General features: G+C 72.6%; 53 protein-coding genes and 1 pseudogene (2 of these 54 cut by a window edge). 21 read left to right on the top strand and 33 right to left on the bottom strand.

Annotated elements, in window-relative coordinates; genetic code table 11:
• Positions 1-53, bottom strand: partial view of an aldehyde dehydrogenase (NADP(+)) gene (locus JOL79_RS03135; RefSeq protein WP_210154048.1) — the start only. It extends 1,405 nt beyond the left edge of the window; the window shows 53 of its 1,458 coding nt (coding positions 1-53); the start codon lies at positions 51-53; the stop codon falls past the left edge of the window.
• A gap of 1 nt (position 54) precedes the next feature.
• Complete coding sequence (locus tag JOL79_RS03140; RefSeq protein ID WP_210154049.1) at positions 55-852, bottom strand: NAD-dependent epimerase/dehydratase family protein; 798 nt, start codon at positions 850-852, stop codon at positions 55-57.
• 323 nt (positions 853-1,175) lie between these two features.
• Here JOL79_RS03140 and JOL79_RS03145 point away from each other — a divergent pair, with 323 nt between their 5' ends.
• The 5 genes from JOL79_RS03145 (at position 1,176) to JOL79_RS03165 (ending at position 9,311) form a co-directional block, all read left to right on the top strand.
• Positions 1,176-2,081, top strand: a complete 906-nt coding sequence (locus tag JOL79_RS03145) for a 5-dehydro-4-deoxyglucarate dehydratase (RefSeq protein WP_210154050.1) — start codon at positions 1,176-1,178, stop codon at positions 2,079-2,081.
• Positions 2,075-3,334: a glucarate dehydratase family protein gene (locus JOL79_RS03150; RefSeq protein ID WP_210154051.1), complete on the top strand. Its 1,260-nt coding sequence runs from the start codon at positions 2,075-2,077 to the stop codon at positions 3,332-3,334. The genes JOL79_RS03145 and JOL79_RS03150 overlap by 7 nt, the downstream gene beginning before the upstream one ends.
• Complete coding sequence (locus tag JOL79_RS03155; protein ID WP_210154052.1) at positions 3,331-4,461, top strand: glycoside hydrolase family protein; 1,131 nt, start codon at positions 3,331-3,333, stop codon at positions 4,459-4,461. Before JOL79_RS03150 ends, JOL79_RS03155 begins: the two co-directional genes overlap by 4 nt.
• 15 nt (positions 4,462-4,476) lie before the next feature.
• Positions 4,477-7,674 carry an ATP-binding protein gene (locus JOL79_RS03160; protein WP_210154053.1) on the top strand — a complete coding sequence of 1,066 codons (3,198 nt, stop codon included), beginning with the start codon at positions 4,477-4,479 and terminating at the stop codon, positions 7,672-7,674.
• A gap of 95 nt (positions 7,675-7,769) precedes the next feature.
• Positions 7,770-9,311: an MFS transporter gene (locus JOL79_RS03165; RefSeq protein ID WP_210154054.1), complete on the top strand. Its 1,542-nt coding sequence runs from the start codon at positions 7,770-7,772 to the stop codon at positions 9,309-9,311.
• A 24-nt stretch (positions 9,312-9,335) separates the two neighbouring features.
• On the opposite strand, the gene JOL79_RS03170 is transcribed toward JOL79_RS03165, so the two are convergent.
• From JOL79_RS03170 to JOL79_RS03185, 4 genes are all read right to left on the bottom strand, one after another.
• Positions 9,336-9,833, bottom strand: a complete 498-nt coding sequence (locus JOL79_RS03170; RefSeq protein WP_210154055.1) for a DUF402 domain-containing protein — start codon at positions 9,831-9,833, stop codon at positions 9,336-9,338.
• Between the two features lie 49 nt (positions 9,834-9,882).
• Positions 9,883-11,568: a ribonuclease J gene (locus tag JOL79_RS03175; protein WP_210154056.1), complete on the bottom strand. Its 1,686-nt coding sequence runs from the start codon at positions 11,566-11,568 to the stop codon at positions 9,883-9,885.
• A gap of 163 nt (positions 11,569-11,731) precedes the next feature.
• Positions 11,732-12,649 carry a 4-hydroxy-tetrahydrodipicolinate synthase gene (gene dapA, locus JOL79_RS03180; protein WP_210154057.1) on the bottom strand — a complete coding sequence of 306 codons (918 nt, stop codon included), beginning with the start codon at positions 12,647-12,649 and terminating at the stop codon, positions 11,732-11,734.
• Between the two features lie 304 nt (positions 12,650-12,953).
• On the bottom strand, positions 12,954-13,241 hold the full coding sequence (locus JOL79_RS03185; protein WP_230984030.1) for a hypothetical protein: 288 nt from the start codon (positions 13,239-13,241) through the stop codon (positions 12,954-12,956).
• Between the two features lie 149 nt (positions 13,242-13,390).
• Between JOL79_RS03185 and JOL79_RS03190 the strand changes: the two genes are divergently transcribed.
• The 4 genes from JOL79_RS03190 (at position 13,391) to JOL79_RS03205 (ending at position 16,225) form a co-directional block, all read left to right on the top strand.
• Entirely contained in the window at positions 13,391-14,128 is a 738-nt protein-coding gene (locus JOL79_RS03190; protein WP_210154059.1) for a GntR family transcriptional regulator, read from the top strand.
• A gap of 52 nt (positions 14,129-14,180) precedes the next feature.
• On the top strand, positions 14,181-14,855 hold the full coding sequence (locus JOL79_RS03195; RefSeq protein ID WP_210154060.1) for a JAB domain-containing protein: 675 nt from the start codon (positions 14,181-14,183) through the stop codon (positions 14,853-14,855).
• A gap of 104 nt (positions 14,856-14,959) precedes the next feature.
• Positions 14,960-15,442, top strand: a complete 483-nt coding sequence (locus tag JOL79_RS35315; protein ID WP_210154061.1) for a GntR family transcriptional regulator — start codon at positions 14,960-14,962, stop codon at positions 15,440-15,442.
• Between the two features lie 132 nt (positions 15,443-15,574).
• Positions 15,575-16,225 carry a DUF2306 domain-containing protein gene (locus tag JOL79_RS03205; protein ID WP_210154062.1) on the top strand — a complete coding sequence of 217 codons (651 nt, stop codon included), beginning with the start codon at positions 15,575-15,577 and terminating at the stop codon, positions 16,223-16,225.
• Here the strand turns inward: JOL79_RS03205 and JOL79_RS03210 are convergent.
• The 6 genes from JOL79_RS03210 to JOL79_RS03235 form a co-directional block, all read right to left on the bottom strand.
• Complete coding sequence (locus JOL79_RS03210) at positions 16,218-16,841, bottom strand: DJ-1/PfpI family protein (protein ID WP_210154063.1); 624 nt, start codon at positions 16,839-16,841, stop codon at positions 16,218-16,220. The two genes, JOL79_RS03205 and JOL79_RS03210, sit on opposite strands and share 8 nt — an antisense overlap.
• Complete coding sequence (locus JOL79_RS03215) at positions 16,838-17,812, bottom strand: GlxA family transcriptional regulator (RefSeq protein ID WP_210154064.1); 975 nt, start codon at positions 17,810-17,812, stop codon at positions 16,838-16,840. The genes JOL79_RS03210 and JOL79_RS03215 overlap by 4 nt, the downstream gene beginning before the upstream one ends.
• A 103-nt stretch (positions 17,813-17,915) precedes the next feature.
• Positions 17,916-18,287 (bottom strand): ClpX C4-type zinc finger protein, encoded by a 372-nt coding sequence (locus JOL79_RS35320; protein WP_210154065.1) that lies wholly within the window; start codon positions 18,285-18,287, stop codon positions 17,916-17,918.
• 88 nt (positions 18,288-18,375) lie between these two features.
• Positions 18,376-19,692, bottom strand: coding sequence for a HAMP domain-containing sensor histidine kinase (locus tag JOL79_RS03225; RefSeq protein ID WP_307848278.1), 1,317 nt, complete (start codon positions 19,690-19,692; stop codon positions 18,376-18,378).
• A gap of 228 nt (positions 19,693-19,920) precedes the next feature.
• Positions 19,921-21,405: an MFS transporter gene (locus JOL79_RS03230; RefSeq protein ID WP_210154067.1), complete on the bottom strand. Its 1,485-nt coding sequence runs from the start codon at positions 21,403-21,405 to the stop codon at positions 19,921-19,923.
• 74 nt (positions 21,406-21,479) lie between these two features.
• A complete protein-coding gene (locus JOL79_RS03235) occupies positions 21,480-21,965 on the bottom strand; it encodes a MarR family winged helix-turn-helix transcriptional regulator (protein ID WP_210154068.1) in 486 nt (161 codons plus the stop codon).
• Between the two features lie 188 nt (positions 21,966-22,153).
• Here JOL79_RS03235 and JOL79_RS03240 point away from each other — a divergent pair, with 188 nt between their 5' ends.
• The 3 genes from JOL79_RS03240 (at position 22,154) to JOL79_RS03250 (ending at position 24,322) form a co-directional block, all read left to right on the top strand.
• On the top strand, positions 22,154-22,699 hold the full coding sequence (locus JOL79_RS03240; protein WP_210154069.1) for a CGNR zinc finger domain-containing protein: 546 nt from the start codon (positions 22,154-22,156) through the stop codon (positions 22,697-22,699).
• 38 nt (positions 22,700-22,737) lie between these two features.
• Positions 22,738-23,340 carry a GNAT family N-acetyltransferase gene (locus JOL79_RS03245; RefSeq protein WP_210154070.1) on the top strand — a complete coding sequence of 201 codons (603 nt, stop codon included), beginning with the start codon at positions 22,738-22,740 and terminating at the stop codon, positions 23,338-23,340.
• Positions 23,341-23,452: 112 nt separating this feature from the next.
• Entirely contained in the window at positions 23,453-24,322 is an 870-nt protein-coding gene (locus tag JOL79_RS03250) for a 1,4-dihydroxy-2-naphthoate polyprenyltransferase (protein ID WP_210154071.1), read from the top strand.
• 44 nt (positions 24,323-24,366) lie between these two features.
• On the opposite strand, the gene dapB is transcribed toward JOL79_RS03250, so the two are convergent.
• Positions 24,367-25,104: a 4-hydroxy-tetrahydrodipicolinate reductase gene (gene dapB, locus JOL79_RS03255; protein WP_210154072.1), complete on the bottom strand. Its 738-nt coding sequence runs from the start codon at positions 25,102-25,104 to the stop codon at positions 24,367-24,369.
• 142 nt (positions 25,105-25,246) lie between these two features.
• Here dapB and JOL79_RS03260 point away from each other — a divergent pair, with 142 nt between their 5' ends.
• Together JOL79_RS03260 and JOL79_RS03265 are read left to right on the top strand one after the other, a co-directional pair.
• Positions 25,247-25,792 (top strand): RNA polymerase sigma factor, encoded by a 546-nt coding sequence (locus tag JOL79_RS03260; RefSeq protein WP_210154203.1) that lies wholly within the window; start codon positions 25,247-25,249, stop codon positions 25,790-25,792.
• Positions 25,789-26,784: a CU044_5270 family protein gene (locus JOL79_RS03265; RefSeq protein ID WP_210154073.1), complete on the top strand. Its 996-nt coding sequence runs from the start codon at positions 25,789-25,791 to the stop codon at positions 26,782-26,784. The genes JOL79_RS03260 and JOL79_RS03265 overlap by 4 nt, the downstream gene beginning before the upstream one ends.
• Positions 26,785-26,885: 101 nt before the next feature.
• Here JOL79_RS03265 and JOL79_RS03270 read toward each other — a convergent pair whose 3' ends face one another.
• The 12 genes and pseudogenes from JOL79_RS03270 to rimP all read right to left on the bottom strand — a co-directional run.
• Entirely contained in the window at positions 26,886-28,193 is a 1,308-nt protein-coding gene (locus JOL79_RS03270; protein WP_210154204.1) for a M16 family metallopeptidase, read from the bottom strand.
• A complete protein-coding gene (locus tag JOL79_RS03275) occupies positions 28,193-30,526 on the bottom strand; it encodes a polyribonucleotide nucleotidyltransferase (RefSeq protein WP_210154074.1) in 2,334 nt (777 codons plus the stop codon). The genes JOL79_RS03270 and JOL79_RS03275 overlap by 1 nt, the downstream gene beginning before the upstream one ends.
• A 322-nt stretch (positions 30,527-30,848) precedes the next feature.
• Positions 30,849-31,118, bottom strand: a complete 270-nt coding sequence (gene rpsO / locus JOL79_RS03280) for a 30S ribosomal protein S15 (protein WP_210154075.1) — start codon at positions 31,116-31,118, stop codon at positions 30,849-30,851.
• A 197-nt stretch (positions 31,119-31,315) separates the two neighbouring features.
• Positions 31,316-32,275 carry a bifunctional riboflavin kinase/FAD synthetase gene (locus JOL79_RS03285; protein WP_210154076.1) on the bottom strand — a complete coding sequence of 320 codons (960 nt, stop codon included), beginning with the start codon at positions 32,273-32,275 and terminating at the stop codon, positions 31,316-31,318.
• A gap of 152 nt (positions 32,276-32,427) precedes the next feature.
• Positions 32,428-33,327, bottom strand: a complete 900-nt coding sequence (gene truB / locus JOL79_RS03290) for a tRNA pseudouridine(55) synthase TruB (protein ID WP_210154077.1) — start codon at positions 33,325-33,327, stop codon at positions 32,428-32,430.
• Positions 33,328-33,330: 3 nt separating this feature from the next.
• Complete coding sequence (locus JOL79_RS03295; protein WP_210154078.1) at positions 33,331-34,359, bottom strand: DHH family phosphoesterase; 1,029 nt, start codon at positions 34,357-34,359, stop codon at positions 33,331-33,333.
• A complete protein-coding gene (gene rbfA / locus JOL79_RS03300; protein ID WP_210154079.1) occupies positions 34,356-34,850 on the bottom strand; it encodes a 30S ribosome-binding factor RbfA in 495 nt (164 codons plus the stop codon). Before rbfA ends, JOL79_RS03295 begins: the two co-directional genes overlap by 4 nt.
• Before the next feature lie 45 nt (positions 34,851-34,895).
• Complete coding sequence (locus JOL79_RS03305) at positions 34,896-35,195, bottom strand: DUF503 domain-containing protein (protein WP_210154080.1); 300 nt, start codon at positions 35,193-35,195, stop codon at positions 34,896-34,898.
• Positions 35,196-35,261: 66 nt separating this feature from the next.
• The gene (infB, locus tag JOL79_RS03310) at positions 35,262-38,402 is read right to left on the bottom strand and encodes a translation initiation factor IF-2 (RefSeq protein ID WP_210154081.1); all 3,141 of its coding nucleotides are present in this window, start codon (positions 38,400-38,402) and stop codon (positions 35,262-35,264) included.
• Positions 38,403-38,580: 178 nt separating this feature from the next.
• The gene (locus JOL79_RS03315; protein WP_210154082.1) at positions 38,581-38,883 is read right to left on the bottom strand and encodes a YlxR family protein; all 303 of its coding nucleotides are present in this window, start codon (positions 38,881-38,883) and stop codon (positions 38,581-38,583) included.
• Positions 38,867-39,856 carry a transcription termination factor NusA gene (nusA, locus tag JOL79_RS03320; RefSeq protein ID WP_210154083.1) on the bottom strand — a complete coding sequence of 330 codons (990 nt, stop codon included), beginning with the start codon at positions 39,854-39,856 and terminating at the stop codon, positions 38,867-38,869. The genes JOL79_RS03315 and nusA overlap by 17 nt, the downstream gene beginning before the upstream one ends.
• A 116-nt stretch (positions 39,857-39,972) precedes the next feature.
• A pseudogene (rimP, locus tag JOL79_RS03325) lies at positions 39,973-40,455 on the bottom strand (ribosome maturation factor RimP); the annotation flags it as partial.
• 159 nt (positions 40,456-40,614) lie between these two features.
• Between rimP and JOL79_RS03330 the strand changes: the two are divergent.
• Together JOL79_RS03330 and JOL79_RS03335 are read left to right on the top strand one after the other, a co-directional pair.
• Positions 40,615-41,160, top strand: coding sequence for a hypothetical protein (locus JOL79_RS03330; protein ID WP_210154085.1), 546 nt, complete (start codon positions 40,615-40,617; stop codon positions 41,158-41,160).
• Entirely contained in the window at positions 41,153-41,815 is a 663-nt protein-coding gene (locus JOL79_RS03335; protein WP_210154086.1) for a ferritin-like domain-containing protein, read from the top strand. The genes JOL79_RS03330 and JOL79_RS03335 overlap by 8 nt, the downstream gene beginning before the upstream one ends.
• A gap of 74 nt (positions 41,816-41,889) precedes the next feature.
• On the opposite strand, the gene JOL79_RS03340 is transcribed toward JOL79_RS03335, so the two are convergent.
• Positions 41,890-43,632 carry a proline--tRNA ligase gene (locus JOL79_RS03340; RefSeq protein ID WP_210154087.1) on the bottom strand — a complete coding sequence of 581 codons (1,743 nt, stop codon included), beginning with the start codon at positions 43,630-43,632 and terminating at the stop codon, positions 41,890-41,892.
• A 238-nt stretch (positions 43,633-43,870) separates the two neighbouring features.
• On the bottom strand, positions 43,871-44,356 hold the full coding sequence (locus JOL79_RS03345; protein WP_230984032.1) for a hypothetical protein: 486 nt from the start codon (positions 44,354-44,356) through the stop codon (positions 43,871-43,873).
• 301 nt (positions 44,357-44,657) lie between these two features.
• On the opposite strand from JOL79_RS03345, the gene JOL79_RS03350 reads away from it, so the two are divergent.
• Together JOL79_RS03350 and JOL79_RS03355 are read left to right on the top strand one after the other, a co-directional pair.
• Positions 44,658-45,980 (top strand): FAD-dependent oxidoreductase, encoded by a 1,323-nt coding sequence (locus tag JOL79_RS03350; RefSeq protein WP_307848280.1) that lies wholly within the window; start codon positions 44,658-44,660, stop codon positions 45,978-45,980.
• Positions 45,981-46,014: 34 nt separating this feature from the next.
• Positions 46,015-47,193 (top strand): DUF6986 family protein, encoded by a 1,179-nt coding sequence (locus JOL79_RS03355; protein ID WP_210154089.1) that lies wholly within the window; start codon positions 46,015-46,017, stop codon positions 47,191-47,193.
• A 79-nt stretch (positions 47,194-47,272) separates the two neighbouring features.
• Here JOL79_RS03355 and JOL79_RS03360 read toward each other — a convergent pair whose 3' ends face one another.
• From JOL79_RS03360 to JOL79_RS03370, 3 genes are all read right to left on the bottom strand, one after another.
• Positions 47,273-47,953: a copper homeostasis protein CutC gene (locus JOL79_RS03360; RefSeq protein ID WP_210154090.1), complete on the bottom strand. Its 681-nt coding sequence runs from the start codon at positions 47,951-47,953 to the stop codon at positions 47,273-47,275.
• An 85-nt stretch (positions 47,954-48,038) separates the two neighbouring features.
• Entirely contained in the window at positions 48,039-48,638 is a 600-nt protein-coding gene (locus JOL79_RS03365) for a GNAT family N-acetyltransferase (RefSeq protein ID WP_210154091.1), read from the bottom strand.
• A gap of 212 nt (positions 48,639-48,850) precedes the next feature.
• Positions 48,851-49,603, bottom strand: coding sequence for a GntR family transcriptional regulator (locus tag JOL79_RS03370; RefSeq protein WP_210154092.1), 753 nt, complete (start codon positions 49,601-49,603; stop codon positions 48,851-48,853).
• A 620-nt stretch (positions 49,604-50,223) separates the two neighbouring features.
• On the opposite strand from JOL79_RS03370, the gene JOL79_RS03375 reads away from it, so the two are divergent.
• Positions 50,224-50,985 (top strand): SDR family oxidoreductase, encoded by a 762-nt coding sequence (locus JOL79_RS03375; protein WP_210154093.1) that lies wholly within the window; start codon positions 50,224-50,226, stop codon positions 50,983-50,985.
• A gap of 55 nt (positions 50,986-51,040) precedes the next feature.
• Positions 51,041-51,502, top strand: a complete 462-nt coding sequence (locus tag JOL79_RS03380; protein WP_210154094.1) for a TIGR00725 family protein — start codon at positions 51,041-51,043, stop codon at positions 51,500-51,502.
• Between the two features lie 17 nt (positions 51,503-51,519).
• Here JOL79_RS03380 and JOL79_RS03385 read toward each other — a convergent pair whose 3' ends face one another.
• From JOL79_RS03385 to JOL79_RS03395, 3 genes are all read right to left on the bottom strand, one after another.
• Positions 51,520-52,359: an ATP-grasp domain-containing protein gene (locus JOL79_RS03385; RefSeq protein ID WP_210154095.1), complete on the bottom strand. Its 840-nt coding sequence runs from the start codon at positions 52,357-52,359 to the stop codon at positions 51,520-51,522.
• A gap of 90 nt (positions 52,360-52,449) precedes the next feature.
• Positions 52,450-54,000 (bottom strand): glycoside hydrolase family 3 protein, encoded by a 1,551-nt coding sequence (locus JOL79_RS03390; RefSeq protein ID WP_210154096.1) that lies wholly within the window; start codon positions 53,998-54,000, stop codon positions 52,450-52,452.
• A gap of 83 nt (positions 54,001-54,083) precedes the next feature.
• The gene (locus JOL79_RS03395; RefSeq protein ID WP_210154097.1) at positions 54,084-55,460 is read right to left on the bottom strand and encodes an alkaline phosphatase D family protein; all 1,377 of its coding nucleotides are present in this window, start codon (positions 55,458-55,460) and stop codon (positions 54,084-54,086) included.
• Between the two features lie 92 nt (positions 55,461-55,552).
• On the opposite strand from JOL79_RS03395, the gene JOL79_RS03400 reads away from it, so the two are divergent.
• Positions 55,553-55,918, top strand: the 5' portion of a protein-coding gene (locus tag JOL79_RS03400; protein WP_210154098.1) for a TetR/AcrR family transcriptional regulator. 312 nt of this gene lie beyond the right edge of the window; 366 of the gene's 678 nt are visible here — the first part of the coding sequence; its start codon is at positions 55,553-55,555; its stop codon lies beyond the right edge, outside the window.

A 55,918-nucleotide genomic window follows, 5' to 3' on the forward strand; every position in this document is an offset into this window, starting at 1 on the left:
GCTCCGTCGACGTTGACGTTGACGTTGACGTTGACGTTGACGTCACCGCTCATCTCAGCTCTCCCGGGTCAGGTTGTCCGCGTCGTAGCGCGGTTCGCAGAACCTGCCGCCGACGTGCGAGTGGGGCAGCGCCGACAGATCGGGCTCGTCGTCGCCGAGCACCTCCGCGGCGTACGCCTCCGCGTCGTCGCGCGGCTCGAAGCCGATGGCGCGTCCCTCGTCGAGGGACCACCAGCGGCGGGTGTTGGCCGACACGCCCCACACCACGTGGAAGCCCTCGGCGGCGATCGCGGCCTCCACCAGCCGCGCGCAGTCGTCCGGCGACAGCCAGGTCGACAGCATCCGGGCGTCCCTCGGCCGCTCGAAGCACGAGCCGATGCGCAGGCAGGTCACCGCCATGCCGTACCGGTCGTGGTAGAGCGAGCCGAGCGCCTCCTTGGCGACCTTGCTCACGCCGTAGTAGGTGTCGGGTCGTGGGAACAGATAGTCGGGCACCTCGTCCGTCCTCGGCTGGAAGCCGACGGCGTGGTTGCTGCTGGCCAGCACGACGTGCCGCACGCCCGCGCGCCGCGCGGCCTCCAGCACGACGTAGGTGCCGTTGATGTTGGCGTCGAGGATCTGCTGCCACGGGCGCTCGACGCTGTGCCCGCCGAGGTGGAGGATCGCGTCCACTCCGTCCACCGCCTTGGCCATCGCGTCCGGGTCGGTCAGATCGGCCGCGAGCGCCTCCTCACCCGGCCCGGCCTCGATCGGGACCAGGTCGAGCAGGCGCAGCACGCGCCCCTCGCGGGCGAGCCGGGGCCGGAGCAGGGTGCCCACACCGCCCGCCGCGCCGGTCATGAGAATACGCATATGTCTCCCCTCGGACTCCGGCCGGGCCGACGCCGGCCGGTGCGCCGTCAGCGCTCGTGGTGATCATCTGTTGATCGCTCTGATGGTGCCTCCGGTGTCTCCGCCGACCCGTGCCCGCTTTGGGGTTGTCCAGGCAGACCTTGACACCGTTCCGACCGATTTTTACAGTGGCCGGAGCCCGTTCACAATGCTGGCTGTGATTCACATTCATGAATGCGATGACCGGACGCCTCTCCGCGGCGAACGGCCCGTCGTTCCCTGTCATTCCCGCACCTCCCCGTCCGGACCGGGCGGGACGGGGCACGACAAGATTGAGTGGATACATGCATCTTGATGGCGTTCTCTTCTTTCCGGTGACCCCGTTCCGGGCCGACGGCGCGCTCGACGAGGAGACACTGGGCCGGCATGTCGAGCGGGGGGTGAGCTCGGGCGCGGGCGCGGTGTTCGCCGCCTGCGGCACGGGCGAGTTCAACGCGCTCGACCTGGACGAGTACGAGCGGGTGGTGCGGATCGCGGTCGAGGCGACGGCCGGGCGGGTGCCGGTCGTCTCGGGGGCCGGGGGCGCGCTGCCGTTCGCCCGGTCCTGCGCACGGGCCGCCGAGCGGGCCGGCGCGAACGGGCTGCTGCTGCTCCCGCCCTATCTCGTGAACGCCCCCGTGGAGGGCATGGTGCGGTACTTCCGGGAGGTGGCCACGACGACCGGCCTCCCGTCGATCGTCTACCAGCGGGGCACCGCCCGCTTCACCCCGGACGCCGTGGTGGAGCTCGCGGGTGTGCCGCAGATCACCGGCTTCAAGGACGGGCTGGGCGACCTCGACCTCATCCAGCGCATCGTCCTCGCCGTGCGGGGGGCCGCCGGAGACGACTTCACGTTCTTCAACGGGCTCCCCACGGCCGAGATGACCGTGCCCGCCTACCGCGGCGCGGGCGTCAAGCTCTACTCATCCGCCGCCTTCTGCTTCGTGCCCGAGGTCGCGCTCGGCTTCCACAAGGCCGTCACCGCCGGCGAGGACGACCTGGCCAACCGGCTGCTGGCGGACTTCTACCGGCCGCTGGTCGAGCTGCGCGACCGCGTCCCCGGATACGCCGTCTCGCTGGTCAAGGCGGGCGTGAGGCTGCGCGGCCTTCCCGCGGGCCCGGTGCGCCCCCCGCTGGTCGACGCCGCGCCGGAGCACGTCGCCCGGCTCGAAGAGATCATCACGCGTGGACTGGAGATCGTCGGATGCTGATCAGAGAGGTCCGCGTCACCCCGGTCGCCTTCCGGGATCCCCCGCTCCTCAACGCGATGGGCGTGCACCAGCCGTGGGCGCTGCGCACGATCGTCGAGGTGGTGACAGACGAGGGACTCACCGGCCTCGGCGAGACCTACGGCGACCTCGACCACCTGGAGAAGGTGCGGGACGCGGCGGCCTCGATCACCGGTCTGGACGTCTATCACCACAACGCCGTCTACGCCGCGGTGGCCGCGGCCGTCGGCGCCGACGTGGTCACCGACCTGCACGGGCTCACCGGCGCGGCCAGCCGGGTGAAGACCGTCGACCGGGTGTTCTCCCCCTTCGAGGTGGCCTGCCTCGACATCAAGGGCAAGGCCGCCGACCGGCCGGTCGTCGACCTCCTGGGCGGCCGGGTGCGGGACGCGGTGCCGTACAGCGCCTATCTGTTCTACAAGTGGGCCGGGCACCCGGGCGCGCCCGAGGACGCCTTCGGCCCGGCGCTCGACCCCGCCGGCCTGGTCGAGCAGGCCCGCGTGTTCGTCGGCCGGTACGGCTTCCAATCGATCAAGCTGAAGGGTGGCGTGCTGCCGCCGCGTCAGGAGGCCGAGGCGATCCTCGCGCTGCGGGAGGCCTTCCCCGAACACCCCCTGCGCCTGGATCCGAACGCCGTCTGGAGCGTGGACACCTCGATCGAGGTGGGCCGCCGGCTGGCCGGGGTGCTCGAATACCTGGAAGACCCCACAGACGGCATCGACGGCATGGCCCGGGTCGCCGGCGAGGTCCCGATGCCGCTGGCCACGAACATGTGCGTGGTCACCCCCGAGCACCTGCCCGAGGCGATCGAGCGGCGCGCGATCGGCGTGCTCCTGATCGACCACCACTACTGGGGCGGCCTGGTGCGCTCGGCCCACATCGCGACGCTGTGCGCGACCTTCGGGATCGAGCTGTCCATGCACTCCAACTCCCACCTGGGGATCAGCCTCGCCGCGATGACGCACCTGGCGGCGGCCACCCCGTCCATCACCCACGCCTGCGACACCCACACGCCCTGGCAGGACGGCCAGGACGTGATCGCCCCCGGAGCTCTCCGGTTCGCGGACGGCGCGGTGCCCGTGCCGGACGGGCCGGGGCTCGGCGTCGAGCTCGATCGCGACGCGCTCGCCGTGATGAACGAGCAGTATGAGAAGTGCGGGATCCGTGCCCGTGACGACGTGACGTACATGCGCGCCGTCGACCCGTCCTTCTCCACCAGGAGGCCCCGCTGGTGAACGTCGTCTACGCCTACCCCTGGGACATCGTGGGCGATCCCGAGGCGGCCGGCCGTCTCAAGGGGGTCGGCGCGGACGCGGTGGCGCTCGCGGCGTCGTATCACACGACCCGCGCCGCCACGCCGCTGCATCCCGCGCACCGGCTGGTCGACGCCAGGCACTCCGCCTGCTACGTCCCGGTACGGCCGGAGGCGTGGCGGGGCGCCCGGCTGACGCCCGCCGGCGCGCCCTGGGTGGCCTCCGCCGACCCGTTCGGCGAGGCCCGCGACGCCCTGCGCGACGCGGGCCTGCCGGTCCACGCGTGGACGGTGCTCACCCACAACAGCCTGCTGGGCACGGCCAACCCCGATCTGGTCGTGCGCAACGCCTTCGGCGAGGCATACCCGTACGCGCTGTGCCCGGCGGCGCAGGAGGTGCGGGACTACTGCGCGACCCTGGTCCAGGAGATCGTCGAGCTCGGCCGGCCCGACGCCCTCATCCTGGAGGCCTGCGGCGCGCTCGGCTTCCGCCATGGCGGCCACCACGAGAAGACGGACGGCGCCGACTGGTCGCCCGCCCAGGTCGCGCTCCTGTCGCTGTGCTTCTGCGCGGCCTGCGCGGCCCGATATGAGGCGGCCGGGCTCGATCCGGCGTGGCTGCGCGGCCTGGTCAGGAAGGGCGTCGACGGGGCGGCGCCCTCGGTGGAGGACGCCCTCGGCGGCACCGCGGACACCGTGCGCGGCCTGCGCACGGGCCTCGCCGGGGAACTGCGCGACCTGCTGCTCGGCCGCGCCCGCTCACTGCGGCCGGGCATGCCGATCGCGCTGCACGCCAGCGCCGACCCGTGGGCGACCGGCCCCTTCGCCACCGTCGCCCCCGGCGTGGACGCCGACCTCCTCGTCGGCAACTGCTGGAACGCGCTCGAGGTCGACGAGGCGGGCCTGCGGGCGCTGGCCGCGCTCGGCCGCCGGGTGGGCGCCTATCTGCTGGCCCTTCCGCCGCGCCCGGCCGACGGAGCGGCGCTGTCGTGGCTGGCCGACTCCTACACGGCCGCCGGAGCGCAGGAGATCCACTGGTATCACGGGGGCCTCGCGTCGGCGGCCCGGCTGGAGGCGATCGCACGGGCGATCGCCAGATCTCCGCAATAGGCGACAATCGAACGCATGCGGTTCGGGATCCTCGGCCCCACTGAGGCGTGGCACGGCGACGGCCGACCGGTCCCCGTGGGCGGCCCCGGCCTGCGGGCCCTGCTCGGGCTGCTGCTGCTCGACGCCGGGCGGGTCGTCACCGTCGAGCGGCTCATCGACGGCCTCTACGGCGCCGAGGCGCCCGCGGGCGCGGCCAACGCCCTGCAGGCGCAGGTCTCCCGGCTGCGCAGGCACCTCGGCGACCTGGTGGTGCGGCACCCGGCGGGCTACACCCTCGCCGTCGAGCCCGACGACGTCGACGCGCTGCGGTTCGAGCGGCTGGCCGCCGAGGGGCGGCGGGCGCTCGCCGCGGGCGATCACCCGTCGGCCGCCGCCCGGCTGGAGGAGGCCCTCGCGCTCTGGCGGGGACCGGCGTTCGCCGACGTGACGGAGGCGCCGTTCGCGGCCCGGCAGGCGGACCGGCTGGAGGAGTCGCGGCTGTCGGCCGCCGAGGACCTCGCGGAGGCCGGGCTGGCCCTCGGCCGCCACGACGACCTGCTGCCCGGACTGCGCCGGCGGGTGGCCGCCCACCCCTTGCGCGAGCGGTCGCGCGGCCAGCTGATGAGAGCCCTCTACGCCGCGGGCCACCAGGCCGAGGCGCTGGCCGCGTACGAGGAGGGCCGCCGGAGGATCGCCGACGAGCTGGGCGCCGACCCCTCCCCCGAACTCGCCGCGATCCACCTGGCGATGCTCAGGTCTGACCCGTCGCTGTCGCCCGCGGCGCCCGTCCGCCGGTCGCCGCCCGTGCCGCTCACCCCGCTCATCGGGCGCGACGCCGAGCTCGCCCGGGTCGAGGCCCTGCTCGCCGAGGCGCGGCTGGTCACGCTGACGGGCCCCGGCGGCACCGGCAAGACCAGGCTCGCGGCGGAGGCGGCCGCGAGCCGCCCCGGGGACATGTGCTTCGTCGAGCTGGCGCCCCTCACGGACGGCGCCGACGTGCCGCAGGCCGTCCTGTCCGCGCTGGGGCTGCGGGAGAACACGCTGCCCGGCGGCGCCGGCTCGGTGCGCGCGCCCGCGGATCCGGCCGCGCGGCTGAGCGCCGCCCTGTCGGCCCGGTCGATGCTGCTCGTCCTCGACAACTGCGAGCACGTCGTCGAGGACGTCGCCCGGCTGGCCGACCGCCTGCTCCGCTCCTGCCCGTCCCTGCGGGTGCTCGCGACCGGCAGGGAGGCACTCGGCATCACCGGCGAACGGCTGCTGCCCGTCCCGCCGCTGGAGCTCCCGCCCGGCGGCACGCCGCCCGAGGACGCGCTGGCCTACCCGGCCGTCCGGCTGTTCGCCGAGCGGGCCCGTGCCGTACGGCCCGATCTGCGGCTCGACCCCGTCGAGGTCCACGACGTGGTGCGGATCTGCCGCGCCCTCGACGGGCTGCCACTCGCCATCGAGCTGGCCGCGGCGCGGGCCCGCGCGCTTCCGGCCGCCGTGATCGCCTCGCGGCTGAGCTCGCTGGCCGGCCCGTTCTCCGTGCTGTCGCGCGGCAGCCGTACGGCGGAGCCGCGGCACCGGACGCTGCGCGCGGTAGTCGAGTGGAGCTGGGACCTGCTCGACGAGGCCGAGCGCACCCTGGCCAGGCGGCTGACCGTCTTCGCGGGCGGCGCCACGCTGGAGGCGGCCGAGCGGGTGTGCGGGCTGCCGGACACCGACGGCGTGCTCGCCTCGCTGGTGGACAAGTCGCTCGTCGAGGTGTCCGGCGACCGCTACCGCATGCTGGGGACCATCCGGGCGTTCTGCGCGGAACGCCTGGCCGACGCGGCCGAGGACACGGCGCTGCGGCGGGCCCACCTCGACTACTTCCTCTCCCTCGGCCGGGAGGCCGATCCCCGGCTGCGCGGCCACGAGCAGATCGAGTGGCTCCGGCGGCTGGACGCCGAACACGGCAACCTGCACGCGGCCCTGCGCCGGGCGGCCGAGGACGGCGACGTCGCGGGCGGCCTGCGGCTGCTGGCGGCCACCCTCGGCTACTGGATGCTGCGCGGCATGCGCACCGAGGCCGCGGGCCTGGCGGAGGAACTGCTCGCCGCGGCCGGGCCGCGGCCTCCGGCCGGGCTTGAGGAGGAGTGGGAGCTGGCCGTCTACATGACCGCCTGGGGGTCGGGGGACGGCGGGCGCGACCACCGGCTGGCCGACGCCCTCGCGCGGGTGGACGCCCGCGCCGGAGTCCCCCGGCAGCCGTACCTGCTGGTCCTGCAGGCGACGGTCGACGGCCCGCCCAGCCGAGAGGCGACGCGGAAGCTGGAGCAGCGGTACGCCGTCATGCGGGCCGACCCCTGGACCGACGCGCTCGGCGTGTTCAGCATCGGCTATCTCCATCTGTTCGACGGCCGCCTGACCGAGGCCGAGCAGGCGGTGACCGCGGCGCTGGGGCAGTCGCGGGAGGTCGGCGACCGCTGGCTGATCGCGCTGATGCTGAGCGCCCTGGCCGACGTCGCCGCGTGGCGGGGAGACTACGCGCGCGTCGAGTCCCTGACGGGGGAGAGCCTGGCCCTGGTCGAGACGCTCGGAGCGTGGAGCGACGTGGCGGAGACGCTGTGCCGCCGCGGCGTGGCCCGGATGCGCCGGGGAGCTCGGGCGGAGGCCCGCGCCGACTTCGAGCGCGCGGCCGATCTGGCCCACAGGGTGGGCGCCCCGGAAATGGTGGCCGAGGCCCTGCTCGGTCTCGGCGAGATGGCCCGGCTCACCGGTGACGGCGGCGAGGCGCGGCGGCTCCTGGAGAGCGCCCTGGCCGAGTGCACGGCCGGGTGGTTCACGGCCGAGGAGACCCGTTCACGCGTCTACCTGGCGCTGGGCTTCACCGCCGAGATGGCGGGCGCCGCGGCCGAGGCGCTCGCCTGGCACCGGCGGGCGCTCACCACGGGCTTCGGCGTCCGCAACCTGTCTGCCGGCGCGCGGGTGGCCGAGGGACTCGCCGGGGTGGCGCTGCTCGAAGGCGACGGCGATCGGGCGGCGCGCCTGCTGGGCACGGGAGCCGCGCTGCGCGGGCGGCCCTTCGACGAGGATCCCGACATCCGCCGCATCACGGCGGGGTGCCGCGCCCTGATCGGCGACGCCGCCTTCGAGTCCCTGTACGGAGGGGCACGCGAGGCGACCGCGGGACGGGTCCGGGCGGCCACCGACGACCCGGTGCCCGCGCTCGCCCTCATCGAGGGGGACCTGACCGCCCCTGAGCCGCCCTGAGCCGGTGAGCCCGGCTGACGAGCGCTGACCGTCGCGGAGGTGCGGCGTCAGCGCCCGGTGGGCGGCTCGTCAGCGTGGCCCCCGACGCTGACGCCATGACCGAGACCTCGCGCAAGTGGGGCACGCTCGCCGTGTGCTGCGTAGCCGTGCTCCTGCTCTCCATCGACCTCACCGTGCTCCACCTGGCCCTGCCCCGGCTGCAGCGCGACCTGGCCCCGTCCGGCACCCAGTTCCTGTGGATCGCGGACATCTACGGCTTCGCCCTCGCGGCGCTGCTGGTGACCATGGGCAACGTCGGCGACCGGATCGGACGCCGGCGCCTGCTCCTCATCGGCGCCGCGGCCTTCGGCGCCGCCTCCGCGCTGACCGCCTACGCGCCCTCCCCCGGGCTGCTGATCGCGGCGCGGGCGCTGCTCGGCGTGGCGGGCGCGACGATCATGCCGTCGACGCTGTCGCTGGTCCGCAACGTCTTCACCGATCCGAAGGAGCGCACCACCGCGGTCGGCGTCTGGAGCAGCGTGTCGGCCGTCGGGTTCGCGGTGGGGCCGATCGTGGGCGGCGCGCTGCTCGACCACTTCTGGTGGGGCTCGGTGTTCCTCGTCAACCTGCCGGTCGTCGCGCTCATCCTCGTCGCCGGCCCGCTCGTGCTGCCCGAGTCGCGCAATCCCCGGCCCGGGCGGCTCGACCTGGCCGGTGTCCCGCTGTCGGCCGCGGGCGTGCTCGGCCTCATCTACGCGCTGAAGGAGGCCACCCACGGCGGCGTCGCGCAGGTCTCCGTGATCGCCTCCGCCGCCATCGGGGTGGCGGCCCTGGTCGTGTTCGTACGGCGGCAGTCGCGGCTGGCCGAGCCGCTCATCGATGTCCGGCTGTTCCGGCGCCGGGCGTTCTCCGCCACGGTGGCCGCCGAACTCGTCGCGGTGTTCGCCATGCTGGCCATGTCGCTGGTCTTCGCGCAGTACTTCCAGCTCGTCCTCGGCTGGTCGCCCCTGGTGGCGGCGCTCGCGGGCATGCCGGGCGGGCTCGCCGGCGGGGTGGGCGGCGCCCTGTCGGGGACACTGGTCCACCGGTGGGGACGGGCCCCCGTGGTGTCGCTCGGCCTCGTCCTGGCGGCCGGGGGGTTCGTCGCGTTCAGCCGCATCGGCGTGACGGCGGACTACCCCTACCTGCTCGCCGCGATGATCGTGCAGGGCGCCGGGATGGGGTTCACCTTCGCCGTGACCAACGACACGCTGCTCGGCTCCGTCCCGAAGGAGCGGGCGGGCGCGGCGGGCGCGATCTCGGAGACGGCGCACGAGCTGGGCGGGGCCCTCGGCATCGCCGTCCTCGGCACGGTTCTGAACGGCGCCTACCGCGACGGCCTGCGCCTGCCCGCCGGGCTGCCCGCGCAGGTCGAGGCGCCGGCCCGTGACACGCTCGCCGGCGCGCTCGGCGCCGCGTCGCGGCTGCCCGGCGACGTGGCGGAGGTCGTGACCGGCGCCGCCCGCCGGGCGTTCGTGGACGCGATCCATGTGACGACCCTCACCGGAGCCGGAGTCCTGATCCTCCTGGCCGGCGTCGCGCTCGTCGCCCTGCGCGGCGTGCCCAAGGTGATGCCGGAGTACGACGAGCCCCACGACGTGACCGCCGAGGCCCGCTGACGGGCCGCCGCGGGGCCCGGCCGGTCAGCTCACCATGGACAGCCAGCCGGCGTGGACGCCGTCGAAGGGACCGGCCCCGGCGCCCACCGCCGTCATCAGCCAGGCGGCCGACCGCTCCGCCTGGCCGATGACGTCGTCCGGATATCCGTACCTGACCCGGTGCTCGGCGAACTCGTCCTCGTCGTCGAGCTCAACCCGGCCGTCCCGGAAGCGGATCACGTCGAGGTCCAGGTCGACCATGGTCACCTCGCCGTCCCGCCACTCCGGGACCGTGCTGACGTCGCAGTAGATCTCCGGATCGTGCGGCGCCGCGTTGAAGGACGCCGTCCACCACGCGTCCCTCGGGAACAGCATGACGGAGGCGTGATGGAAGACCGTTGGCGGCTCGTGGCCCCGCCGGGCGAGCATCCCCGCGGGGCAGCCGATCCAGATTCCGTGTTCGTCCTCCCCCAGCAACCGGCCGGGGTGATTCCAGTGCAGAGATCCGCCGTACTTGCGATAGACCACTCTCAGCTCGGACACGGGCGGGACGCTATGTCACGCCCGTCTCCGAGCACAACCGGTTATCCGGTCAGACCTCGACGACCACCGGAATGATCATCGGGCGGCGACGGTAGGTGTCGCTGACCCACCGGCCCACCGTACGGCGGATGGTCCGGCGCAGCTGCAGATCGTCGGCGACGCCGGCCGCGGCGACCTCCTGAAGCGCCGCCTCGATCTGCGGGATCACCGCGTCGAACGCCTCCGGGTCGATGCCGGAGCCGCGGGCGGTGATCTCCGGACCGCCGGTGAGCTTGCCCGTGGTGGAGTCGACGACCACGACGACGGAGATGAACCCCTCGTCGCCCAGGATGCGCCGGTCCTTGAGCGCCACGTCGGTGATGTCGCCCACCGAGGTGCCGTCCACGAACACGTACCCGCAGGGGACGGCCCCGACGATCCGCGCCTGTCCGTCGATCAGGTCGACCACGACGCCGTCCTCGGCGATGACGATGTTGTCGTCGGGCACGCCGGTCAGTCCGGCCAGCCGGGCGTGGGCCCGCAGGTGGCGCCACTCCCCGTGCACCGGCATGAAATTGGACGGCTTGGTCAGGTTGAGCACGTAGAGCAACTCCCCCGCGGCCGCGTGGCCGGAGACGTGCACCCGCGCGTTGCCCTTGTGGATGACCCGCGCGCCCCATCGGTTCAGGCCGTTGATGACCTTGTTGACCGCCGTCTCGTTGCCCGGCACCAGCGACGACGCGAGCAGCACGGTGTCGCCGGCGGCGATCCGGATCGGGTGGTCGCGGTTGGCCATCCGGGACAGCGCGGCCATCGGCTCGCCCTGTGAGCCGGTGCAGATCAGCACCACGTCCTCCGGCGGCCGCTCCTCGATCTCGCGCGAGTCGACCAGGAGGCCGGCGGGCACCTTCAGGTATCCCAGCTCGCGGGCCACACCCATGTTGCGGACCATCGACCGCCCGATCAGCGCGACCTTGCGGCCGTGCTTCTCCGCGGCGTCCATGATCTGCTGCACGCGGTGGATGTGCGAGGCGAAGCTCGCGACGATGATGCGTTTGTCGGCCGTGCGGAAGACCTCGTCGATGACCGGGGCGATCTCCCGCTCGCTGGTGACGAAGCCGGGCACCTCCGAGTTGGTGGAGTCGGACATCAGCAGGTCGACGCCCGCCGCGCCGAGCCGGGCGAACGCCCCCAGGTCGGTCAGCCGTCCGTCCAGCGGGAGCTGGTCCATCTTGAAGTCGCCGGTGTGCAGCACGATGCCGGCCGGCGTCCTGATGGCGACCGCGAGCGCGTCGGGGATCGAGTGGTTGACCGAGATGAACTCGCACTCGAACGGCCCGAACGACCGCTGCTCTCCCTCCACGACCTCGATCTTGACGGGCTGGATCCGGTGCTCGGTCAGCTTGCTCTCGATGAGGGCGAGCGTCAGCCGCGACCCGACCAGCGGGATGTCCCTGCGCTCACGCAGCAGGTACGGGACGGCGCCGATGTGGTCCTCGTGGGCGTGCGTGAGCACGACCGCCTCGATGTCGTCGAGCCGGTCCCGGATGTACTCGAAGTCGGGCAGGATGAGGTCCACACCCGGCTGATCCGGCTCGGGGAACAGCACGCCGCAGTCCACGACGAGCAGCCGTCCCTCGTACTCGAAGACCGCCATGTTGCGGCCGATCTCGCCGAGACCGCCCAGCGCGACGATGCGCAGGGCGTGCTCGGGCAGCGGCGGGGGCGGGCCAAGCTCGGGATGGGGATGACTCATGCCGCCCCCCCGCGTCGCGACCCGCCCGGCCGGCCGGGATGTCTCTGCTGGACGTGCCCGGCTCGTTCGCTGTGTGCTCTCATGCGCGCCCCTCGTGGACTTCGCGCCGATCAGCACGGCCGGTTCTGTTGTCTCTCTCGCTCATTCGACTCCATCTGCTGTTCTAACGATCGACAAGTTTGAGGCCTCCCGCGACGAGGTCCTCGCGGAGCACGGCGACCTGCTCCTCGGTGGCGTCCACGAGCGGCGGGCGGACATACCCGCCGTCCTGGCCGACCAGCCCGAGAGCGGCCTTCGTCATGATCGCGCCCTGCGTGCGGGTCATGATCCCCGTGATGACCGGCAGCAGCCGGCGGTGGACGGAGAGCGCCGCCGCCACGTCCCCGGCGCGGTACGACTCACCCATCGAGGCCAGGTCGGCGCCCGCCACGTGGCCCACGACGCTGACGAGGCCGGTCGCGCCGACCGACAGCCAGGGCAGGTTGAGCTGGTCGTCGCCCGAGTAGTAGGCCAGGCCGGAGGCCGCCATCACCCGCGAGCCCTCGAACAGGTCGCCCTTGGCGTCCTTCACGGCGACGATCCGCGGATGCTCGGCCAGCCGCAGCAGCGTGTCGGCCGCGATCGGGACCCCGGTGCGTACGGGGATGTCGTAGAGCATCACCGGCAGGCCGGTCGCGTCGGCGACGGCCGTGAAATGCCGGAGGACACCCTCCTGCGGAGGCCTGTTGTAGTACGGGCATACCACCAGGAGCGCGTGAGCCCCGGCGCGCTCGGCCGTGCGGGCGAGTTCCACGCTGTGGCGGGTGTCATAGGTCCCCGCTCCGGCGATCACGACCGCGCGGTCGCCCACGGCCTCGAGGACGGCGCGGAGGATGCGCTCTTTCTCCTCGTCCGTGGTGGTCGGAGACTCGCCTGTCGTGCCGCTGACGACCAGACCGTCGTTGCGCTGCTCGTCGACCAGATATGCGGCGAGCCGCTGGACGCCCTCGTAGTCTACGGCGCCGTCAGAGGTGAACGGCGTGACCATGGCGGTCAGCATGCGGCCGAGGGGGGCGTCGGAGGTTCCAGTTGGCGATGCCATAGACGGAACGCTACCCGGATCCACGCCGCCGATGGACCGCGCCACCCCGTTATGGTCGGGGTTTATACGGCGAATGCGGGAACCGCCGCCGTTTCCGGGCGATAGCGGCGTCTCCCGCTCCCCTGGACCGAGATCGTCAGACGACGATCCGGGCGGTTCGCCACCACCCCGGCAGCGGAAGAGGCCGCTGATATGTGCTCGGGGGTACACACATCAGCGACCTCTATCCGGAGAATCGGGTCGCCTTACGCCCGCGTTACAGTCCGATGGGAAGAATTTTCCGGATGGTCCCCGGCACGCTCCGTCACACAGCCATACCGGTGATCAGCTTGTACCAGACCGGCTCCATACGCGCCGTCACAAGGCGGTCGGTCTCCGCGATCTCGAACTTCCGGGCGCTCCGGTCCGTCCGCCGGACGAAGAGCAGCCCTCCCGCGGCGCACAGCTCGTAGATGACCGGCATGCACTCGCAGGTGTGGCGGCGCACCCGGACGCGATCGCTACGGCCGGCGGGGGCGAGCCACCTGATCTTTATGTGCTCCATCTGGAGGGACGCGACGTGCAGGCCGTGATAGGGGGCCGGGAGGGGCAAATCCGCACCTGACCGCCTAACTCCAGATTGGCCCATTTGCCGACCTTTCACCGCGCAAAGTTGGCATCACAGGTCGGCGCCGTTACTCTCGGTTGCCCGTCGAATACGCCAAGATTGGGAAACCTCGTCACCCCTCCAGGGATGGATTGATGGCCAACTCTGATCCGGTCTACCTGCGCGTAGTCGAGGACCTCCGCCGCCAGATCGTCGACGGGACGCTCCCTCCGGGCGCGCCGATCCCGTCCAGACACCAGATCACCAGGAAGTACAGCGTCGGCGAGACGGCAGCCCGTCACGCCCTGCGTGTGCTCGCCCAGGAAGGTCTGATCATCGGACGCGTGGGGTCCGGCCACCGCGTGCGGGAGAAACCGACCCTGCTCCCGCTCCACCGCACCCGCGCCACCGAGCCGCAGGCCGCGTTCGCCTCGGACATGCAGTCCGGCGGGCGGCACCCCAGCTGCACGTGGCGCAGCGAGCTCGCCGAGGCGCCTCCGGGCATCGCCCAGCGTCTGCGGATCGGCGAATGGAGCCCGGTCATCCGCGTCCGCTCCGTCTTCCGCGGGGACGGCAAGCCGATGCAGCTCCTCACCAGCTACGAACCGGTCGAGCCGGGCCAGAGCCAGGCGCCCGAGGAGGGCGCGGCCGAGCGCAGGAGCGCGGCGTTCCGGCTGCCGCCCGGCGGCGCCGCGGTCACCGACATCACCGAGACCGTGCACGTCCGGGTGCCCGAGCCGACCGAGAGCGACCTGCTCGAGCTCCCCGCGGGAGTGCAGGTCCTCCATGTCGAGCGCACGTACTGGGCGGGCGGGCGGCCGGTGGAGACGAGCGACGCCGTCATCCCCGGTGACAGATTCCGCCTGGTGTACGGCATCCCCACCCCCCTCTGACTGTCGGTGCCCGCTGGTAGAACCGTTCCGGATCCCCCATCCGGAGGTGCCGATGCGCGTCAAGGACATGCCCCCCACCGACCAGCCGCGCGAGCGGCTGCTGAGTTCGGGAGCGGGGGCACTCGCCGACCGTGAGCTGCTCGCACTGCTGCTCGGCTCGGGCAGCAGAGGGGTGAGCGCGGTCGAGTTGGCGTCGCAGCTCATCGCGCACTGCGGCGACCTCGGCGAGCTGTCGCGGTCCGAGGCGCACCGGCTGCTGGCGGTTCCGGGGGTCGGTCCCGCGAAGGCGGCGCGCGTCGCCGCGGCGTTCCATCTCGTGAGGCGGGCCCAGGCCGAGCCGGAACGGAGCCGGATCACCTGCTCGGCCGACATCGCCTCGACCGCCGCTCCCCTCCTCCACGGACACCCGCGGGAGCGGCTCGTCGCGGTGATCTGCGACGGTCGCGGGGCCGTGCTGCGGCGCGCCCTGGTCAGCGAGGGCGGCGGCGACCACACTCCGGCTCCGGTCCGGGACATCATCACCACCGTCCTCCTCTCCGGCGGGGCCGCCTTCGGCCTCGCCCACAACCATCCGGGCGGATCGCTCGAACCGAGCCGCGCCGACATCGAGGTCACCGCCCGCGTGCACGAGGCCGCCGAGACCGTCGGCCTCCGCTTCCTCGACCACGTGATCGTCACCGACACCGCCTGGCGCCGGGTGCCGTCGCGTCCTCCCATGGACACATGAGCGATACTACGTCTAGTTGTATCGCTCCGTCTAGGACAGAGCAAGACGCCTAAACAGACATAGCCAGACAGAGGGGCTCGTAACCGGTCGCCTATCGTTCGAGCGTGCTCGACCACGACGGTGACACCCATCTCTACGTGCAGATCGCCGACATCATCCGGGAGCAGATCCGGCGCGGCGAGCTTCCGCCTGGGCACCCCATCCCGAGCGAGGCCGCCGTCCAGAGCGAGTTCGGCGTGGCCCGCACGACCGCACGACGCGCCTTCCACCTGCTGCGCGAGGAAGGCCTGATCTATACCGTGCAGGGCGAGGGCACGTTCGTGAGCTCACCGGACTCCGCCCCGAGGAAGCCGCGCACGATCCCGATGTACCGGAAGATCGCGGACGACGTCGTCGACGCGATCCGCGGCGGCGACCTGCTTCCCCGCCGTCCCATCCCGAGCGAGACGGCCCTGGTGCAGAAGTACGAGGTGGCGCGCGAGACTGCGCGGCGGGCGATCGCTCTCCTCCGTGAGCGGGGCTGGGTCTACACGGTGCCCCAGCGAGGCAGCTTCGTCTCACCGGAAGACGCGTGGCCGCGGGATTAGCGATGTCTTAGCCCGACCGGCCGGACGGCTGCGCCCTTCACAGGGCGGCCCCATCCCGTACGCCGAATCTCGTACCCGCGCCACCATCCGCAGGCGGATGCCGGGGACGGGCCCGCCTGCCAGGCTGCGGCCATGCGGAGACGAACACCATTGCTGATATTCACCGTCGCGATTGTCGCCACCGTGGTGCTCGTCTATCCGTACCTGGGCCTCGACATGGAGAGCAGCCGCCTCGACGTGAGCGGCGGCCTCCACTACTACGTGCTGGTGGGCCACATCGGGACCGCCGCGGTCGCGCTGGTGATCGGGCCCCTGCAGTTCATGGCGAAGGTGCGGGCGCGGCGGCGGATCCACCGGGCGCTCGGCCGGATCTACCTCCTCGCCGGGGTGCTGCCGTCGGCGGTGACCGTGATCCCGGTCGCGATCTGGTCGGGCCGCCTCCTGACGCAGATCGGCCTCACGACCGCGGCCGTCCTGTGGCTGATCACGGGCGGCCTCGCCTACCGGGCCGCTCGCCGGCGCGACTTCGCCGGCCATCGGAACTGGATGATGCGCAACTACGCCCTGACGTTCCTGGCGGTCACCTCGCGCGTCCTGGTTCCCCTGCTTCTGGTGGCCCAGATCCCCTTCCGCGGAGCCGAGGCGGGATCGATGGGAGATCTCGCGACCACGATGATTCCGATCGGCCAGACCTTGGGCTGGATCGTCAACCTGGTGCTGGCCGAAGGCATCATCAGGCGGCGCGGCGTCCGTCGGCCATTCCAGCGCACGTGGCTCAGTTGATGAGGGCCATCGCCTTGTCACCCAGGCCCACCGGGGCGGTCTTCGGGTTGCCCGCGTCGAAGGGCGGCCGGGGGTCGTACTCGATCGCGAGCTGCACGGCCTGCGCCGTCTCCGCATCGCGCATCGAGGCCAGCAGAGTCAGCGCCATGTCGATGCCGGAGGACACGCCCGCCGCCGTCACGACCCTGCCGTCGATCACCACGCGCTCGCTGACCGGCTCGGCGCCGAAGCCGGCGAGCTGGTCGAGCCACCCCCAGTGGGTCGTCGCCCTGCGGCCCTTCAACAGCCCCGCCGCGCCCAGCAGGAAGGAGCCGCTGCACACCGAGGTCGTCCACAGGGTCCGCTCGTGAGCCCGCGTGATCCAGCCCAGCAGCTCCGCGTCGGACAGCGCCTCGATCGTCCCGGGTCCCCCCGGCACGACGGTCACGTCCGGCGCGGGCAGGTCGCGGTACGACGCGGTGGCCGCGAGGCTCAGGCTTCCCCGGTCGTCGACCACCGGCCCCGGCTCGGCCGCGACGAACGTGACCGTGCAGCCCGGCGCGAAGGCCAGCACCGTGTACGGCCCGACGGCGTCGAGCGCGGTGAATCGGGGATAGAGGGGGATGGCGATCTTCATGCTCTGGTGCCTTCCTTGGATCGGAACCGGCGGCGGTAGTCGCCGGGCGAGACGCGCCAGTGGCGGCGGAAGACCCGATAGAGGGTCTCGGGAGCGCCAAGGCCCGACTCCCTGGCCACTCTGTCGAGGGGGTGACCGGTGGTCTCCAGCAGCCGCCGGGCGGCGTCGGCCCTGCTGCGTTCGACGTACCTGCCGGGTGAGACCCCGGTCTGCTCGGTGAAGACGCGCGAGAAGTGCCGCTCGCTCATCCCGGCCCTCCGGGCGAGCGCGGGCACACTCAGGTCCTCGGCCGGGTTGGCGTCGACGAACGCCTGGATATCGCGCAGCGGCTCGGCGCGCGGGACGGCGGCCCGCATGGGGACGCTGAACTGGCTCTGCCCACCCGGACGGTGCAGGTACACCACGAGTCCGCGGGCGACGTTCCGGGCGAGCGTGTGACCGTGGTCGCCGGCCACGAGCGCCAGGGCGAGATCCACTCCCGAGCTGACCCCGGCCGAGGTCCAGACGTTCCCGTCGCGGATGTATATGGGATCGGCGTCCACCTCGACATCCGGATAGCGGTCGGCCATCTCCCCCGCGACCAGCCAGTGGGTGGTCGCGCGCCTGCCCCCGAGCAGCCCGGCCTCCGCGAGGAGGAAGCTCCCGTTGCAGACGGAGGCGACGCGCCGGGACCCGGCCGCCAGCCGGGCGACGCCCGCGACCAGCTCCCGATCGCGCAGGTGCTCCGGCACCGACAGCCCGCCGATGACCAGCAGCGTGTCGATCGGCCCCGCGACCTCGGCCAGCGGAGTCTCCGCGAAGGTCGCGATCCCGTTGTGGGCCGGGACGGCCCCGGCGCGCACGGCCGTCACCTCGATCCGGTAGCCGGGCTCCGGAACGAGCAGATTCGCCGTGGTGAAGACGTCGGCCGGGCCGGCGAGGTCGAACATCTGGAAGCCATCGAAGATCACGATGACCACGCGTCGCTGCATGCCCCCAATGCTTGCGAGCGGGGCTCGATGGCGTCAACGACACAGATCTTGCATATCGCGCCACGCCCCCCGCACCGGGTGCGTACGGGGCGGTGACGAATCCTCACTCCTCGCCGGAGAACCGCCCCCAGGCGGACTGGCGGGTCATGCCGAGGGCGGCGCCGATCCTGGCCCAGGTGACGCCCCGATCCCTGAGGCGCAGGACCCACGTGCGCAGGTCCGCCTCGACCTGGGCGCCGACGGCGGCGACGCGGGGCAGGAGTTCGAGGATCTGCTCGTCGGTCATGGCGTCGGGCCAGGGGATCTCGGACGGCGACTTCCCTTCGCTCTCCATGTCCAGGATCTGGACGCACAATCCGACGCATTCATTGCAGATGTGGACGCCGGCTCCGGCGATCAGTTTGGCGACGTCCGTCTTGGGCTTGCCGCAGAAGGAGCAGCGGATGTCCTGCTGGGTGAGAGAGGGAGCGGGCATGGGGGGCCTCCGTGATTGTCAGGCTTGTCCTGACACGGGACACTAGTACGTCAGGCTGCGCCTGACAAGCGGACGCCCGCAGGGGCGCTCAGGACGCCCGGACGCCTCCGGCCGCGGGCCCGTCCAGGAGCGGCAGCCGGAGGACGAACAGGGCGCCTCCCGGCGAGTCCTCCACGCACAGGGTCCCGGCGTGGTCGTGGGCGATCTCCCTGCTGAGCGCGAGGCCGAGGCCGCTGCCGCCGGGGTCGCGCCTGCGGCCGTCGTCCAGGCGCACGAACCGTTCGAAGACGCGCTCACGATCGGCGGGCGCGATGCCGGGGCCGTCGTCCAGCACGCTGAGGACGGCCCGGTCGCCGACCGGCTCCAAGGTGACCACGACGCCCGACTCGGCGTGCCTGCGCGCGTTGCCGAGCAGGTTGTCCACCAGGCGGATCAACCGGATCCGCGAACCGTGGACCCGTACGCCGGGAACGGCGTGGACGCGCACCGGCACCCGTCCGGGGGACGCGGCCTCCTCGGTCACGAGGGCGCCCAGGTCGATCGCCTCGCGCTGCCCGTGGTCGACCGCGAGGCGGGCGAACGCGAGCAGGTCGTCGACGATGGCCTCCAGGCGGCCGGTGACCGTCAGAGCGCCCCGCACGGTCTCGCGGGGGTCGACGTCGCCGGGGTAGAGAATCGCCTCCTCCAGACTCGTGCGCAGGCCCGTGATCGGGGTCCTGAGCTCGTGGGAGAGGGTCGACGAGAATCGGCGCTGCCGCTCGACCTCCGCGTCGAGCCGGGCGAGAGTGCGGTTGGCGGTGCGGGCGAGCATGGCGATCTCGTCGTCGCCGGCGGGCACGGGCACCCGGAGGCTCAGGTCGCTCACGGTGATCTCGGCGATCCGTTCCCGGATGACCGCCACAGGGCGCAGCGTCCGGCCCACGGCCCACCACGTCATCCAGGCGACCGTGACCGTGACCAGGACGGCCGCCACAGCGGTCAGATACTCCAGGTCGCCGGTGGCGAGGACGGACGGCTCCAGCGTGCCGGCGAAGACCGTGGGCGCGTCGGCCGCGGGCGAGACCCGGTTCGCCATGAGGATCAGGCACCGGCCCCGCGGGCACTCGATCCGCGGCTGGAGCCGGTCGTACGCCGGAGGCCGGAACCGGCTCACCGCCGGCAGGTCGGCCGCCTGGGGACTCGCGTCCAGCACCCGGCCGTGGAGGTCGACCAGCTGGATCAGGTCGACGTCACGCGTGGCGGGGATGGGGCGCGGCGCGCCCCCGTTGCGCACCGCCGCGCTCCACCGCGCCGCGGTGCGTTCGGCCTGGAAGAGGATCTCGCTTCTGATCTTGTAGCGGACCGCCACGTCGATCACCAGCCCGACCACGATCAGGACCGCCATCGACACGACGGCCGTGGTCACCGCGTACCGTCCCCGGATCGATCGGAGGGGTGGCACCATCCGTCGCCCTGCGCTCCCCTTCCGCCGCGGCGGCACGCTCGTCATCCGTGAGCCGCGCCGGAGCCGCGGGCGCGTTCGTCGCGCGACCCCTTGGGGAGGGGGCCCGCGTTCGGCGGAGAGTCGGGTGCGCGTGCTGACACGACATCACCGTACGCACGAACGGGCCGCGCCAACCTGGCCGAGCCATTCCTAGGATGCCGGGGCCCCGGAGCGGCGCCGCGCGTCATGCCGCTCGTCCCCCGCGCTCCGCCCGTCCGCCGGGCGGGGACGGCGGAGCACGGTGGCCCCGACGGCGAACGCGGCCACCAGCAGCGCGGCGGCGACGACGAAGGCGAGGCGGTAGCCTCCGGCCAGCGCCTCGGCCTCTCCGGCTCCGGCGTCCAGCAGGTGCGCGGTGCGGCCGGCCGCCAGCGTGGACAGCACCGCCACCCCGGCGGCCATGCCGATCTGCTGGGTGGTGGTGAACAGGCCGGACACCAGGCCCGCGTCGTCCGCCCTGGCCCCGGACATGCCGAGGGTGGTGAGGGCCGGGAGCACCAGGCCGCCGCCCGCGATGAGCAGCATCACCGGCAGCAGGTCGGTGACGTAGGCGGCGTCCGTCGGGACGCGGGTGAGCCACGCCATGGCCGCGAGCAGCGACACCAGGCCGGACAGCAGGACGGCGCGGGCGCCGAAGCGCGTGCTGAGGCGGGCGGACGCGAAGAGGGACACCCCGCCGATCGCCACCGCGGCGGGCAGCATCGCCAGCCCGGTGCGCAGTGCGCCGTATCCGAGGACCCGCTGCATGAAGAGCGCCACGAGGATCTGGAACGCGAACATGGCGGCCAGGCTGAGGACCTGGACGGCGTTGGCCCCGGCGACCTCGCGGGAGCGCAGGACGCGCAGCGGCATCAGCGGTGTCCGGGCGGTGGCCTGGCGGACGGCGAACCCGGCCAGCAGAGCGACCGACACCGCGCCGAGCCCGAGGGTGCGCGGGGCGGCCCAGCCGTACTCCTCGACCTGGACCACCGCGTAGAGCCCGAGCATGAGCCCGGCCGTGACCAGCACGGCGCCGAGACCGTCCGCGCCGGCGGCCAGCCCGGCGCCCCGCTCCGCGGGCAGCGCGCGGACGCCCAGGACGATGGTCGCCAGCCCGATCGGCAGGTTGATGAGAAAGATGGAGTTCCAGCCAAGGGCGTCGGTGAGCACCCCGCCGAGAACCGACCCGATCGAGGCGCCGGCCGCACCGGTGAAGCTGAAGACGCCGATGGCCCTGGCCCGCTCTCCCGGCTCAGGGAAGGTCGTGACCAGGATGCCGAGCACGACCGCGGACGCCATGGCGCTGCCCACGCCCTGCAGGAAACGCGCGGCGATCAACATCGCCGGCCCGGCCGCCGCTCCCGCGAGGAGGCTGGCGGCGGTGAAGACCGCGTTACCGGCCAGGAACATCGTCTTGCGCCCGAGCAGGTCGCCGAGACGACCGGCCAGCAGGAGGAGTCCGCCGTACGCGATCAGGTACGCGTTGACGATCCAGCTCAGGCCGGCCGCGGAGAAGCCGAGATCACGCTGGATCGCGGGCATCGCCACGGTCACGATGCTGCCGTCGAGCACCGTCATGAGCATCGTGGCGGACAACACTCCGAGAGCCAGCCGGCGGGCCGGGGATCCGGTGTGCCGGGAGGGGGTGTGCGACATCGGTCGCCTCCTGTCCAGATGAGGAACAGAAGAGACCGTAGCATATTGTTTTGTTGCAGACTATCCTTCTCGGATCAAGTTCGCTGGCGCGCCCTCCGGGTCGCGACGGGCGCCTCGACGGGAGCGGCGAGATGATCCTCCGCCAGCCGGGTCAGGGCGCGGACGAGCACCTCGCGCTCCCCCTCCGGCAGTGAGTCGAGGACGGCCCGGTGCACGCCGTCGACGATCTCCATGCTCCGGCGGACCGTCTCGGCACCCCGGTCGGTCACCACGACGACGCGGGCGCGCCGGTCACCGCTGGACGGGCGCCGCTCGGCGAGCCCCGCCTTCTCCAGGGCGTCGACCGTGACGACCATCGTGGTCTTGTCCATGTCGCCCAGCTCGGCGAGCTGGATCTGGGTCCTCTCCTCCCCCACGGCATGGACCAGCACGCAGTGCATGCGCGCCGTCAGACCGATCTCGGCGAGCGCCGCCGCCATCCGGGTGCGCAGCACGTGACCTGTGTGATCGAGCAGGTAGGACAGGTCCGGCTGAGCGCGCTTCGGGGCCATGGCGGTCATGCGTCCAGACTACCTAATCCGTCCGGTACGGAACTATCCGCAACGGACTCGGCACCGACCGTCCGAGGACCCGCCCCCGGCGGCGGAGCGGGACGACGACCACGCCGACACGGCCCTGATGCCGTAGTGGTGTGATGACATTTCATGACCTCTCGCTGTCGTACAGTGGTCACGAGGGGTGATCGACAATGACGGGCCCGGCGGAGCTGCTTCGCGACTTCGTGAACACCTACGACGTCGAGCAAGACGCCGACGAGCTGGCCTCACCGGCCGATCTGTCCGTGTGGCTGCGCGAGCGGGGCCTGATCGGCGACGGCGACCGCGCGCTCGACGAGGACCTGGCGCTCGCCGGCCGGCTGCGGGAGGGGCTGCGCCACGTGCTGCGCCTCAACCACGACGGCGGACCCTACGGCGCCCTGTCCGAGCTGGACGCGGCGCTGGCCGCGCTCCCCGTGCGCGTCACGCTCGCCGGAGGCGTCCCGGCGCTTGTCCCGGTGGCCCCCGGCGTGGCGGGGGGGCTCGCCCGGGTCGCCGGCATGATCTCCGCGGCCCACGCCGACGGCACCTGGGCACGGCTGAAGGTATGCGCCGAGCACACCTGCCAGTGGGCCTTCGTCGACTCCTCCAAGAACCGGTCACGCTCCTGGTGCTCGATGCGGGTCTGCGGAAACCGCACCAAAACACGGGCATATCGGGCACGACGCCAGGCGGAAGGTACGCCGAGGCCTTCCTGACCAGTACGGTGTTACAGGCAAAGAAAGGAGCCGGCCGAATGGGTGTTAGAGCTGCCCGCCTCGAGGACGTCGACGCGGTGACGAGCACCCAGATCCGTGCGTGGAAGACGGCCTACCGAGACTTCCTTCCTCCGGGGCCGTTGGAGCAGATGACGGGCCCGGCAGCGGAGAAGATGTGGCGCCGGCAGTGGGAGGAGGCCATTCTGGCTCCGCCCACCCCCCGTCACCGGGTACTGGTGGCGGTCGAGCGAGTGGTCCCCGACACCGACGCGTTCACCGCGCTCGGGCCGGGCGGCGTTCTGGCGACCGCGGCCCAGCGCGCCTCCGACCGGGTCGTGGGGCTCGCGTCGCACGGTCCCGCCGAGGACCCGGACCTGGACCCGTCCACCACCGCCGAACTGCTGACGCTGCTCGTCGATCCCAACCACATCCGGCGCGGACACGCCAGCCGGCTGCTCAACGCCACGGTGGACCACCTGCGCGAGGACGGCTACAGCATGGTCGTGACCTGGGTGTTCGCCGACAACTACCCGATGCTCGGCTTCCTGGAGTCGGGCGGCTGGGGCGAGGACCAGGCGGAGCGGGTGCTCGACATGGGCCGCCCGATCCGGATGATCCGCCTGGGCACCGACATCAGCTGATCGCCTCTCCCGGGGCCGTCGCGGTCACCGCCGATCCGGTCGATATGGTGGTGCACCGATCGCGAACACCCCAAATCCCCGCGATTTGGCGGGGGCAGGAGAAGGAAGTCACGTGGCCACCCCAGCTCAGTGGATCGCCGGCGCGCGTCCCCGCACCTTGCCCGCCGCCGTAGTGCCCGTCGCCGTGGGGACGGGCGTCGCCGTCGCGGAGGACGGCGCGGTCTGGTGGCGCGCGCTGCTCGCCCTGTTCGTCGCGCTGGCCCTGCAGGTGGGCGTCAACTACGCCAACGACTACAGCGACGGCGTCAAGGGCACCGACAGGGGCCGGGTGGGGCCGATGCGGCTGGTCGGTTCCGAGGCCGCGGCGCCGAAGGACGTGCTGGCCGCCGCCCTGGGCTGTTTCGCCGCCGCCGCGGTCGCGGGCCTGGTGCTCGTCGTGGTCACCGGAGCGTGGTGGCTGCTGCTGGTCGGGCTCGCGTCGATCCTGGCCGCGTGGTTCTACACCGGGGGCGCGCGGCCCTACGGCTACCGCGCCCTCGGCGAGATCTCGGTCTTCGTCTTCTTCGGCCTCGTGGCCGTCGTGGGAACGACCTACGTCCAGGCGGAGCGGCTGAGCTGGCTGTCCGTCCTGGCGGCCGTCCCCGTCGGGCTGCTCGCCTGCGCACTGCTCATGGTCAACAACCTGCGCGACATCGTGACCGACGGGCCCGCGGGCAAGCGCACGCTGGCCGTGGTGCTGGGCGACTCGCGCACCCGTCTGACGTACGCGGCGACCCTGGTCCTGCCGTTCGTCTTCGCCGTCGTCCTCGCCCTGAGCCGGCCGTTCGCCGCGATCGCCCTGCTCGCGCTGCCGCTCGCCGTCTCCCCGATCAGGACGGTGCGGGACGGCGCCACGGGCCCGGCCCTCATCGCGACGCTGCAGCAGACCGGACGGCTCCAGCTCGTCTTCGGCGCCCTGCTCGCCCTGGGATTGGCGCTCTGACTCTCCGGTGGTACGGCTCGGCGAGCCGTACCACCGGAGACCGGTCAGAGGTCGAGCAGACTCTCCAGGCCCACCGTCAGCCCGTCCAGCCCGGGGACGCGGCGGACGCCGAGCAGCACGCCGGGCGTGAAGGACGCCCGGCTCATCGTGTCGTGCCGGATGGTCAGGGTCTCCCCCTCACCGCCGAGCAGCACCTCCTGATGGGCGATCAGCCCGCCCAGCCGTACGGCGTGCACGTGGACGCCGTCGACCGTCGCGCCGCGGGCCCCGTCGAGCTGGGTGGTGGTGGCGTCGGGGGAGGCGCCCAGCCCCGCCTCGCGACGCGCCCGGGCCACCAGCTCGGCGGTCCGGCGGGCGGTGCCCGAGGGGGCGTCCGCCTTGTTCGGGTGGTGCAGCTCGACGATCTCGACCGACTCGAAGTGGCGCGCCGCCTGCTGGGCGAAGTGCATCATCAGCACGGCCGCGATGCCGAAGTTGGGGGCGATCAGCGCGTTGGTCCCCGGGTTTCGCGCGAGCCAGCCCCGCACGGTGTCCAGCCGGGCCGCGTCGAAGCCCGTCGTGCCGACCACGGTGTGGATGCCGCGACCGATGCACCATTCGAGGTTGGCCATGACCACGTCGGGGTGGGTGAAGTCGACCACCACCTCGGCCTTGGCCAGCGCGTCGAGCGAGTCGTCCTTGTCGACCGCCGCCACGAGCTCCAGATCCTCCGCCGCCTCGACGGCCCTGCACACTTCCACACCGACGCGACCGCGCGCGCCGAGGACACCGACCTTAATCACGGGGAAAGGCTATAGCCCCCCGCCGTCCCCGTCCTCCAGGGACGTGCGGGTACGCTTCCGGAGCCGGTTCCGGCGCGACGGCGTGTGACCGGACTCACAGGGAACCCGGAAGCCGCCGCGGACAGGTCAGGGTGTGAGACGAATGATGCGCGCCCGGATCAGAGCGGGCGACCCGGCGGCGTTCCGCGAGCTGTTCGGCGAGCACGCGCAGGCGATCTACCGCCACGCCGTCCGGGCCACCGGCGACTGGTCGGCCGCCGAGGACGTGGTGTCCCTGACCTTCCTGGAGGCGTGGCGGCTGCGCGGGCGGCTGGATCCGGAGGGCGACGGCCTGGCCCCGTGGCTGTTCGGGATCGCCACCAACGTGCTGCGGAACACGAGCCGCGCCGCCCGGCGGCACCGCGCGGCGCTGTCCCGGCTGCCCGCCGGGGCCGAGGTGCCCGACTTCGCCGACGAGATCGCGGGCCGCGCCGACGACGCGGCGCGAATCGGCGCGGCCCACGCCGCCCTCGCCCGGCTGGGCGACACCGACAGGGAAATCATCATGCTGTGCGTCTGGGCCGGCCTGGACTACGCGTCCACGGCGGAGGCCCTCGGGATCCCGGTGGGCACCGTGCGATCCCGGCTCTCGCGGGCCAGAACCCGCCTGCGTGAGCTCAGCGCGACCCTCCAGGAGGAGAGCCGATGAACGCCGAGATCGAAGAGCTCGCCCGCCTGCTCCCGCCCCCCGGGCAGCCGGCGCTCCCCCCGCTGCGGCACCGGCAACTGCTGGACCATCTGTCCCGGGAGATCGACGCGGACCTCGCCCGGTCGCCCCGGCGGCTCCGCCTCCCGGGACTCCCGATGCCCGCCCGCGCCACCGTGGCACTGTCCGTGGCACTGTCCGTGGCACTGGCCGCGGTCCTGGTTGTGGCATTCGTGGCGTCCCGCCCCCGCGGGCCACGGATCGAGGAGGTGTCCTTCACCGCGCCGTCCGTGATTCAGGTGCCGGCCGCCACCTCGAAGGGCGTCGCCGAGACGCTGGAGAGGATCGCCGACGCCGCCGCGCGCCGGGTCGCCCCGGCCGTCGGGCCCGGCCAGTACGTCTACACGCGGAGCGCGGTGTCGAGCAGCAGGCCCACCGCGCAGCGGACGTTCGGCGGCCCGGTGGAGGGGATCCCCATGCACCAGCGGCAGACCTGGCTGCCGGGGGATCCCGGCGCCACCGGGATCGTCCGGGAGGACGGCGGCGACATGACGCTGCACTCGTCCGTCGACAGCGCGTCGTACCGGCGGATAGCGGCGCTTCCCGCCGACCCGCGCGCCGTGCTCGAATGGCTCTACACGCGTCAGGGCGACCGCAGCCCGTCCCGCGCCTTCGACCAGGTGGGAATGCTGCTCGATCCCGAGACGATCGTGCCGCAGGGCGTCCGCGCCGCGCTCTACCGCGCGACCGCGCTCATCCCGGGCGTGCAACTCGTGCCGCACGCGCGGGACGCCCTCGGCCGCCGCGGCGTCGGCGTGGCGTTCACCCTGAACGGCGAGCGCACCGAGTGGATCTTCGACTCCGCGACGCTGTCCCGCCTCGGCACGCGCGACTACCTCGTGACCGGCTCCGGCCGGGGCGGCGCGGGCACCGTCATGAGCACCGACGTCGTGCTCGACCAGAGGGTCGTCGACGACGCCGGCGACGCCGGATGACACGGCCCCCGGGATGAGAGACACGAGAGCCGCGCGGCGCCCGTGGGGCGCGGCGCGGCTCTCGCCTCGGACAGCTCGCCGGGAGATGCACCCGGCGGACGTCAGGACACGGCGAAGCCGAAATCCTTGTCGGCGTATGGACCGATCACGGCGAGCGTCAGCGGACGGTTCAGCACGTCGGCGGCCACCTCCGCGATGTCGTCCGGGGTGACGGCCTCGATCCGCCCGAGGACCTCGTCCACCGGCATGAGCCGCTCATAGACGAGCTCGCTCTTACCGATCCTGGACATGCGGGAGCCGGTGTCCTCAAGCCCGAGCACCAGCCCGCCCCGCATCTGGCCCTTGCCGCGGGCGATCTCCTCGTCGGTGAAACCGGCGTTCAGGACCCGCGTCACCTCGTCCCGGCAGATCTTCAGCACGTCGTCGGCCTTGGACGGCAGGCAGCCGACGTAGATCCCGAACTGGCCGGTGTCGGCGTACTGCGAGGTGTAGCTGTACGCGCTGTAGGCCAGGCCGCGCTTCTCCCGGATCTCCTGGAACAGCCGCGACGACATGCCGCCGCCCAGCGCGGCGTTCAGCACGCTCAGGGCGAACCGGCGGTCGTCGTTCCGGGAGACGCCGGTCGTGCCGAGCACGAGGTTCGCCTGCTCGGTGGGCCGGTCGAGCACCCGGACGCCGGAGCGCGACCCCGCTCCCGGCCCCCCGATCCGCGGGGGCGCGGGCTCGGCGGCGCCGCCGAGGGCCCCGGCCCGCTCGTACGCCGCCGCCACGAGCTCGACGACCACGTCGTGGTCGACGTTGCCCGCCACGGACACCACGGTCCGCGGCGGCAGGTAGTAGCGCTGGTAGTACTCGTGGATGCGGTCGCGGGTCAACGCGTTGATCGAGTCGTCGTTGCCGAGGATCGGCCGCCCGATCGGCGTGTCGCCGTACAGCTCGGCGGCGAACTGCTCGTGCACGACGTCCGACGGGTCGTCGTCGTGCATCGCGATCTCCTCCAGGATCACACCGCGCTCGGACTCCACGTCGTCGGCGGTGATCAGGGAGGAGGTCACGACGTCGGCGAGCACGTCGATGGCCAGGGGCAGGTCCTCGTCGAGCACCCTCGCGTAGTAGCAGGTGTACTCCTTGGCGGTGAACGCGTTGATCTCCCCGCCGATCCCCTCGATCGACGCCGAGATCTCCATGGCGCTCCGCGTGGGCGTGCCCTTGAAGAGGAGGTGCTCGAGGAAGTGGGTGGCCCCCATGTGCTCGGGGGCCTCGTCGCGGGAACCGATGCCGACCCACATGCCGACCGCCACGCTGCGGACGGTCGGCATGGACTCGGTCACCACCCGGAGCCCCCCGGGGAGGACGGTGCGCCGGATCGCGCCCGCACCGTCCTTACCCGGGTGGAGAGTCGTGGTGATCACGAGTTCCGCTCGTCCCGTCCGCCGCGGGTACGGCTGCGGCGCGGGCGCGGAGCGCGCTCCTCCTGCTGCTGCGGCTCCGCCGCCGCTCCCGGCGCGGCCGGGGCGGCGGACGCCGGGGCGGCCTCGCCGCTCTCGTCCGCGGCGGCCTTCTCGGCGGCCTCCTTCTCGACCACCTCGACAGGCACCAGCGACAGCTTGCCGCGCGAGTCGATCTCGGCGATCTCCACCTGGATCTTCTCGCCGACGTTCATGACGTCCTCGACGTTCTCGATCCGGCGGCCGCCGTGCAGCTTGCGGATCTGCGAGACGTGCAGCAGACCGTCCTTGCCGGGCAGCAGCGACACGAACGCGCCGAAGGCGGCGATCTTCACGACCGTGCCCAGGTAGCGCTCGCCGACCTCCGGCATGTGCGGGTTCGCGATGCCGTTGATCAGCGACCGGGCGGCCTCCGCGGACGGGCCGTCGGTGGCGCCGATGTAGATCGTGCCGTCGTCCTCGATGGTGATCTCGGCGCCGGTGTCGTCCTGGATCTGGTTGATCATCTTGCCCTTGGGGCCGATGACCTCGCCGATCTTGTCGACCGGGACCTTGATGGTGATGATGCGCGGCGCGGTCGGGTTCATCTCCGCCGGAGAGTCGATCGCCTCCTGCATCACGTCGAGGATCGCCAGGCGGGCGCCTCTGGCCTGCTTCAGCGCCCCCGCGAGCACGTGGGCCGGGATACCGTCGAGCTTCGTGTCGAGCTGCAGCGCGGTGATCAGGTCCTTCGTGCCGGCGACCTTGAAGTCCATGTCGCCCATCGCGTCCTCGGCGCCGAGGATGTCGGTCAGCGTCACATACTGGTCGCCCTCGCCGATGAGGCCCATCGCGATGCCGGCCACCATCTCCTTGAGCGGCACGCCCGCGTCGAGCAGGGCCATCGTGGACGCGCACACGGAGCCCATCGAGGTCGAGCCGTTCGACCCGAGGGCCTCGGAGACCTGCCGGATGGCGTACGGGAACTCCTCCCGCGACGGCAGCACGGGGATCAGCGCCCGCTCGGCCAGCGCTCCGTGGCCGATCTCGCGGCGCTTCGGCGAGCCGACGCGGCCCGTCTCACCCGTGGAGTACGGCGGGAAGTTGTAGTTGTGCATGTAGCGCTTCGTCCGCTCGGGATTGAGCGTGTCGATCATCTGCTCCATGCGCAGCATGTTCAGCGTGGTGATGCCCAGGATCTGGGTCTCCCCGCGCTCGAACAGGGCCGAGCCGTGCACCCGGGGCACCACGTGGACCTCGGCGTTGAGCTGCCGGATGTCCTTCGTGCCGCGGCCGTCGATCCGGACGCCCTCGGCGATGACGCGCGCGCGCATCAGCTTCTTGGTCAGCGACCGGAAGGCGGCGCCGATCTCCTTCTCCCGGCCCTCGAAGTCGGGCAGGAGCTTCTCGGCGGCCAGGGCCTTGACCCGGTCGATCTCCAGCTCGCGCTCCTGCTTGCCGGCGATGGCCAGCGCCGCGGCCAGCTCGTTGCGCACGGCGCCGGTGACGGCCTCCAGGGCGTCGTCCTGGTAGTCGAGGAAGATCGGATACTCGGCGGTCTCCTTGCCGGCGACCTGGGCCAGCTTGGCCTGCGCCTCGCAGAGCACCTTGATGAACGGCTTGGCGGCCTCCAGGCCCTGCGCGACGGCCTCCTCGGTCGGCGCCACGGCGCCCTCGGCCACCAGCTTCAGCGTGTCGCGCGTCGACTCGGCCTCGACCATCATGATCGCCACGTCGCCGTCGGGCAGCACCCGGCCCGCGACCACCATGTCGAAGGTGGCGGTCTCCAGCTCGGAGTGGGTCGGGAAGGCGACCCACTGACCGTCGATCAGCCCGACCCGCACGCCGCCGATGGGGCCGGAGAACGGCAGCCCGGCCAGCTGGGTCGACATGCTCGCGGCGTTGATGGCCACCACGTCGTACAGGTGATCGGGCTGCAGCGCCATCACGGTGGCGACGATCTGGATCTCGTTGCGCAGGCCCTTGACGAACGACGGGCGCAGCGGCCGGTCGATCAGACGGCAGGTGAGGATCGCGTCCTCGGACGGCCTGCCCTCACGGCGGAAGAACGAGCCGGGGATCCGGCCCGCCGCGTACATCCGCTCCTCGACGTCCACGGTGAGCGGGAAGAAGTCCAGGTTCTCCTTGGGATTCTTCGACGCGGTGGTCGCGCTCAGCACCATCGTCTCGTCGTCGAGGTACGCGACGGCGCTACCCGCCGCCTGGCGCGCGAGGCGACCGGTCTCGAACCGGATCGTGCGCGTGCCGAAAGAGCCGTTGTCGATGACGGCTTCCGTGCTGTGGACACCCTCCACGGGGGACCTCCTTCTGGGGTCGGTCTCCCGCGTCCTGCTACGCCGGGCTCCCCGTTCAGGTGCAGCGCCGGTCTTCGATCGAAGCGCCCGGTCCGTCCGTACGGCTCTCGCCGCGCCGACCGGGGGCCACTACCGAGGACCGGCCCTCTCACGCCGCGGGATCGCGCGTGCGGCTTGCTGGCGGACGCGGGGCACATGTCTGTCGGGTCGATTCAGCCTGGCGGCTTCCTCTCCCTCTCGGCTATTCGGTTGTTAATCTCGTGGGCCCATTGTGGCCCGTTGTGGAAAGGGAGCGGCGAAGAATCGCCGCTCCCGTCTCACATTATCGACGCAGTCCGAGCCGCTCGATGAGGGACCGGTAACGCGTGATGTCCTTGGCCTGCAGATACTTCAGCAGGCGACGCCGGCGGCCGACCAGCAGCAGCAGCCCGCGGCGGCTGTGGTGGTCGTGCTTGTGCGTCTTGAGGTGCTCGGTCAGGTCACTGATGCGCTTGCTCAGCAGCGCGATCTGGACCTCCGGCGACCCCGTGTCGCCCTCGCCCGTGCCGTACTCGGTAACGATCGTCTTGGTGGTGGCGGCGTCGAGCGCCATTCGTTCTCCTTCTTATGGGAGGCACGCGCAACACTTCCGAAGCCCGCGAACGACCGTGCGTGCCTACAGTCGCCGTGACAGGCCAGCCGCGGCGGCGCACGGCGCCACCGAACGAGGGCTGACATCCAAGGCTACCACCGGGAAACGGCGCCCCGCACAACCGCGATCACATGCAGTTGCGGTCCCCGTGCCGGCGATCAGCCCTGGCCGGCGCGGGCCGTGACCTCCCGGGCCCGATCCACGTCCGTCCGCATCTGGACGATCAGGTCCTCGATCGAGTCGAACCTGAGCGTGTCCCGCAGCCGCTCCGCGAAGTCGACCGCCACATGCGCCCCGTACAGATCGAGATCGTCGCGGTCCAGCGCGTACGCCTCCACCGTCCGCTCGACCCCGTCGAACGTCGGGTTGGTGCCGATCGAGATGGCCGCCGGCCAGCGCTGCCCATCGTACGGCGAGGGCGTCTGCGTGCACTGCAACCAGCCCGCGTAGACCCCGTCCGCCGGGATGGCCGTGTGCTGCGGCGACTCCACGTTGGCCGTGGGGAAACCCAGTGCCCTGCCCCTCTGGTGTCCCCGGACGACCACGCCCTCCACCCGGTGCGGACGGCCCAGCGCCGCGGCCGCGCCCACCACGTCACCGGCGGCCAGCCGCTCCCGCACCAGCGTCGAGGAGATCGCGTCCGAACCGCCGACCAGCGCCAGGCCCTCCACGGTGAAGTCGTACTTCTCCCCCAGCTCCCGCAAGGTGCTCAGATCGCCGGACGCCTTGTGACCGAACCGGAAGTTCTCCCCCACCACCACGGCCGACGCGCGCAGCCGCTCCACCAGCACCGTCTGCACGAACTCGTCCGGCGACATCCGGGAGAACTCCAGCGTGAACGGCAGCACGCACACCGCGTCCACTCCGAGGGACGCCAGCAGCTCCGTCCTGCGGCGCGGGCTCGTCAGCTGCGGCGGATGGCTGCCGGGCCGGACCACCTCGCCCGGGTGCGGATCGAAAGTGATCACGACCGACGCCGACCCGAGGCCGCGCGCCAACTCCACCGCGCGCCCCACCATCCGCTGGTGACCGAGATGGACGCCGTCGAACACGCCGATCGTGACGACGGACCTGCCCCAGTCATCGGGGACGTCACCCAGCCCGTGCCAGCTCTGCACCGCGACCTCGATTCCCTGTCTACTTGCCTCGCCTTGCGGCTCGCAGGTCTACTTGCCTCGCCCGGCGGCTCGGACGCTCACACGCCGCCGCCGGGCTCGCGCAGTAGACAGCCTGCCATGTCCCGGGGGACGCGTGGGCACCAGCCCCGGCGTCAGGGGACGAAGACCACGAGGGGCCGGGCCGCGCCCGCGCGCTCCTCGACGAGCGCCAGAAGGGTGCCGTCCTCGGCGAACACCCCCGACGGGCCGGGTCCGAGACCCGCTGCCGGCAGACGGCCGCCGTGCGCGACCAGCCGCGCCTGTTCCTCCGTCACGTCCCGGCGGGGGAACGCGGCGGCGACGGCGTCGGCGATCGGCATGATCACACACTCCCGCTGGAGCTCCTCGATCGTCCTGGCCGTGTCGATTCCGTACGGGCCGACCCGGGTGCGGCGCAGGCGGGTGAGATGCCCGCCGACACCGAGGGCGGCGCCGAGGTCGCGGGCCAGCGACCGGATGTACGTGCCGCTGGAGCAGGTGATGACGGCGTCGACGTCGATCACCTCCCCCGTCCTGCGGACCCCGGTGACGTCGAAGGCGCGGATGGTCACCGGCCGGGCGGCCAGCTCGACCTCCTCGCCCGCGCGGGCCCGCTTGTACGCCCGCTCGCCGTTCACCTTGATGGCGCTGACCTGGGGCGGGACCTGCATGATCTGGCCCGTGAGCGCGGCGACGCCGGCGTGGATCCGCTCGTCGGCGACGGAGTCCGCCGGGGCGGCCGCGATCACCTCGCCCTCCGCGTCGTCGGTGTTGGTCGACACGCCGAGCCGGATCGTCGCCTCGTAGACCTTCTCGGTCAGCGCGAGATGCCCGAGGAGCCGGGTCGCCTTCTCCACGCCCACCACCAGGACGCCGGTCGCCATCGGGTCGAGGGTGCCCGCGTGGCCCACCTTGCGGGTGCCCGCGATGCCGCGCATCTTGCCGACCACGTCGTGCGACGTCCAGCCGGCGGGCTTGTCCACGATGATCAGTCCGCTCGGCGGCGGGGTCCGCCGGGCTCTGGCCGTGCTCATATGTCAGCCCGCTTCCGTGCCGGGTTCCGCGGACGCGGAGAGAAGAGGACGCAGGGCCGCCATGATCTTGTCCGGGGCGAGGCCCGACGAGAAACCGGCGGCGAGGGCGTGACCGCCGCCCCCCAGGGCGGTGCACGCGCGGCTCACGTCCACGGCGCCCTTCGATCGGGTGGAGACGTTCCAGGTGCCGTCGTCGTCCTGCTTGAGCACCACGGCCACGTCGGCCTCGTCGACCCGGCGGACCACGTCGATCACGCCTTCCGACTCGCTGTACGGCAGGCCCGCGGCGGCGCGGTCGTCGCGGCCGAGGTAGGTCCAGACCAGCCCGTGGCCCCCCGCCTCACCGGGTTCGAGGCGGGCACGGCCGAGGGCGAGGCCGAGCACGCCCAGGTAGGCGAAGGGCGACCGGTCCCACAGCTCGCGGGCGATCTCGTCGGGGCTGATCCCGGTGGCGAGCAGCCGACCCGCCAGGGCGTGCACCTCGGGAGTGGTCCCCCGGTAGCGGAACGACCCGGTGTCCGTCACCAGGCCGGTGTAAAGGCAGGTGGCGATCTCGCGGTCGAGGGTGAGACCGAGCCTGCGGACGAGCTCCTCCACCACCACGGCGGTGGCGGCGGCCGACGTGTCGACCAGGTGGACCGACCCGAACCGGGTGTTGGACACGTGATGGTCGATCACGATCAGCTCGCCGGCCGCGCCGGCGTTCGGCATGAGCAGGCCGAGCCGTTCCATCGTCGACGCGTCAAAAGTGATCATCACGGCGGGCTCGGCCGGATAGCTCTCCGGTTCGACGAGCAGGTCGCGTCCGGGGAGGTAGCGCAGGAGCCGCGGCACCGCGAAGCACCGGTCTCCGAACGAGGCGGCCACCTTCCTGCCGGAGGCCCGGAGCGCGAGGCCGAGGCCGAGCATCGAGCCGAGCGCGTCGCCGTCCGGTGAGACGTGGCACGCCAGCGCGACGCTCTCCGCGCCCCTGATGAGTTCGAGCGCCCGGTCCCAGTCCGCCTCGGTGAGAGTCGTACCGTTGGCGGTCACCGGGGGCGGCGCTCCACCCGGTCTGAGGATTCGTCCGCGTCGTCGCCGATCTCGGCGACCTCGCCGTCGAAGACCTCCTCGATCCGGTAGGGGTCGGCCTCCCCGGCGAACTGGGCGCCCTCCGCCTGCTTGGCGACCTCCTCGTCCTTGGCCCTGGCCAGGGCGAACAGGTCGTCCATGTGGCGGGCGCTGTCGGGGAGGGGGTCGTGGACGAACGTGAGGGTGGGGGTGTGCCGCAGCCCGGTCTGCCTGCCGACCTCCGAGCGGATGATGCCCTTCGCGCTGTTCAGAGCGGCGGCGGTGTCGGCCCGCTCGGCCTCCGACCCGAAGACCGTGTAGAAGACCGTCGCGTCGCTCAGGTCCGGGGTGATCCTCGCGTCGGTCACCGTGATGAACCCGAGACGGGGATCCTTGATCCGTCGTTCGAGCATCTCCGCGACGACCTGCTGGATGCGGTCCGCCAGTTTCCTGGCTCGCGCTGCGTCCATCATCACGCTCCCTCGTTCACTGTACGGCTGACGCGCGGGCCGGGCCGTCTATTCCTCGTGGTCGTTGAAGAGCCGCCGGCGGGACGACAGCAGCTCGATCTCGGGATGAAAGGCGACGACGCGCTCACACGCGTCCAGCACCTCGTCGCAGTTGACGGGCGACCCGGACACCACGGCGACGCCGATCTCGGCGCGGCGGTGCAGGTCGTTATGGCCGGTCTCCGCCACGGCGACGCCCGGGAACCGCCGTTGGATCTCGGCGACGATCGGGCGGACGACGGAGCGCTTCTGCTTCAGCGAATGCACATCGCCGAGCAGGATGTCCAATGTGAGGGCACCGACGTACATGGATGTCCCGCCGCGGGGCGGACGCCCGGCCGCCGCCCCCGGGAGCGGGGGCGGCGGCACGGCGCGTCAGACGCGCGGCTTCTCCTGCATCTCGAACGTCTCGATGACGTCCTCGATCTTGATGTCGTTGTAGCCGATTCCGATACCGCACTCGAAGCCCTCGCGGACCTCGGTCGCGTCCTCCTTGAACCGGCGCAGCGACACCACAGTGAGGTTGTCGGCCACCACGACGCCGTCGCGGATGAGCCGGGCCTTGCTGTTGCGGGTGATCGTGCCCGTGCGGACCACGGCACCGGCGACGTTGCCGATCCGCGGGACCTTGAAGACCTCCCGGACCTCGGCGGTGCCGGTGCGGACCTCCTCGAACTCCGGCTTGAGCATGCCCTTGAGGGCCGCCTCGATCTCCTCGATCGCCTGGTAGATGACCGAGTAGTAGCGGATGTCGACGCCCTCGCGCTCGGCGAGGTCGCGCGCCCGGACCTCCGGCCGCACGTTGAAGCCGATGATCACCGCGTTGTCGTCCGCGATCGCCAGGTTGACGTCGAACTCCGTGATGGCGCCGACGCCGCGGTGCAGCACGCGGAGGTTGACCTCCTCGCCGACGTCGATCTTGAGGAGCGCGTCCTCCAGGGCTTCCACGGAACCGGACACGTCACCCTTGATGACGAGCTTGAGCTCCTCGACCTGGCCCTTCTCGAGGTCCTTGAACAGCTCCTCGAGCGTGCGCCGGCGGCCCGACCTCGCCATGTCGGCGACCCGCAGCCTGGCCGCCCGCTGCTGGGCGATCTGACGGGCCATCCGGTCGTCGGGGACAACGATGAAGTTGTCACCGGCGCGCGGGACGGCCGTCAGGCCGAGCACCAGGACCGGACGCGACGGGTCGGCCTCTTCGACCGTGTCGCCGTTGTCGTCCAGCATCGCCCGGACGCGGCCGAAGGCCTCGCCACAGACGATGGAGTCGCCGACCCGCAGGGTGCCGCGCTGCACGAGCACGGTCGCCACGGGGCCGCGGCCCTTGTCCAGGTGCGCCTCGATGGCGAGGCCCTGGGCGTCCATGTCGGGGTTGGCCCGCAGGTCGAGCTCGGCGTCCGCGGTGAGCAGGATGGCCTCGAGCAGGTTGTCGATGCCGATGCCCTCCTTCGCGGAGATGTCCACGAAGAGCGTGGAGCCACCGAACTCCTCGGCCACCAGGCCGTACTCGGTGAGCTGGGCCCTGACCTTGGTCGGGTCCGCGCCCTCCTTGTCGATCTTGTTGACCGCCACCACGACCGGCACGTTCGCGGCGTGCGCGTGGTTGAGCGCCTCGATCGTCTGCGGCTTCACACCGTCGTCGGCCGCGACCACCAGAACGGCGATGTCGGTGGCCTGGGCACCGCGGGCACGCATGGCGGTGAACGCCTCGTGACCCGGGGTGTCGATGAAGGTGATCTTCCGCGGCTCGCCCTCGTGGACCGTCGCCACCTGGTAGGCGCCGATGTGCTGGGTGATGCCGCCGGCCTCGCGGGCCACCACGTTGGTGTGGCGGATCGCGTCGAGCAGCTTCGTCTTACCGTGGTCGACGTGGCCCATGACGGTCACGACCGGCGGACGCGGCGCGAGGTCGCCCTCATCACCCTCGTCCTCACCAAACTCGATCTTGAAGGACTCGAGGATCTCGCGATCCTCCTCCTCCGGGCTGACGACCTGGACGTCGTAGTCGAGCTCGGCGCCGAGCAGCTGCAGCGTCTCCTCGTTGACCGACTGGGTCGCCGTCACCATCTCGCCGAGGTGCAGCATGATCTGCACGAGCGAGGCGGGGTTGGCGCCGATCCGGTCGGCGAAGTCCGACAGGGACGCGCCACGGGGCAGGCGGATCGTCTGACCGCCGCCGCGCGGAGCCTGCACGCCGCCGATCGACGGCGCCTGCATGTTGTCGAACTCTTGACGCCTCTGGCGCTTCGACTTGCGGCCACGCGTCGGACGGCCGCCGGGACGCCCGAAGGCTCCGGCCGTTCCGCCGCCGCGACCACGGCCACCGGCGCCACCGGGACGACCGGCGAAACCACCGCCGCCACCGCCACCGGGACCGCCACCGGCGCCGCCGGGACGGCCGGCACCGGCCGCACCGGGCCGGGGACCGGAGAAACCGCCGCCACCGGGACGGCCACCGCCGCCACCCGGACGGCCGCCGCCACCCGGACCACCGGGACGGCCACCGCCGCCGCCGGGACCGCCGGGACGGCCACCGCCGCCACCCGGGCCCGCGGGGCGGCCCTGAGGCATCATCATCGGGTTGGGACGAGGCCCACCGGGACGCGGACCACCCGCACCGGGGCCCGGACGCGGACCGCCCATGCCCGGCCCGGGACGAGGACCGCCGGGACCGGGACGCGGCCCGCCGGCGCCGGGGGCTCCGCCACGCGCGGCGGGCGGACGCGGGATGCCACCGTCGCGCACGCCGCCGTCACGGCGCGGCTCACGAGGAGCGCCGTCGCGATCCGGACGGTCGCCCCGCTCGGGACGACCACCGTCACGGCCGCCGTCGCGGCCACCGGGACGCGGCGGGCGCTGGCCCATGCCGCTCGCGGTGGACGAGAACGGGTTGTTCCCGGGACGCGGGCCGCGCGGGCCCGGCTTGGGCCCACCGGGACGCGGCGCGCCGCCACCGGCGGCGGGACCGGCCGTTCCTCCAGGAACGGCACCGGGACGCGGGGCGGGAGCCGGCCGGGGGCCGGGCTTCGGCGCCGCGGCACCCGGACGCGGACCGGCCGCGGCCGCGGGGCGCGGAGCCTCGGGACGCGAACTTTCCGGACGCGGGCCCTCCGGACGCGGCGCCTGCGGGCGTCCCGCGTCGGGCCGCGCCGCCTCCGGCTGGACCGCCGGCGGATGGGGCATGGGAACCGGACGCGGCGCGGGTCGCGGACCCGGCTTCGGGGCCGGCCTGGCCCCCGCGTCGACGGACGGGGAAACCGGCGCCTGCGTGGCGCCGTTGGCCGTGCTCTCAGCCGGCCTTGGCGCAGGCTTCGGCTGCGCCGGACGGGCGGGCCTGCCCCCGCCCCTGGAGGCGTCGCCCTTGCCGAACGCCTCGGTTAGCTTGCGGACGACCGGCGCCTCTATCGTTGAGGACGCCGACCTCACGAACTCGCCCATCTCGGTGAGCTTGGCCATCACGACCTTGCTCTCGACTCCGAACTCCTTGGCGAGCTCGTACACCCGGACCTTCGCCACTGCACTCCCTAACTCGGCCCGGGAGGCTCGCAGTGCCGCCGGACCGTCTCTACCTGAACGTACTCATCGCCGCGTGCTCATCAGGCGCTCATTGCAATCTGACTCCGCCCATCAACTCGGCGTCCTACATGACAATTTCGTCGGCCCCCGAGCCGATCCAGGGGCCAGCGGTAACCATTCACCCGGACTGACCTCCAGTCAACCCCTCAAGGTGAGCCCGCAGCGGACCGGCGTCGAGCGAGCCCTCCACGCGGAAAGCGCGGGGAAACGCCCGGCGACGTTCGGCGAGCTCCAGACAGCGCAAGGACGGGTGCAGCGAGGCACCTCGCCCTGGAAGCCGTCCTCGCGGATCGGGGACGATGACGCCCTCGACCACGACCAGGCGGAGCAACTCGGACTTTACCGTGCGAACCCGACAGCCCGCACACGTTCTCTGCGGGGCCGTCTGGCGACCATTATCCAGCTTACCTTGCCGACGCATCAGCGGGATCAGCCGGTGCCTCCTCAATGTCCGGCCGGATGTCGATGCGCCAGCCCGTCAGCTTGTTGGCGAGGCGGGCGTTCTGGCCCTCCTTGCCGATCGCCAGGGACAACTGGTAGTCGGGCACGATCACTCGAGCGACCCGGCCGTCGAGATCGACGACATCGACTCGGGAAACGCGCGCGGGCGACAGGGCATTCCCGACAAAATCGGCCGGGTCGTCGGACCAGTCGATGATGTCGATCTTCTCGCCGTGCAGCTCGGTCATGACGTTCCGCACCCGGGACCCCATCGGGCCGATGCACGCGCCCTTGGCGTTCACGCCGGGCTTGCGCGACCGGACGGCGATCTTCGTGCGGTGCCCCGCCTCGCGGGCGATGGCGGCGATCTCCACGGTGCCGTCGGCGATCTCCGGCACCTCCAGCGCGAAGAGCTTCTTCACGAGGTTGGGATGGGTGCGCGACAACGTGACCGACGGGCCCTTCGGGCCCTTCTTCACCTGCACCACGTAGCAGCGGATGCGCTCGCCGTGCGTGTACTCCTCGCCCGGCACCTGCTCGTTGTGCGGGAGGATCGCCTCGATCTTGCCCAGGTCGACCAGCACCATCCGCGGGTCCTTGCCCTGCTGGATGATCCCGGCGACCAGCTCACCCTCGCGGTTGGCGAACTCGCCGAAGTTGATCTCGTCCTCGGCGTCCCTGAGCTGCTGGAGGATCACTTGCTTGGCCGTCGTCGCGGCGATACGGCTGAAGTTTCCCGGAGTGTCGTCGTACTCCCGGGCGACCTCGCCGTTCTCGTCGAGCTCCGCCGCCAAGATCGTCACGTGACCGGAGACCCGGTCGAGCTGGGCGCGCGCCTTCTGCGCCGCGCCCTCGGTCCGGAAGTAGGCGATCAGCAACGCGTCCTCGATGGCCTTGACGACCAGATCGAAGGAGATGTCCTTCTCCCGCTCCAGGCTGCGCAGGACGCTCATGTCAATGTCCACAAGGCTCCCCCTTAGCCCTCGTCGCCGACGTGGTCGTTGTCCGCGACGCCGTCGGCGTCCTCATCAAGGCCGCCGTTCTCATCATCGTCCAAGTCGTCCGCGAACTCGTCGCCGAGCTCGTCGTCCGGTTCCTCCTCGGGCCGGTTGAACTCCACCTGCACCCGTCCCCGGACCAGTTCGCCGTACGCGAGGCGGCCCGCCCCTTCGAGATCGACCCCGGATTCGTCCGCGTCCCGGACGCGGCCCTCCACGGTGCCGCCCTCCCGCAACTCCGCCCGGACCAGCCGGCCGCGGGCCCGGCGCCAGTGGCGGGGCTCGGTCAGCGGCCGGTCGACTCCGGGCGAGGTGACCTCCAGGACATACGGCGCGCCGCCGAGCACGTCGGCCTCGTCGAGCCGCTTGGAGACCGACTGGCTCACGTCCGCCACGTCGTCCAGGCTCACGCCGCCGTCCCGGTCCACCACCACGCGCACGAGCCGCCGCCGGCCCGCGGGGGTGATCGTCACGTCCTCCAGGTCGAACCCCTCGGCGGTCACCACCGGGCCGAGCAGATCGACCAGGCGGCCGTGTCGAGCGTCGTTGCCCATGCCGACCTCCCGTTTTCCGATGTGCATCGCCCGATGTGCCAACAGCCTATCGATACCGGGGTGTGGAAATAGCGCCACACCCGAGCGATGACCCGACACATGCCCGGCCATCATCACGAAGCGGTGACCACCGGGCGACGCGCCGTACGATGCTGTGTCGTGAGGCACACAGGCGGAGCAGCGGTGACGCGGCGCGCGCTGCTCGGCGCGGCCACGCTGGGATTCGCGGCCGGAGGCTGCTCGTCCCGGCCGGAGAAGCCGGCCGCCTCCCCCCGGCCCGATCCCCAGCTCGTGCTGCTGACGTCGCTGATCCAGGGCAAGGAGGACCTGGTCACGCTCTACCAGCAGGCGATGGACGCGCGGAAGACGGGCGCCGCCGCCCTGGAGCCGTTCCGTCAGCGGCACCTCGCCCATCTCGCGGCCCTGCGCCGCTTCCTGCCCCCCGGCGCCGCGCCTGGCACCTCCGGGGCCCCGCCCTCGGCCGCGGGACCGCCGTCGCCGTCCCCGGCGGTGAAGTCCGGGGCGGAGTCGGGCGCGGAGCCGGGAGCGGTGTCCGTCGGCACGCTCCGCGCCGCGGAACGCCGGGCCGCGGCCGCCCGTCCCGCCCAGATGGCCGGCGCCTCCCCCGCCCTCGCCCAGTTGCTGGCGAGCATCGGAGCCTGCGAGGCCGTCCACGTGATCGCGCTGGGAAGTACGCATGCCTGAGACCCCGGCCGCCGCCGGCACGCCGGTCGCGGCGACCCCGTCCGCCGCCGCCTCGCCCTCACCCGCCGTCGCGGCCCTGGCCAGGGCCCTGTCGGCGGAGCACGCCGCGGTGTACGCGTACGGCGTGGTGGGCGGCAGGGTCACCGGGGCGCTCCGCTCCCGGGCCACCGCCGGCTTCGACGCCCACCGGTCCCGGCGCGATCAGCTGCGCACCCTGATCGCGCAGGCGGGCGGCACCCCGGCCGAGCCCGGCCCGGTCTACCGGCTGCCGTTCGAGGTCCGCACCGCGGCCGACGCGGTGCGGCTGGCCGTCCTGGTCGAGGAGCGGCTGATCACGGCCTACCTGGACGTCGCCGCCACCCCCGACCCGGCGGTGCGGCGAATAGCGGCGCTGGCCGCCCAGGAGTCGGCCACCCGGGCGTACAGCTGGCAGCCGGCGGTCACCGCGCTTCCGGGGATGCCCGGCCAGAGCGCCGGGGCCACCTCCACCGGCGTCACCTCCACCGGCGCGACCGCCGACGACGCCAGCCCAGCCGGGACCACCCCGGCCGATGACACCACCGATGACACCACCGATGACACCACCGATGACACCACCAGCGCCGCGACCGCCCCGCCGCAGGGCGGGGCGACGACCGGGCCCGACGGGCAGTAGCGGCCCGGCACAGTCGCCCTGCGCGGTCTCACCCGGCGGGCACGATCTCACCGCACGGTCTCACCCGGCCGCGGTCACCCGCGGCAGGCCGCCAGCACGCGCTCGGCCGCCTCAGCGAGCGGGATCTCCTCCCTGGTCCCGGAGACGCGGTCGCGCAGCTCCACGACGCCCTGGGAGAGCCCCCGTCCGATGATCAGCACGGTGGGGAGGCCGAGCAGCTCGGCGTCCTTGAACTTCACGCCCGGGGAGACGCCGGGGCGGTCGTCGACCAGCACCCGCAGCCCCTGCGCCTCCAGCGTCTCGGCGAGCTCGATGGCCACCTCGACCTGGTTCTCCTTGCCGGTGCCGACGATGTGCACGTCGGCGGGCGCCACCTCGCGGGGCCAGAGCAGGCCCAGCTCGTCGTGGCGCTGCTCGGCCAGCACGGCCACCGCCCGGGAGACGCCCACGCCGTAGGAGCCCATGGTGATGCGGATCGGCTTCCCGTCGGGGCCGAGCGCGTCGAGCTGGGCGGCGTCGGCGTACTTGCGGCCGAGCTGGAAGATGTGCCCGATCTCGATGCCGCGGTCGATGGACAGGGGGTGACCGCATCGGGGGCAGTCGTCCCCGGCCCTGACCTCGGCCGCCTCGATGGTGCCGTCGGGCTGGAAGTCCCGGCCGGCCACCACGTTGGCGGCGTGCCTGCCGGGCTCGTTGGCGCCGGTCACCCACGACGAGCCCTCGACCACACGGGGGTCGACCAGGTAGGTGATGCCGAGCGACTTCAGCACCTGGGGGCCGATGTAGCCCCGGACCAGGCCGGGGTGGCGGGCGAAGTCCTCCGCCTCGAAGATCTCGGGCACGCCGGGCGCCAGCGACGCCTCCAGGCGCTTGAAGTCGACCTCACGGTCGCCGGGCAGGCCGACGACCAGGGTCTCGACCTTGTCGGAGCCCGGCGTGCGCACCTTGACCACGATGTTCTTCAGGGTGTCCGCCGCCGTGACGCCGAGGCCGTACCGCTCGTTGAGGTACGTCACCAGCGAGTCGATGGTCGGCGTGTCGGGCGTGTCGAGCACCTGGAGCGCGGGCCGCTCGCCGGTCGCCGCGGCGGGCGCGGGAGTCACCACGGCCTCCGCGTTGGCGGCGTAACCGCAGTTGTGGCAGGCGACGAAGGTGTCCTCACCGGTGGCGCAGGGCGCGAGGAACTCCTCGGAGGCCGAGCCGCCCATCGCGCCGGACATGGCGAAGCAGATGCGGTAGTCGATGCCCAGCCGGTCGAAGATCCGGATGTAGGCGTCCCGGTGCATCTCGTAGGAGCGCTTGAGGCCGTCGTCGTCCAGGTCGAAGGAGTAGGAGTCCTTCATGACGAACTCGCGGCCGCGCAGGATGCCCGCCCGGGGACGCGCCTCGTCGCGGTACTTCGTCTGGATCTGGTAGAGCGTCACCGGGTAGTCCTTGTAGGAGGAGTACTCCCCCTTGACCATGTCGGTGAACATCTCCTCGTGTGTGGGCCCGAGCAGGTAGTCGGCGCCCTTGCGGTCCTTGAGGCGGAACAGCGTGTCGCCGTACTCGGTCCACCGGCCGGTGGTCTCGTAGAAGTCGCGGGGCAGCAGCGCCGGGAACAGCACCTCCTGCGCGCCGATGCGGTCCATCTCCTCCCGCACCACGCGGGTGATGTTCTCCAGGACGATCTTGCCGAGCGGCAGCCAGGAGTAGATGCCCGGGGCGACCCGGCGGATGTAGCCGGCGCGCACGAGCAGCTTGTGGCTCGGCACTTCCGCGTCCGCCGGATCCTCACGCAGGGTGCGCAGGAACAGGGTCGACATACGCAGCAGCACGGCTACTCCTTGCTCGAGAGAGTCCTCGCCCGGGGTCCTCCGGATCCGCGACCGATCTCCACGAAGGGCTGCGTGCCGGACGACGTGAGGACGACGTGCACCAAGGTTATCGACTCCCGGCACCTCGGCGCCTCTTCCTTCGCGCGGCGTCTCCTCACCGCCCGCTCACCACCCGCTCAGCACCCGCTCACCGGGCGCCCGGCGCCAGCCCGCGGCGCCCCCTCCCGGCGGATCCGGCTCAGCCTCCGAGCAGCTCCTCCCAGTGCCGCCGGGCGCTCCCCCGGGCGGCCGTTCCCCCGGCGGCTCCCCCGGCGGCGCCCTCCAGCGCGGCGGACAGCCGCCACAGCCCGGCCCGGGCGCGCAGGCGGTTCATGCCGCAGGGGTCGATGGCCCGCAGCGCGAAGCCCACGTCCATGAGCCGCACACCCGCCATCGCCCGGGTGGCCGGACCCGCCGCCTCGGCGAGGACGTCGGGCCGATCGGGCTCCGCGACGCGCTCGGTGAGCAGACCCGCGACCTCCGAGGCGTACGGCCCGTCCCGCCACTCGATGTGCCAGGAATCGTCGTTGCCCGGCCACCAGGCGAGGTCGCGGCACGCCTCCAGCATCTCCGCCTCGCCCGCCAGGGCCGCCATGACCCGGCCCAGCGCCTCGTACCGGCGTGCCGGCGTCGGGATGATCTCCACTCCCGCCGCCTCGTCCCGCCCGCCCCGCAGTCCCCTCATGTCAGGGAGGGTCCCACCCTTGCGGCGCCTCGTCCTCGGGTTTCCCCGTCTTTTAGCCCCAGAGTCCACGGGCATCACTTTGATCGCGCCGACCAACCCCCGCAACCCCCAGCCAACCGGCCGATACGTCCGGGGGCGGCGCGGGCGCTGGTGCTGGCGATGCCGGCGGCGCATGATGAACAATCCTCATAGGACCGCCTCCCGCCGGAGGCCCGTCCTTGAGGCCGTATCCGAGGCCCTCGTGAAGGCCCTTGCGGGGGCCCTGCCGGAGGCCGTTGCCGAGGCCGTTTTGGAGGCCAGCGTGACACTGCGCGTCGCGATCGTCGGGTCGGGCCCGGCCGGGATCTACACGGCCGAGGCGCTGCTCAAGCAGTCCGCGGGGCCGGTCGAGGTCGACGTCCTGGAGCGCCTCCCCACGCCGTACGGCCTGGTCCGGTATGGCGTCGCCCCCGACCACACCTCGATCAAGTCGATCGCGGGCTACCTCCGGCGGGTGCTGGAGTCTCCGGGGGTGCGGTTCCTCGGCGGGGTGGAGCTCGGCCGGGACGTCACCGTGGAGGAGCTGCTCGGCTGCTACGACGCCGTCGTCTACTGCACGGGAGCCATGGTCGACCGGCGGCTGGGCGTCCCCGGCGAGGACCTGCCCGGCAGCGTCGCGGCGACCGACTTCGTCAACTGGTACTGCGGCCACCCCGACGTCCCTCCGGACCGGTTCGCGCTGGACGCCGAGGACGTCGTGGTCATCGGCGTGGGCAACGTCGCCGTCGACGTCGTGCGGATCATGGCGAAGACGGCCGCCGAGCTGCGCGAGACCGACGTGCCCGAGGAGGTGCTCGAACGGCTGGCGGCCAGCCGGGTGCGCCGCCTGCACATGGTCGGCCGGCGCGGCGCGGAGCACGCCAAGTTCACCCTGAAGGAGCTGAGGGAGCTCGGCGAGCTGGGCGGGGCGGACGTGCTGACGTTCCCCGAGGAGGTCAAGGTCGACGATCTGGCCGCCCTGTCCCGGCAGGTCAGGGGCAACGTCGACGTCCTGCAGGGGTGGGCCTCCCGCGTCCCGGCCGGCCGGCCGCGGCGGCTGGAGGTCCGCTTCTGGCTGCGCCCGGTCGAGGTGCTCGGCGACTCCCGGGTGGAGGGGGTGCGCTTCGAGCGGACCCGGCTGGAGGACGGCCGGGTCGTGGGCACCGGCGAGTTCGAGACGATCCCGGCCGGCATGGTGATGCGGTCGGTCGGCTACCAGAGCGTCGCCCTGCCGGGTGTGCCGTTCGACACCGCCTCGATGACCGTGCCGAACGTCGCCGGGAAGGTGACGGACCGGCAGTACGTCGCGGGCTGGCTCAAGCGCGGCCCGACAGGCGTGATCGGCACCAACAAGTCCGACGGGGCGGAGACCGCGCGGACGCTGCTGGCCGAGGTCAAGCCGGGCGTCGCGGGCGGGCGGATCGACGACCTGCTGCGGGCGCGCGGCGTGCGGCCGGTGACCTACGAGGACTGGCTGGCCATCGAGGCCGCCGAGAGCGGGCTGGCGGAGAGCCTCAAGCGCGGCGAGCGGGTCAAGCTCGTGGGCAGGCCGGCGATGCTGGACGCCCTCCGGCGCGGCCGGCCCGCCCCGGAACGGACTCCCTGACCGCTCCCTGAGGCGTTCTGCGAGGATCGTCGGCATGAAGACGACGCTGACGGGTCTGGCCGGACCGCTCGACGGGTTCGCGGCGGCGTACGCGGAACAGCGGCGGCGGTTCCCGTCGCCGGACCCGGCCTGGCAGCCGATCCACACGGTGTACGTCCCCGCCGACCAGGTGACCGCCGGAACGGTGGACCGGTGGCGGCAGGAGGCCACCGAGCTGCTCCACCGGCTGTTCTTCACCCCTCACGAGCTGGCCGCGGCGTTCGATCTCGACGCGGATCTCGCCGCGCCGGTGCACGACAGGGTCCGCCGGAAGCTCGGCGCCGAGCCCGTCGAGGACCTGCGGATCGACTTCGAGGACGGGTACGGCCGGCGGCCGGCGGACGAGGAGGACCGGCACGTCGAGAGCGCGGCGTCCGCCGTGGCCGAGATGCACGCCGCCGGAACCCTCCCCCGGCGGTGGGGGCTGCGCGTCAGGTCGTTCGCCGACGGAGACCCGGAGCGGGCGGTCCGCACGCTCGACGGGTTCCTCACTGAGGTGATCGGGCGGTCCGGATCGCTCCCCCGCGGGTTCACGGTGACGTTCCCCAAGGTGCTCATGGAGGACTACCTGCACCAGTTCGCGGCGTGCCTCGACGCGCTTGAGGCTGCTCTGGGCCTGGATCGGGGCCTGCTCCGATTCGAGATGCAGGTGGAGGCCCCGCAGACGGTGCTGCTGCTGGAGAGATCGCCCGATCTGGTGCCGTCCCTGCGCGGGCGGCTGGCCGCGGCCCACTTCGGCGTGTTCGACTACACCGCGTCGATCGGGCTGCCGCCCGGCGAGCAGCGGCTCGATCACCCCGCCTGCGATCACGCCAGGAACGTGATGCGGACCACCCTGGCCGGCACGGGCGTGGAGCTGTCGGACGGTTCGCTCGCGGCCGCTCCGGCGTCCGATTCGGCGGCGGACGTGCAGGCCCTGCTCGCGCGGCACGCGGAGACGGTGCGCCACTCCCTGGCCAACGGGTTCTATCAGGGCTGGGACATGCACCCGTCCCACCTGCTCAGCCGTTTCGCCACCGTCTACGCCTTCCACCTGCGCTGCTACGAGCGGTACGCCGAGCGGGTGCGGGCCTGGGGCGAACGGCGGGCGGCCGGCGACGGGACGCTGGACGAGCCGGCCACGATCAACACCCTCGTCGCCGCGCTGGCCAGGGCCGACCGGGCCCTGAGCTGACCCCGCCGGTCAGTACGGGCCGATCATGACCGGCCGATCATGACCGGCCGGTCAGGACTGGCCGGTCAGGACTGGCCGGTCAGGACTGGTCGATCAGGCGGCGCCATTCCTGGACCCGGGCGGGGTCGACGGGGGTGCCCCACGAACCCCGTACGGCGCTGCCCACGTGGAAGGCGCGGACCCCGTAGTCGAGCAGGGCGGGGACGTGTTCCCGCTTGAGGCCGCCTCCGGCCAGCGTCAGCGGGGCGTCCCCGGCGTCGGCCCTGGCCCGTAAGACGGGCAGGCCCGCGCCGACTCCCAGAGGGGAGCCGGAGGTGAGCACGGTCGCCAGGTTCGGCAGGAGCCGTACCGCGCGCCAGGCCGCGCGGACGTCGGCGGCGTGATCGACGGCGCGGTGGAAGGTCCACGGAAGCGGCGAGACGGCCCTGATCAGGGCGTCGGTCGCCTCCAGGTCGACCGCGCCGTCCTCGGTCAGGAAGCCGAACACGAAGCCGGCGGCGCCGGCCTCGGAGAGTTCCTTGACGTCGCGGCGCAGCCGGTCGAGCTCGTCGGGGGTCACCGTGAACCCCGCGTTGCACCGGAGCATCACCATCTGCGGCAGACCGCACTTGTCGGCGATGGCCGCGACCAGGTCCGCCGAGGGGGTGAGCCCGCCGGAGCCCATGTCGGAGACGACCTCCAGGCGGTCGGCCCCACCCTCCTCGGCGGCCAGGGCGTCGCGCACGTCCAGCGCGATCACTTCAAGCAGCGATCCGGTCATGAAGCGAACAGTATCTGGTCCCTTTGCGGGGCCGTACGGCATCCGCCCCCTTAAGCCACCTATTGACTCTTGTCGGAGATTTATGTCAGAAGCGCGATTCCGCGGCCAGGCGGGGCACCGGGATGGCCGAGACCCCTTGCGGCAGCAGCGCCGCGGAGGCGGGCCGCTCGAAGAGCGCGCCCGAGGCGCGGTGTGGCAGGTCGACCGTCCTGACGTGCCGGAATCCGGCCGCCCGATAGTAGGCCTGGAGCCTGGGGTTGTCCTTGGCGCAGTCGAGCCGCAGCAGGCGCCGCCCCTCCGCGTCCGCGCGCAGACCGGCCCAGTCGAGCAGCGCCTCCCCGAGGCCGCGCCCGGAGTACGACCGGCTCACCGCCAGTTTGTGCACGTAGAGCGCGTCCCCCGGGCGGTCGGCGGGCCGCCAGAACTCGGGGTCCGCCCGGCCGTCGAGCGAGACGGTGGCCACGGGGGCCCGGCCCTCCCCGCCGTCCAGGACGTACATCGCGCCCTGGGCGATGAGGGGCTCGATCCGGTCGGCGGGGAACCCGGCGACCGGCCACTGCCGCACCCCCCTGGAGTCCAGCCACCTCGCCGTCGCGGTGAGCAGGTCGAGGACGGCCGGCAGGTCGTCGGGAAGGGCCGGCCGGAGGGTGAGTTCGGTGACGAGATTCAGGGTGGTCGCGGGCATGGCGAAGTGTCCTTCCGATGCGTTGTCGATCGAGCGCGAAGAGTGACGAACGGATGACGTGCGGCCCCGCATCTCGGCGGCGGGGGCGGCGGACTCAGGGCGCGCGGGTGCGGCGGGGCGACGACGACCGGCGGAGGCGCGCGGCCGGGCCGGCCCGGGAAGAAGGGGCCGGCCGGGGACACCCCGTCAGACGAGGGGGTGTCCGGAGGGCGTCAATGACGTTCCAGCTCGTACCGGATCAGGTGCTTGTCGGCGGGGAGCACCGATACGGCGACACGTACAGGGGTGTCCTCCGCGTCGTAGCCCACCCGGACATAGATGACAACCGGCGTGCCGGGTTCCAGCTGTAGCCGCAGCGACTCATCCGAAGTCGGCATACGAGCCGATATGTCGTCAACAGCCCTGACCTGGGGGTGTCCGAGCTCCTCCAGCACGCGGTTGGCGCCGCGTGTGATGTCCCCCGGCCGTGAGATCTCCGAGTCCGCGACGAGATCGAGCGGGAAGTAGGAGTCCAGCGTGTTGTACGGCTGGCCGTCCACGAACCGGAGCCGCCGCCGTACGACGGCGAGACCGCCGTCGGCGAGGGCGAGGCGCGTGGCCACGTCCTCGGGAGGTTCGACGATCGAGACCTCGATCCGCTGGTCCGCGGACCGGCCCTCGGCCGTCACGGCGTGGACGAACGCGTCGAAGCGCGGCACACCCTGGTCCAGCCGTACGAACTCATCCTGGGGCCGCATGAGGAGGGGCCGCCGCTCCCTGACGAAGGTCCCGCGCCGTCGCATCCGCAGGATTAGACCCTCGTTCTCCAGCTCACCCAGGGCCAGCCGCACCGTGTTGCGGCTGACGCCGTGGGCCTCCATCAGGTCGGCCTCGGTCGGGATCTGGTCGCCCGGCGCGAGTTCGCCCGCGTAGATGGCCCTCCGTACCTCGGCGGCCACCTGCTGGTAGAGCGACGATCGTGCCATCTTTCCTCAATCCACCCTTTTGTTCCAACAAATCTAAAGGATCTGCGACAAGCAATAAACAACCCCTTGACCGGAGGCCATCCGGCCCCGCATTATCCAAACGTTGGTACAAATCCATCCAATGGTGGGGCTGCGTGCCGGCGGTCCGTGCGGTGCTCCGCGCGTGCCGTGGCGCCCCCTCCGAGGCGACGCGAAGGCCGCGACACGAACGCCGCGACACGCGCCGCACCGGCAGGGATTCCCACACCTACCAGAGCGACGGGAACGGCATGTCAGTGCTGTCGGTATCCACCGACTTGACGGCTCGGCGCGGGAAAGGGCCGTTCGTGCGGCATGAGGGGGACCTCCGGGTGACCCGCGCCGCCGGCCGCCAACACGGCTCCGACGGCACGACATGCCTGATCATGCGGCACCGCCGCATGCCGGAGCGGCCGCCGTGCGAGGGCGGCCGCTCCCCACGGACTCCGCGCGATTGAACGAGTCCTCGACCCCAACCCTCGCCGGGGTCGAGGTCTCGCGCCGGAGCGGTGCGCGTCCTGGCGGGTCCCCCACGCCCGCCAGGACGCTTCACCGTAGGACGGGCCGCCGACCCGGGACCGACCGGTCGGTATGCTGCCTGCATGACTCTCTTCTCGGTGGAAGGCAAGACGGTTGTCGTGACCGGCGGCTCCCGCGGGATCGGGAAGATGATCGCCAGGGGATTCGCCGACGCGGGAGCGACGGTCTACATCTCCTCCCGCAAGAAGGACGAACTGGAGGCCGCGGCGGCTGAGCTGGGCTGCGCCGCCGTACAGGCCGACCTGTCGACGGCCGAGGGGGTCGCCGCTCTCGTGCGCGCGGTCTCGGCCAGGGAGAACCGGCTCGACGTGCTGGTCAACAACGCCGGGGCGACCTGGGGCGCGCCCCTCGACGAATATCCCGAGCAGGCCTTCGACAAGCTCTGGAACATCAACGTCAAGGGCGTCTTCTTCCTGACCAGGAGCTTCCTCCCGCTGCTGCGCGCGTCGGCGTCGCCGGACGACCCCGCGCGGGTGATAAACATCGGGTCGGTCGACGGCCTGCGGGTGCCGTTCATGGAGAACTACGCCTACTCGGCGGCCAAGGCGGCCGTCCACATGCTGACCCGGCACCTCGCCCACCGGTTCGCCCGCGAGTCGATCACGGTCAACGCGATCGCGCCGGGACCGTTCGAGTCGAAGATGATGGCTTTCGCGCTCGACGATCCGCACACGCGCGCCGCGATCGAGAGCGGGATCCCGCTGAGCCGCATCGGACGGCCGGACGACATGGCCGGGGCCGCGATCTATCTCGCCTCGCGCGCCGGGGCGTACCTGACGGGCGCCGTCATCCCCGTCGACGGCGGGCTCTCCACCCAGGGCTGAGCTCCCGGGCCGAGCACCCAGCCTGAGCCGGTCGCCGCCGCCTACACTGCACGACATGGCGCAGGTCGCGGTGTGCGGGCCGGCCGAGTGCGGCCCCGAGGAGACGGACGCCGCCCGGACCGTGGGACGGCTGCTGGCCGAGCGCGGCGCCGTCGTGCTGTGCGGCGGGTACGGCGGGGTGATGGCCGCGGCGGCCGAAGGTGCCCGGCGGGCCGGCGGCGTGGTCGTCGGCGTCCTGTCCGGCCGCGACCGCGCCGGGGCGAGCCCCGACCTGACCGTGGCCCTTCCCACCGGGCTGGGCGAGGCCCGCAACGCCCTGATCGTGCGGGCGGCGGACGCGGTGATCGTGATCGGAGGGTCCTGGGGGACGCTCTCCGAGCTCGCCCTGGCCCAGCGCGGCGGCACCCCGGTCATCACGCTGGGCGGATGGCGGGTGATCGACGCGGACGGCCGGCCCGTCCGCGGCCCGATCGCCGTCGCCGACCCGGCCGCCGCCGTGCGCCTCGCCCTCGGGTAGCCCCCGGCCGGACGAGGTCAGCTCTCCGGCTTGAGCAGACCGGCCAGCGTCTCGGCGAACAGGTCCGGCGCGGCCAGCTCGTACGACAGGAAGAGGTACGGCTCGGTCACCTCAAGCTCCATCAGCACGGGCTCCCCGTCCGGCATCCGCACCAGGTCCACCCGGGCGTACAGCAGGCCGGGGGCGACCTGGGCCAGCGTCCGCTCGGCCAGCGCGAACTGGTCGTCGTCGGGGTCGCGCAGCCTGGCCTTGTTCTCCGCGGTCTGGGCGACGCCGGTCAGCATCGCGTGGCGCCGCACGGCGTGGCTGAACTGCCCGCCGAAGTAGAGCATCGACAGCTCGCCCTCGTGCTCCACCGACGTGACATACGGCTGGACCATGACCGTGCGGCCCTGGCCGAGCAGCCGGGTCACCTGCTCGTCGGCCGCGGCCCGGTCGGTCGTGCGGACCGTGTCCCTGGCTCCCCCGGAGATCGCGGGCTTGACGACGAACTCCGGCCAGGCCGGGAGCTCCGCGCGCTCCTGTCCGGGCTCCACCCAGTGAGTCGGCACGGTCGGCACACCCAGGTCGCGCAGGTACGTCTTGTCGGTGTTCCACTCGATGATCGGCGCCGGGTTGAACAGCCGGGTCACCGCCCCGACGCGGTGGGCCCAGGCGACGAACTCGTCCCTGCGCTCGACGTAGTCCCAGGCCGACCGGACCACGACGGCGTCGAACGACGACCAGTCGACGCGCGGGTCGTCCCACACCACCGGCGCGCCTTCCAGACCGGCTCCCAGCCAGGCCGCAAGGACGATCTCTCGTTCGTCGTCGAACCTGCTGATCGGGTCGGCGGTGGTGACGTAGGCGACGTTCATCGAGCTCCCATCTCGGGTTCGTCCGGGACCCATCGTAGGGACCCGCGGCGGCCCGCCGGTCCACCCTCCCCCGGGCCGAGGACCTCCGGATCAGGGAACGCGCAGGCCGGTGAGGATCTCGGCCGCCGCCTGCCCGCACACCCGCGCGGCGCCGTGCGTGGCGATGTGCGCCGCCCCCAGGTCCGTACGGCCCGGCAGGCCCATCTCGACCACGATCCCGTCCGGACGGGCGGCGAGCATGCGCTCCAGGAGATCGATCTGCCAGGGGTGGCGGTGGGCGTCGCGGACCACTATCACCAGCGGCCGGCCGGCGGCGCCGCCGAGGGCCCGCTCGGGCAGGCCGTCCCGCACGTCCTGCTCGCGCAGCCGCAGGACCGTGGTGCCCGGCATCAGGGCGGTCAGCGCGTCACCCGCACCCCACGGCGTGCCCCTGTCGATGGCGAGGTTGGTCTCCGGGGCGAGCTCGACGACGTGCGGGGCGGCGGCCAGCGGCAGTGCCCCGGCCAACCCGGCCGTCCCCGTCACCCGGTCCGCCCCGGCCGCCCCGGCCGGCCCGGCGGCACCGTCACGCCATGTCACCCGGACCGCGCGGCGGGCGGCGACCAGCCCGATCCCGTCCGCCCCCGCGACGGTGGGCGGGATCGGCGCCGGCGTGCTCGCGAAGGCACGGACGCGCCCGGCGGCCTCGGCGAGCCGCTCCTCCGGCAGCAGGCCCCCGGCCACCGCGTCGGCGATCGCGTCCCTGATGAGGTCGGCGGTGGCCTCGTCGGCGTTCTCCCCGCCGACGCACACGGCGTCCGCGCCCGCCGCGACGGCGCGGGCGCTCGCCTCGCCCAGGCCGTACGCGCCGGAGACGGCGGCCATCTCGATGCCGTCGGTGACGACCAGGCCCTCGAAGCCGAGCTCGGTCCTGAGCAGGCCGGTGAGGATGCGCGGGCTGAGCGTCGCCGGGCGCTCGCCGTCGTACGCGGGGACGAGCAGGTGACCCGTCATGATCGCGCGGACACCCGCGCGGACGGCGGCCAGGAACGGCGGCAGCTCGACCTCGGCCAGCCGCTCGCGCGAGGCGGTGAGGCGCGGGACGCCGTGATGGGAGTCCACCGCCGTGTCCCCGTGCCCGGGGAAGTGCTTGGCGCAGGCGGCCACCCCGGCCGATTGCAGGCCCCGGACCCACGCGGCCGTGTGCCGGGCGACCAGCGCCGGGTCGGCCCCGAACGACCGCAGCCCGATCACCGGGTTGCCGGGGTTGGAGTTCACGTCGGCGGCGGGCGCGAAGTCGAGGGTGATCCCGGCCGTCCGCAGGTCGCGGCCGACGTCCGCGGCCACCCGCTCGGTCAGCTCCTCGTCGTCGACCACGCCGAGGGCGTAGTTGCCGGGCCGGGAACTGCCCGTCCGCGCCTCCAGCCGGGTGACGTCGCCGGCCTCCTCGTCGATGCCCACCAGCAGGCCCGGATTGTCCGCCCGCAGGACGGCGGTCAGGCCGGCCAGCTGGTCGAGGGTCGCGACGTTGCGGGAGAACAGCACGACGCCCCCGAGACCTCCGGCCACCCGTCTGCGGACCCAGTCCGGCGCGGCCGTCCCGAGGAAGCCCGGGAGCAGGACCGTGTCCGCCAGGCGCAGCAGGTCCGCGCTCCGCCTCATGCCGTGCCCGCCGGGCAGCGCTCAGCCATGCCCGGTAATTTAATAGGAAAGTTTCCTATTCGCCAGTGAGGTGGCCTGGGATTTCACAGATCGACGCGGCGCAGCCGGTTTGCCTCCACTTCGAAGCTGGCCACGGTCGAAATGGGGGCGCCCGGCCGGTCCACGAACGCGACCCCCCGGTAGTCGGCCCGGAAGCCGTCCATGCCGGCCGTACAGGACACATAGCCGCGGTGGCCGTCGAAGAACGGGATGTGCGGGTTGCGGGCGAGGATCGCGCTGGCGTCGGTGACGCCCGGCATGCTGGTCACCGCCGTCCCGACGAACTCGACGCCGAGCGCCCGCGACGCGGGGTCCTCCCAGTCGGCGCGCAGATCGCACGCCCAGTTGTTGTGCACGTCGCCGCTGATCACCACCAGGCCGTCCGGCGCGTGCGCCAGCACCCGCTCCCGCGAGGCGGGGAACCCGTCCCAGGCGTCCGCGCTCGGCGGATCCGCGGGGAAGGCGCGCCGGGCGAAGAAGACCGCTTGCGCCAGCACCTTCCACCGGGCCGTGGAACCCGTCAGGCGCGCGGTGAGCCACCGTTCCTGCTCCTGGCCCAGCATGTCGGCGCCGTCGCGGTACTGGCGGGTGTCCACCATCATGAAGTCGGCGACCCGCCCGTACGGCCGCCACCGGTAGTTCTGCAGGGCGGCCCCCGACGGGCGCACGCGCAGCGGCATGTGCTCGTAGTAGGCCTTGTAGGCGGCGGCCTTCCGCTTGGCGAAGGCCGCCGGGCTGGTGCCGTCCCCGGGCAACGCCCCGGACCAGTTGTCCCGCACCTCGTGGTCGTCGGGCAGCGCGACCCACGGCGCCGCCGCGTGCGCGGCCTGCAGATCGGCGTCCATCCGGTAGCGGGCGTAGCGGTCGCGGTAGGCGCCGAGCGTCCGGCACTCGGCCTCCGACTCCAGCGGGCGCACGTAGCGGCCCGGGCCCGGGTTCTTCGGCTTGCCGTACTCGTAGATGTAGTCGCCCAGGTGGACGACCACGTCGGGCCGCTCGTCCGCCAGATGTCGCAGTGCCGTGAAGTAGCCGTGCTCGTAGCGCTGGCAGGAGACGAAGGCGAACCGCACCGGCGCGGTCGACTCGGGGGCGGGGGCGGTCCTCGTACGGCCGGCCGGGCTGACGTGATCGTCGACGGAGAAGCGGTAGAAGTAGTCGGCCGCCGGGCGCAGCCCGGAGAGGCGTACGTGCACGCTGTGGGCCCAGTCCGGCTGCGCCGTGACCGTCCCGGACCTCACCACGCGCGCGAAGCTCTCGTCGTCGGCCACCTCCCACCGCACGGTCACCGCCTGGGCGGGCATGCCGCCGGGCCGGGCCGGATGGAGCGGTTCGGGCGCCAGGCGCGTCCAGAGGATCACGCCGTCGGGTAAAGCTTCGCCGGAAGCCACCCCGAGGGTGAACGGATAGCCCAGTTTCGCCATAGATTCGATCCTGCCCCATCGACACCGGCCAAGGGGGGCGTACGAGTCGAGAGCCCCGAACAAGCTCTTGCTCGGACGGCCATAATGGGTCCGTGAACCAGCGTAAGGACTCCGGCGGCACAGCCGCCCCCGTGAAGGCGCGGCGGACGGCCGCCACCGGGCACTCGCCCTCGGAGCGACGCGACCATCTGGTGAGGCTCGCCGCCGAACTCTTCGCCCGCAAGGGCTTCCAGGCGACGACGGTGCGGGAGATCGCCCTGGAGGCGGGGATCCTGTCCGGGAGCCTCTACCACCACTTCGACTCGAAGGAGACGATCGTCGACGAGGTGCTCCGCACCTTCCTCGAGGATCTCATCACCCGCTACCGGGCGGCGCTGGAAACCCAGACCGACCCAAGGGCCGTCCTGTCGGAGATGGTGCGGATCGGCTTCGGCACGCTGGAGGTCCATCGCGCGGCC

This window comes from Microbispora oryzae (assembly GCF_017896165.1).
Lineage (GTDB): Bacteria > Actinomycetota > Actinomycetes > Streptosporangiales > Streptosporangiaceae > Microbispora > Microbispora oryzae.

What these genes read in the sequence shown, in the direction of transcription:
- JOL79_RS03140 (WP_210154049.1), bottom strand. Translation starts at nt 852, where the DNA reads ATGCGTATTCTCATGACCGGCGCGGCGGGCGGTGTGGGCACCCTGCTC.
- JOL79_RS03145 (WP_210154050.1), top strand. Translation starts at nt 1,176, where the DNA reads ATGCATCTTGATGGCGTTCTCTTCTTTCCGGTGACCCCGTTCCGGGCC.
- JOL79_RS03150 (WP_210154051.1), top strand. Translation starts at nt 2,075, where the DNA reads ATGCTGATCAGAGAGGTCCGCGTCACCCCGGTCGCCTTCCGGGATCCC.
- JOL79_RS03160 (WP_210154053.1), top strand. Translation starts at nt 4,477, where the DNA reads ATGCGGTTCGGGATCCTCGGCCCCACTGAGGCGTGGCACGGCGACGGC.
- JOL79_RS03165 (WP_210154054.1), top strand. Translation starts at nt 7,770, where the DNA reads ATGACCGAGACCTCGCGCAAGTGGGGCACGCTCGCCGTGTGCTGCGTA.
- JOL79_RS03175 (WP_210154056.1), bottom strand. Translation starts at nt 11,568, where the DNA reads ATGAGTCATCCCCATCCCGAGCTTGGCCCGCCCCCGCCGCTGCCCGAG.
- dapA (WP_210154057.1), bottom strand. Translation starts at nt 12,649, where the DNA reads ATGGCATCGCCAACTGGAACCTCCGACGCCCCCCTCGGCCGCATGCTG.
- JOL79_RS03190 (WP_210154059.1), top strand. Translation starts at nt 13,391, where the DNA reads ATGGCCAACTCTGATCCGGTCTACCTGCGCGTAGTCGAGGACCTCCGC.
- JOL79_RS03195 (WP_210154060.1), top strand. Translation starts at nt 14,181, where the DNA reads ATGCGCGTCAAGGACATGCCCCCCACCGACCAGCCGCGCGAGCGGCTG.
- JOL79_RS03205 (WP_210154062.1), top strand. Translation starts at nt 15,575, where the DNA reads ATGCGGAGACGAACACCATTGCTGATATTCACCGTCGCGATTGTCGCC.
- JOL79_RS03210 (WP_210154063.1), bottom strand. Translation starts at nt 16,841, where the DNA reads ATGAAGATCGCCATCCCCCTCTATCCCCGATTCACCGCGCTCGACGCC.
- JOL79_RS03215 (WP_210154064.1), bottom strand. Translation starts at nt 17,812, where the DNA reads ATGCAGCGACGCGTGGTCATCGTGATCTTCGATGGCTTCCAGATGTTC.
- JOL79_RS35320 (WP_210154065.1), bottom strand. Translation starts at nt 18,287, where the DNA reads ATGCCCGCTCCCTCTCTCACCCAGCAGGACATCCGCTGCTCCTTCTGC.
- JOL79_RS03230 (WP_210154067.1), bottom strand. Translation starts at nt 21,405, where the DNA reads ATGTCGCACACCCCCTCCCGGCACACCGGATCCCCGGCCCGCCGGCTG.
- JOL79_RS03235 (WP_210154068.1), bottom strand. Translation starts at nt 21,965, where the DNA reads ATGACCGCCATGGCCCCGAAGCGCGCTCAGCCGGACCTGTCCTACCTG.
- JOL79_RS03240 (WP_210154069.1), top strand. Translation starts at nt 22,154, where the DNA reads ATGACGGGCCCGGCGGAGCTGCTTCGCGACTTCGTGAACACCTACGAC.
- JOL79_RS03245 (WP_210154070.1), top strand. Translation starts at nt 22,738, where the DNA reads ATGGGTGTTAGAGCTGCCCGCCTCGAGGACGTCGACGCGGTGACGAGC.
- JOL79_RS03260 (WP_210154203.1), top strand. Translation starts at nt 25,247, where the DNA reads ATGATGCGCGCCCGGATCAGAGCGGGCGACCCGGCGGCGTTCCGCGAG.
- JOL79_RS03265 (WP_210154073.1), top strand. Translation starts at nt 25,789, where the DNA reads ATGAACGCCGAGATCGAAGAGCTCGCCCGCCTGCTCCCGCCCCCCGGG.
- rpsO (WP_210154075.1), bottom strand. Translation starts at nt 31,118, where the DNA reads ATGGCGCTCGACGCCGCCACCACCAAGACGATCGTTACCGAGTACGGC.
- truB (WP_210154077.1), bottom strand. Translation starts at nt 33,327, where the DNA reads ATGAGCACGGCCAGAGCCCGGCGGACCCCGCCGCCGAGCGGACTGATC.
- rbfA (WP_210154079.1), bottom strand. Translation starts at nt 34,850, where the DNA reads ATGATGGACGCAGCGCGAGCCAGGAAACTGGCGGACCGCATCCAGCAG.
- JOL79_RS03305 (WP_210154080.1), bottom strand. Translation starts at nt 35,195, where the DNA reads ATGTACGTCGGTGCCCTCACATTGGACATCCTGCTCGGCGATGTGCAT.
- JOL79_RS03315 (WP_210154082.1), bottom strand. Translation starts at nt 38,883, where the DNA reads ATGCGTCGGCAAGGTAAGCTGGATAATGGTCGCCAGACGGCCCCGCAG.
- nusA (WP_210154083.1), bottom strand. Translation starts at nt 39,856, where the DNA reads ATGAGCGTCCTGCGCAGCCTGGAGCGGGAGAAGGACATCTCCTTCGAT.
- JOL79_RS03335 (WP_210154086.1), top strand. Translation starts at nt 41,153, where the DNA reads ATGCCTGAGACCCCGGCCGCCGCCGGCACGCCGGTCGCGGCGACCCCG.
- JOL79_RS03345 (WP_230984032.1), bottom strand. Translation starts at nt 44,356, where the DNA reads ATGAGGGGACTGCGGGGCGGGCGGGACGAGGCGGCGGGAGTGGAGATC.
- JOL79_RS03355 (WP_210154089.1), top strand. Translation starts at nt 46,015, where the DNA reads ATGAAGACGACGCTGACGGGTCTGGCCGGACCGCTCGACGGGTTCGCG.
- JOL79_RS03360 (WP_210154090.1), bottom strand. Translation starts at nt 47,953, where the DNA reads ATGACCGGATCGCTGCTTGAAGTGATCGCGCTGGACGTGCGCGACGCC.
- JOL79_RS03365 (WP_210154091.1), bottom strand. Translation starts at nt 48,638, where the DNA reads ATGCCCGCGACCACCCTGAATCTCGTCACCGAACTCACCCTCCGGCCG.
- JOL79_RS03370 (WP_210154092.1), bottom strand. Translation starts at nt 49,603, where the DNA reads ATGGCACGATCGTCGCTCTACCAGCAGGTGGCCGCCGAGGTACGGAGG.
- JOL79_RS03375 (WP_210154093.1), top strand. Translation starts at nt 50,224, where the DNA reads ATGACTCTCTTCTCGGTGGAAGGCAAGACGGTTGTCGTGACCGGCGGC.
- JOL79_RS03380 (WP_210154094.1), top strand. Translation starts at nt 51,041, where the DNA reads ATGGCGCAGGTCGCGGTGTGCGGGCCGGCCGAGTGCGGCCCCGAGGAG.
- JOL79_RS03385 (WP_210154095.1), bottom strand. Translation starts at nt 52,359, where the DNA reads ATGAACGTCGCCTACGTCACCACCGCCGACCCGATCAGCAGGTTCGAC.
- JOL79_RS03390 (WP_210154096.1), bottom strand. Translation starts at nt 54,000, where the DNA reads ATGAGGCGGAGCGCGGACCTGCTGCGCCTGGCGGACACGGTCCTGCTC.
- JOL79_RS03395 (WP_210154097.1), bottom strand. Translation starts at nt 55,460, where the DNA reads ATGGCGAAACTGGGCTATCCGTTCACCCTCGGGGTGGCTTCCGGCGAA.